We start from the raw sequence: 56,942 nt of genomic DNA on the forward strand, positions 1-56,942 counted from the left end.
CTCGCCGTCTCCGGCGAGCGGCGCCCCTTCGCCCGTCAGCCCAGGCGCACGGCGCGCTCGTGCTTGCCGTCCGCTATCTCCAGCACCTGCGCACGCGCCGCGGCGTCGGCCAGCGGCGCGATGAGACGGGCCAGCGGAGTGCGCTGCGGGGTCCCCGGGATCTCGGCCAGTTCGGTGATCCGGCGCACCCCGGCCTCCCCGTGCAGCTCGAAGCCGCGGACGGGGTGGGCCCAGATCCTGCCCTGCGCGGTGTCCATCACCGGCACCGCCTGGTCACCCGGGGCGACGGCCAGGTCGCCTAAAACCCAGCCGGTCTGCCGCGCCGCCTCGGCGTAGGCGATGACCTGCTCCAGGTCGCGCCGCAGCCGGGGGACGCGGGAGGAGTCGAACGTGACCGGCGGGCCGGCCAGCGCGACGGCGTCGCGGCAGCCCAGCCGGCCCGCGATCTCGGCGACCCGATCGAGGACACTGCGGTGAACGTGGCCCACCTGCACTCCATCCACAATCAGCAGCGCCACGTCCGCGCGGCCCTGCGATTCGGCCATCGGTTCCCCCTGCCCAGCGGCCCCCGGCCGCCAGGGACGCTCAGGCTGGACGCATGTCCACGACGCGGTCGGAGTCCAGGATGAAACTGGCGGCCTCGTCCGGAGTGACCCCGAGGACGTCGATGACCAGCCGGATCGGACCGACCTTCTCGGCGTCGCAGCGGTGGCACCTGGTGCGGTTGTCCCCGTAGACCTTCATCGAGGGGTTCCGGTCGCCGTTGCTGTGCCTGTTCGGACGCGGGCAGTGCCACAGGTTCCCGTCGTCGGAGGAGGAGCCGAGGCGCGTCAGCACCGTCCGGACGTCCACCGACTTGGCCTCGGCGATCCGCTTGTTGTGCGGCGAGACGGGGACGGGCGGCACCATGTCGGCGCCGCGGCGCCCGGCCCGCAGCTCCTGGCGGTACTTGGCCGCCTCGCGCCGCAGCTTCTCCAGGTCGATGCCCTGGGTCGGGTCGTCCTTGGTGACGGGGGCGGGCTCGTTCCCGGTCGACAGGTAGGGGAACCGGTCGTCGGCCCGCCGCCGCAGCGCCGCGACGAGCACGAACGTGGCCAGCGCGTCCCGGGCCGAGGGCGGCGGGACCATGCGCAGCCGCGCCGCGTACCGGATCACGGTGGCGGCCTCCGGGGTCACGAGCCGCTGGGCGCCGGAGCCGACCTGCACGGTGGGGACGGGCCCCTCCTCGCCGCCGACCTGGCCCCATTCCAGGTACCCGGAGGGCCGGCCCGCGTCGGGGAAGGCCTCTCCCTGCGGGTCCAGCCGCGAGAACTCCAGGACGGTGCCGCCGGCGTAGGCGTCGACGCGGCGGCCGGCGAAGCCGCACAGTGCCGCGTACGGCACCAGGCAGCTCGGGTCCTCGGGCGCGAGATAGATCACGCGCGACCGGAAGTCGGCCGCGGTCAGCCCGCTCGCCCGCAGACCGGCGATGGTCGCGGCGATCACGTCCTGGTCGTCGCCCGGAACCAGGTCGACCGACTTGACCCCTTCGATCGCCGGAGGTGAACCGGTGGTGCGAACGGCCAGCACGTAATCGGTCAACTGGTGCATCTGGTCTCCTTTGTAGTGTGCCGCCCCCGTGTGTCACGCATGACTGTCCACGCGACAGGGCGAGCCGCATGCTTTATTTGTCAACCGGTTCGTCGGCGGCGCCGTCCGGCCCTCTGGTACTTGCCGATCCGACCTGCCCCGAAACGGTTATGACTGAAGAGTGGACACCGGGCGGTGGGACCGGTGCCGCACCTGGCCGGAATCGGCCGGGTGCCGAGGTTACCTCCGGCCGTCCGCGGCCGGCGGCAGGACACGGAGAAGGGTGCAACAGTGCCAGCGCAAACCAAGGAAGAATTCTACGTCCGGCGCCTCTTCGACGACGACGTCCCCGTGTTCGTGGACGCGACCAAATACGTCCGGCAGGACGCCCCCTACCCGCTCAGCGCCAAGAAGGCCCTGAAGGCGACCTGCGGGGTGCGCACGGACAACGAGGTCCTGGCATTCAGCCTGCGCAACTACACCGGCAAGCAGGCCGAGCGGGAGGTCGAGCACGTCGAGAACACCGTCGGCGGGCGGGTGACGTCGCAGAACCAGCTGCGGCTGCGCATGCCGCGCAGGACCCTGCACGGCCTGAACGAGACGGCGCGGGCCCTCGCCGTCGTCCTCGGCGACGAAGTGATCACCGAGCTGGACGGCGACCTCTACGTCCTGAGCCTCTCCCGCAGCGGCAACGAGGGGACGCTGGCCCTGGTGGGCCGGCTCACCGCGTCGGAGGGCGGCTTCGTCCGGTCCGAGGTCGGCGACGGCGAGGCCGAGTTCGAGCTCCCCGTCGCGGGGGTCCGGCTGCGCATCTTCCTCCGCTCCCCCGTCCGCGACCGCATCATCGCCTACGGCTTCAGCGGCTACCTCACCCGCAAGCCCGGCGAGACGGAGACGGTGACCCGGGCGACCGCGCTGGCCATCAACAGCATCCTCGGCCTGGCGACGTTCCGGATGCTGTCGCAGCTGGACCACGTCGACGTCCCCGCGGTGCCGCGCGGCAACGCCGTCCGGCCGCGCAAGCCCGCCGAGCAGGTGACCTTCTCGGTCCCGGCGCTGCTGTTCACCGACGACGGGACCCCGGCGGCCCGCGGCCGCGTCGCCGCCGAGATCGACCTGGACCAGGTGGACCCGGTGACCGGCGGCCTCCAGCTGCACGTCACGGCCGGCGACCAGCTGGAGTGGAACCCGGCGGTGGCCGAGGCGGTGACGTTCGAGTCCTACGAGCGGGTGCTCACCGAGACCATCGGCGCCATGCTCCACTCGTCCGTCGGCGTCGACACGGTGCGCGACCTGGCCTACGACATCATGCTGGGCGACCTCGGCGCCGAGGGCATCGCCCGCCTGCGCGCCGCGACCACCGACCTTCCGGGCCTGGCGGCCAAGCCGAACCAGGCCGAGGTGCGGTCCGCGCAGCCGGCCACCGGCGTCCCGGCCGCCTGACCTCCGGCGCGGTCCGGCGCCGCGCCTCGCGCCGTCGCGGACCGGCGGGGCCAGAACCTGGCACCGCCGGCCCGCGCGTCCGCACCGGGCCCCCGCGCGATACGGGATCGTCGCGCGGCGGGTTCCGGCGGCGGACGGGGCCAGGCTTTAGAGTCTCCGTGTAGCGGTCCCCACACTGGAGACGACGGTGATGACGAACCCACCGGACCCTGGCAACCCTCCGCGTCCGCAGGCGCCCGGCGGTCCCGGCGGGCCCTACGGTCCACCGCCCGGCGGGCCCGCCGGGCCCGGCGGCCCCTTCCCCGGCCCCGTCCCCGGCCCCCGCCCGCCCGGCCCGGCCTCCGGGTACCCGGAGCCGCCGCGGGGATGGGCGCCCCCGCCCGGCGAGCCGAGGGGCGGGAACGTGTTCGGAGGGCTGTTCGACCTCAACTTCGACACCATGATCACCACGCGGGTCGTGAAGATCCTCTACGTGCTCGCGCTGATCCCGATCACCCTGTTCGCGCTGCTGATGGCGGTGTACGGGATCGCGTGGCTCGACGACAGCGCGGCGTTCGGCCTCATGCTCCTCCTCGGGTCCCCGTTCGCGTGGCTCTTCCAGGTGTTCGCGACCCGGATCGCCCTGGAGTTCGTCATCAACCAGTTCAAGATCAGCGAGTATCTTCGGGCCATCAAGGACAAGGGCTAGACGGGACGGCTGTGGGCGAGTTCGATGGCGCCCCGCCACGCGACACCCGGCGCGACGCCGGGACGACGCGGCGGGACGCGGAGGTGCCCGGGCCGCGCCCGGCGTCGTCGACCCGGCGGGAGGGGCACGGTCCCGGGGATCCGCTGATGCGGCTGCCGGCCGTGCTCGGCGAGCGGTACGCGACGGTCGCCGAGCTGCCCGTGCAGGGCGCCGAGTCCGACCTGCTCCTGGTGCGCGACGCCGACGGCGCCGAGTTCGTGGTGAAGATCTTCCGCCGCGGGTACCGCGCCGACCGGGAGGTGTGGGCGAAGCTGCCCGCGCTGGACGCGCCGAACGTCCTGCGCATCCTGGAGACGGGGCACGCCGACGGGCGCGACTACGAGATCGCCGCGTACGCGCCGGACGGCAACCTGCGGGCGCTGATGGACGAGGGGCCGCTCCCGGAGGACACGGTGGCCGAGGTCGCCGCCCAGCTCGCCGCCGGTCTGGAGGCGCTGCACCGGGCCGGCATCGTCCACCGGGACCTCAAGCCCGAGAACGTCCTGGTGCTGGGCGGGGAGCCGCTGCGGCTCGCCATCGCCGACTTCGGGCTGAGCCGGGTCCTCGACCAGAGCGTGGTGTTCGCCTCGTCGTCGCGGACGCTGGCCTACGCCGCTCCGGAGTCCCTGTCCGGCCAGGTGTCGCCGGCGCGCGACTGGTGGTCGCTCGGCATGATCGTCCGGGAGCTGGCGACGGGCCGGCCGCCGTTCCAGGGGCTGAGCGAGACCGTCGTGGTCGACCATCTCGCGACGCGGCCGGTCAGCGCGGACGACGTCTCCGACCCCCGGCTGCGGCTGCTGTGCCAGGGGCTGCTGACCCGCGACCCGCGCGCGCGATGGACGGGCGAGCAGGTACGGGAGTGGCTGGACGGCGGTTCGCCGCGGGTCGCGGAGGAGAGCGTCCCGGTGGGCGCCGGGCTGCCGTTCAGGGGCCGCCGCTACACCGGCAGGAGCGAGCTGGCCCGCGCTCTCGTCGAGAACTGGGACCACGCCGCCCAGTACTTCTTCGGCCGGGGCGAGACCGGCGAGGCGTGGCGGAGCCTGCGGGAGTGGCTCGCGGAGGTGCCCGACGACGGCCGCATCGCGCTCGTCGACGGCCACCTCATGACGACGCTGCCGCCCGACGTCAAGCTCCTGCACCTCGTGCGGTGGCTGGATCCGGCGATGCCCCCGCACTACCTCGGCCGCCGGATCACCGCCGCCGACCTGCCCGGGCTGGCGGGCCTGGCCGCCGACCGGCGCCATCCCGACCACCGCACCGCCTGCCTCATCGGGCGGGCGCTGTGGGAGCACCGCCTGCTGCCCGTCCTCGCCGGCTTCGCGGGCGGCGAGGAGCTGGCCCGGGTCGACGACCAGTGGCGCGCGCACGTGTCGGCATGGAACGACCTGGTGCGCTGGCTGCGCGAGCAGGCCGCCGCGCCGCCGGGCCTCGCCGGCCGGCTGCCCGACGCCGGCGCGGAGGAGCCGCCCGCCGTGCTGCTCGCCCTGCTCGCGCTGGCGGCGCGTCCCGACGAGACCGGGCGGCTGATCGCCAAGGGCGCGGCACGGGCCCGCGAGCCGGTCTCCGAACCGGTGCCGTGGTTCACCTGGATGGTGGACGGTGCCGGCGACGATCCGCTGCGGCTGCTCGCCGTGGCCCGCGCCGCACCCGAAGCCGTGGCCGAGAGCGAGTCGCGGACGCGCGAGCGGCACGCCGCCGAGCAGCGCGACGAGGCGCTGCGCACGCACTGGGCCGAACGCGAACGGCAGCGGCTCGCCGGCCGCGGCGCCGCGATGGCGAAGGCGGTCGCGCTGACGTCGCCGCTGCTGCTGTTCTGGCTCCTGGGCAGCTGGATGATCGGCTCGCTGTTCGGCGGCGGCGGCAACGACGACGGCACGACATCGGTCGGCCTGCACAGTTCGTCTTCGGGCGTCTCCTTCGGCGTTCTGGCCGTCGTGTCCGTGCTCGCCTGGGCGGTGCAGTGCGGCAGCGAGGTCCTCGCGGCGCGCGCACAGGGCGCGGACTACCTCCCCCACGGGCCCTGGGCGATGCTCTCGGGCATTCTCGGCGCGGGCGGCCGCGGGCTGTCGACGGCGTCCCAGACGATGTCGGGCGCCGCGCGGCAGACCGGGCGGCGCGGCTGCGGATGCGTGCTCGCCGCCGCGACGGTGCCGCTGCTCCTCTTCCTCCTCCTGCTCGCGGCGGTGACGTCCATCGCGAGCCTGCTGTGGGTCCTCGTCCTCATCGCCGTCCCCGCCGCGCACGCCGTCGCGGCCGGGGTGCGGCTGCACCACTGGCGGCAGGCACGGACGATCGGAGGGACCCCATGAGCAGCGGGATCGACGCGGACATCGCGCTGGACGCGGCGGTGGTGCTCAGCCTCGGCATGACCCGCCTGCTCGGGCACGGCGCGGGCCTGGCCGGACGCGGCGCGGAGGCGCTGGCCGCGCTCGCCGCCGGGCGCGCCGAGGCGCGTGCCGCGGCGCTCGCCGAGGTCCGCACGCACGAGCGGGCGCTGCGCGAGACGGTGGAGCGCAACGCGCGCATCGCCGCACTCGCCGAGACCCGCGCGAAGATCGGTGCGGACGTGCCGCTGCCCGGCCGGCTCGACCCGGCCGAGCGGTCCGCCGCCGAGCTGACCGCCTGGTGCGCGGCGACCGACCCCGTCCTGGACGAGGCCGAACGGCGCCTCTCCGAGCATCTCGCCGCCCAGGTCGGCGCGCAGATCTTCGACGTCCCCGCCGAGGGGCTGGCGGCCAGCGTGCGGGACGGCTCGCCGCCGCCGCGGGCCGCCGACGTGCGCGAGCACCTCGAACGGATCATGGTGCGGCTGCTGCCCGACGCAGGGGAGGCGGAGCGGCGTGCGGTCGCCGAGGCGGCCCGGCTGCTGGCCGGCGCGGCGACGCCGGCCGACGCGGAGGGCGTGCTGCAGGAGGTGCGGCTGCGGATCCAGGAGGCCAACCGCCGCACCCGGGAGCGGCGGGAGGAGGAGCGGCGGCTGGCGGCCGAGCGCGACGCCGCCGAGCAGGCCGAGGCCGAGCGCCGGTACGTGCTCGACTCGATCACGGCCGCGTTCGAGGACATGGGGTACGAGGTCCAGGCCGGGTTCGAGACGCTGACGGCCGAGGACGGCACCGTGACGCTGACCAAGGGCGCCTGGCCCGACCACAGCGTCCGCATGCGCGTGGACGACGCCGCGCACGTGCGCGCCTCGATGGTGCGCGAGCGGCCCGCCGAGAGCGAGGACGACCGCCGGGTGGACGTCGAGCGGGAACAGGAGTGGTGCGAGGCGTTCGAGGCGGCGCGCGAGCGCCTGGCCGGCGAGGGGATCCGCTCGGACGTGGCGTGGCGGCTGGAGCCCGGAGTGCGTGAGCTGCCCGTTTCGGCGGAGGCACGGCAGACTAGGGGCCGTGCCGCCCAACGCGAACGCTCCCGCGAGCGTCACAAGTGAGGTGTGCAGGGGGCGCTCGGACGGAGTGGAGTGACTAGATGAGCATTGATTCGCCGACCCTCGGGGGCCGGCTGCTGGGTTGGCCGCCGTTCATCCGGGAGCTGGACGCGACCCTCTCGGTGCACTCCCAGTACGTCCTGTCGGGCAACCTGCACGACAGCTTCCTGGCTCCCTCGCCGGACGGCGGCCCGGCGGTGCTGCTGCCCCTGCGGGCGCTGCTGTGGGGGACGCTGCGCTCCAGCGGCGCGGCCTTCATGGCCGTCTACGACCCGGTGGACGGGCTGCAGATCGTCCCGGGCCCGAACGAGCCGTCCGGGGACGAGGCCGCGGCGGCGGCGGAGTCGCTGCTCGGCAAGGTCAAGGCGGACGAGAAGCCCTCGCTGGAGGGGCTGACGCGGCACCTGGCCGCGGTCGCCCGGCCGCAGGAGAACGTCCGCGCCGCGTTCGTGATCGACTCGGCGTCGCGCATCGCCCGGACCCCGACCGACCTGGAGCCGGCCGAGCGCGACTTCTTCCGGTTCTGCGCGAAGCTGTCGCGCAGCGCGCGCCCCGTCCGGGTGACGGGGGCGCGGCCGAAGCCGCTCTACAACCCGGTCGTCTGGCTGGTGGAGCGGCCGGGCGACCTGCCGCCGTGGCTGACGGCCGACAACGAGAACATCCGCGAGATCACGATCCCGCGCCCGCACCTCGGCGACCGGCAGGAGACGGCGCGGCTGCTGGCCCGCGCGTTCGGGGTGAGCGACGTCGGGTCGGACGAGGTGGCGGCCGCGGCGTGCGACGCGTTCGCCGAGCAGGCCGACGGGCTGACCCTCCAGTCGATGATCGAGGTGACCCGGCTGGCGAAGGAGCGCAACGTCGACCTCGCCGACCTGCCGGACGCGGTCCGCACCTACAAGCTGGGCGTGCTCGACAACCCGTGGAGCCGCGGGCACCTGCGGCGCCGGGTGCTGGAGGGCGAGAAGCGCGTCCCCGAGCGGGTGATCGGGCAGCCGCAGGCGGTCACGAAGACGCTGGACATCCTCAAGCGGGCGGTGCTCGGGCTGTCGGGCGCGCAGGCGACCAGGTCGGGCAGCCGGCCGCGCGGGGTGCTGTTCTTCGCGGGCCCGACCGGCACCGGCAAGACGGAGCTGGCCAAGGCCATCACCGAGCTGGTCTTCGGCGACGAGTCGGCCTACCTGCGCTTCGACATGAGCGAGTTCTCCGGCGAGGGCTCCGGCGACCGGCTGATCGGGTCGCCGCCCGGGTACGTGGGGCACGAGGCCGGCGGCGAGCTCACCAACGCCGTCCGGGAGGACCCGTTCCGGGTGATCCTCTTCGACGAGATCGAGAAGGCGCACCCGCGGATCCTGGACAAGTTCCTGCAGATCCTGGAGGACGGGCGGCTCACCGACGGGCGCGGCAACACCGTCCACTTCTCCGAGTCGATCCTCATCTTCACCTCCAACCTGGGGATGTTCGTGCCGGGACGCGACCTCACGACCCGGGACGGGGCCGCGTACGGGGCCCCTGACCGTGTGCAGAACATCACACCCGGGATGTCCTACGAGCAGGTCGAGCAGCGCATCAAGGGCGCCGTCGCCGACCACTTCACGACGGTGCTGAACCGGCCGGAGCTGCTGAACCGGTTCGGCGACAACATCGTGGTGTTTGACTTCATCTCCGGCGAGGCCGCGCACAAGATCTTCGACCTGCAGTTCGCGAACATCTGCCGGCGGGTCACCGAGGAGCACCGGCTCGTCCTCGCCGTGAAGGGGGACGCGCTCCAGACGCTCCGCGAGTGGTGCACGGAGGAGCTCGCCAAGGGCGGGCGCGGCATCGGCATGGCGCTGGAGTCCCACTTCGTCAACCCGCTGGCGCGCGCGCTCTTCGACCGGGAGCTCGTCCCGGACGAGAAGGTCACCGTCACGGGGATCCGGCGCGAGGGCAGCATCGTGCACCTGGACCTCCAGTGAGCGCGGGCCGTCCCCCGGCGGCCGGAGACGGCGCCGGCGAGACGCTCCTGCTCGCCAAGGCGCACTACCCGGTGACCACACTCGGCCCGGGGACGCGGGCGGGCATCTGGACGCAGGGCTGCACGCTGCACTGCAACGGGTGCCTCTCCCGCGACACGTGGGACGCCGACCCGGGCCGGGCCATCCCCGTCGAAGCGGTCCTAGGATGGCTCGCGTCCCTTCCCGAACCGGTCGACGGGGTGACCATCTCGGGCGGCGAACCGTTCCAGCAGCCGGCCGCGCTGGCGGCCCTGGTGCGGGGGATCCGCGCGTGGCGGGAGACCCGCGACCGTGAGACGATTGCGTTGGACATATTGGTTTACAGCGGATATGTCTACTCTCGACTCTCGCGCGCCGCTGTGACGCGCGAGATCGTCGACATGTGTGACGCCGTGGTCACCGGGCCGTACGTCGACCGGCTCAACCCTGGGGGGCGACACCCCGCGGACGGCTCCCTACTCTGGAGGGGGTCGGCCAACCAGCGTGTCGTGCCGGTGTCCCCCCTGGGACGCGAGCGGTACGGGGCAGTGGCCGGCGTCGGTGACACTGAAGCGATCGGTGACACTGAAGGAAGAGGGCCCCGAGTACAGGTGTCCGTGGACGAAGGGCCGGAGGGAAAGCGGGTGTACTACATCGGGATCCCGCGAAGAGGTGACATGGAGCACCTCACGTCGAGGCTCGACCGCGCCGGGGTGCGCTCGGGGGATGTGTCATGGCGACCTTGAACTGTCCGGTCTGCGACGAGCCGTTCCAGCCGGGCGATCTGCTCTGCATGAGCTGCGGGGCCAACCTGGCGCGCGCCGGTGGCGGCGCTCACCAGCAGGGCCCGGGCGGGTACGAACCGCAGCGGATACCCCCGCCGCCGGGGCCGCAGCAGGGGGGCCAGCAGTACGGCGCCCCGCAGCCCGGCCCGGCCGACCACCAGTACGGGCAGCCTCAGCACGGTCAGGGTCAGCACGGCCAGGGCCAGCCCGGCCAGCCCCAGCATGGGCAGCCGCAGTACGGCCAGCCTCAGCACGGGCAGCAGCAGTACGGGCAGCCGCAACAGCAGCAGCCCCCCGCCGACCCCTGGGGCACGCCGCAGCAGCCCCAGGACCAGTGGGGCGCGCCGCAGCCGCAACAGCAGCAGCCGGACGCATGGGGTCCGCCCATGCCCCAGCAGTCCCATGACCAGCACGGTCAGGGTCAGCACGGGCAGGGCCAGCCCGGCCAGCCCCCGTACGGGCAGCCGCAGCAGGGCCAGCCTCAACATGGGCAGCAGCAGTACGGGCAGCCGCAACAGCAGCAGCCCCCCGCCGACCCCTGGGGCGCGCCGCAGCAGCCCCAGGACCAGTGGGGCGCGCCGCAGCCGCAACAGCAGCAGCCGGACCAGTACCAGCCGCAGCAGCAGTACGGCGCCCCACAGGACCAGTACGGCGCACCGCAGGACCAGTACGGCGCGCCGCAGCCCGGCCCGGCCGACCACCAGTACGGGCAGCCTCAGCACGGGCAGCCCCAGTACGGCCAGCCCCAGCACGGAGGCCAGCCGCAGCACGGGGGTCAGCCGCAGCACGGAGGCCCGTCGCCGCAGCTGCCGCACGGCCGCGAGGCGACGCTGCTGCCGCACGAGCACAACCAGGGCCAGCAGCGGTCGGCCGCGCCCGACAGCACGGCGTTCATGTGCCCGTACTGCGAGGCGGTGCTGAGCAACCCGGGCGCCGCGCAGTGCGACTCGTGCCTGCGCCCGCTGCCGCAGAAGGGCACGCCCGTCCTGCGCGTCCAGTTCCCCACGGGCGAGCTCAAGGTCTCGGTCGGCCAGCACCTGGTGCTCGGCCGGGACGCGGGCCAGTCGCCGGTGGCGGCCACGTTCACGCAGTACGACAACGTGTCGCGGCGCCACTCGACGGTGTGGCTCGACCCGTCCGGGACGGCCTGGGTGCGCGACGAGGGCTCCACCAACGGGACGTTCGTCAACGGCGAGCGGCTCCCCCGCGGCGTGGACGCCCCGCTCCGCGACGGCGACCAGCTCCGCCTGGCCGCCGACGTCACGGGCACCGTCCAGCTGAGCTGAGCGGCACGCACGAAAAGGGGCGGCCCCGCGGTTCCGAGAACCGCGGGGCCGCCCCTTTCGGCTTCGGCGCTCAGCCGGCGCGCTTGGTGCGGGCCCGCGTGCGCTCGCGCTCCTTGGCGTCCAGGACGACCTTGCGGATGCGGACGGCGGTCGGGGTGACCTCGACGCACTCGTCCTCGCGGCAGAACTCCAGCGCCTCCTCCAGCGACAGGGCGCGGGGCGGGGTGAGCCGCTCCAGCTCGTCGCCGGTGGACGACCGCATGTTCGTGAGCTTCTTCTCCTTGGTGATGTTGACGTCCATGTCGTCGGCGCGGGAGTTCTCCCCGACGATCATGCCCTCGTACACCTCGGTGGTCGGGCCGACGAAGAACGTCCCGCGCTCCTGGAGGTTCGTGATCGCGTAGGCGGTGGCGGCGCCGGACCGGTCGGCGACGAGCGAGCCGGACGGACGGGTGCGCAGCTCGCCGAACCAGGGCTCGTAGTCCTCGAAGACGTGGTGCGCCATGCCGGTGCCGCGCGTCTCGGTCATGAACTCGGTGCGGAACCCGATCAGGCCGCGGGCCGGGACGAGGAACTCCATCCGGATCCAGCCCGTCCCGTGGTTGGTCATGTGCTCCATGCGGCCCTTGCGGACCGCCATCAGCTGCGTGACGGCGCCGAGGTGCTCCTCGGGGATGTCGACGGTGAGCCGCTCGACCGGCTCGTGCTTCTTGCCGTCGATCTCCCGCGTGACGACCTGCGGCTTGCCGACGGTCAGCTCGTAGCCCTCGCGGCGCATGTTCTCGACCAGGATCGCCAGGGCCAGCTCGCCGCGGCCCTGCACCTCCCAGGCGTCGGGGCGCTCGGTCGGCAGCACCCGGATCGACACGTTGCCGACGAGCTCGCGGTCGAGGCGGTCCTTGACCATCCGGGCGGTGACCTTGGTGCCCTTCTCGCGGCCCGCCATCGGCCCGGTGTTGGTGCCGATCGTCATGGAGATCGCCGGCTCGTCCACCGTGATCAGCGGCAGCGGGCGCGGGTCGTCCGGGTCCGCGAGGGTCTCACCGATCATGATGTCGGGGATTCCGGCGATGGCGATGATGTCGCCGGGCCCGGCCTCGTCCGCGGGCTTGCGGGTGAGCGCCTCCGTCATCATCAGCTCGGTGATCTTCACCCGCTCGACGCTGCCGTCGCGCCGGCACCAGGCGACCTGCTGGCCCTTCTTGATCGTGCCGGCGTGCACGCGGCACAGCGCGATCCGGCCGAGGTAGCTGGAGGCGTCCAGGTTCGTCACGTGCGCCTGGAGCGGGCCGTCGGGGTCGTAGGACGGCGCGGGGATCGTCTCGGTGATGACCTTGAACAGCGGCTCCAGGTCCTCGCTGCCGGGCATGGCGCCGTCGGCGGGCTTGTCGAGCGAGGCCCGCCCGGCGCGGCCGGACGCGTACACGATCGGGAAGTCGATCTGGTCCTCGTCTGCGTCGAGGTCCATGAACAGCTCGTAGGTCTCGTCCACGACCTCGTCGATGCGCGCGTCGGGGCGGTCGGTCTTGTTCACGACCAGGATCACCGGCAGCCGCGCGGCGAGCGCCTTGCGCAGCACGAAGCGCGTCTGCGGGAGCGGGCCCTCGCTGGCGTCGACCAGCAGGACGACGCCGTCCACCATGGACAGGCCGCGCTCGACCTCGCCGCCGAAGTCGGCGTGCCCCGGGGTGTCGATGATGTTGATCGTCAGGCCGTTGTGCAGGACCGCGGTGTTCTTCGCGAGGATGGTGATCCCCTTCTCGCGCTCCAGGTCGTTGGAGTCGAGCACGCGGTCGTCGACGTCCTGGTTCTCGCGGAAGGCCCCGGACTGCCAGAGCATGGCGTCGACCAGCGTCGTCTTGCCATGGTCGACGTGGGCGACGATCGCGACGTTACGGAGGTCGTCGCGCGTGGAGATGGGCATGCGGGTTCGCCTTGCGTGAGAGTTCGGGAGTCGCCGCAGACGTGCGGCCGTACCCATTCTACTTGGCCGTGCGTACCACCCACTCCGAGTCGTTCGCCCCATCGGTCACACGGACCTCGATTGGCCAACTTTGCGCATCCTTTGTAATCTGCCCGAGATCCGGTCGTCCGGAGTCCCGCCCCCAGGGGACTGCGGCCGGAACGCCGAATCTCCCGCGGGAGAACCGGGGACCCACCACCCTCGGGGTGAATCGACGCTCGTCGTAGGGCGACTCCTGGCCCGAACCCGTCAGCTAACCCGGTAGGCGTACGAGGAGAGGAGAACACCGGCTTGGCTCCGGATTCCCCCCGGCGGCGTCGCGTTCTGCCCACCGCCACCGCCACCCTGCTCCTGATCGGTCTCGGCGCCACCGCGCCGGACCTCGCCCACGCCGCCCAGCCGTTCCGGCCCGCCTCCGCGCCCACGGCGCCGAGCCCCACGCCGACGACGGAGAAGGGCCTGCGCAAGAGCCTCGACGCGCTGAACGAAGAGGCCGAGATCCTCACGGAGAAGTTCAACAAGGCCCGCGTCGAGTTCACCAAGGCCCGCAAGGCCGAACAGGACGCCACCCGGGAGGCCGAGCGGCTGCGCGCCCTCGCCGAACCCGCCCGCCAGAAGCTCGGCAGCCTGGCCGCCGCGAACTACATGGCCGGCGGCCCCGACGTCCTCTTCGGCTCCGGCGCCTCCCCCGAGGGGCTGTCCGACCGCGCCTACCTGGCGCAGAGCCAGGCCACCGCCGTCCTCGCCCTGAAGAAGCAGATCGACCAGGCCGACGCCGCGGAGCGCACCGCCAAGGCCAAGACCGCCCAGGTCAAGAAGGCCTGGGACGACGCCAAGCAGGCGCGCGAGGCCGCCAAGGCCAAGGTCTCCGAGGTGATGAAGCGCCTCGACAAGCTGACCACCACCCACGCGAGCGACCCGCGCACCGGCCTCAGCGCCACCGTGAAGGGCTCCGGCCTGCCCGCCAAGATGGCCCGCAAGGCGCTCACCAAGCTCGGCTCCCCGTACGTGTGGGCCGCCGCCGGACCGAGCAGCTTCGACTGCTCGGGCCTCGTCGTCTGGGCCTACGCCCAGGTCGGCAAGCCCGGCCTCCCGCACTACACCGGCGACCTGTTCGCCATGGGAACGAAGGTCTCCCGCGGCGCCCTCCGCTCCGGCGACCTGGTGTACTTCGGCAGCAACCTGCACCACATGGGCATCTACCTGGGCGACGGCAAGTACCTCCACGCCCCCCAGACCGGCGACGTGGTCAAGATCTCCAAACTCTCCGACCGCTCCGACTTCGCAGGCGCGAATAGGATTTCCTAGCCGAGGCCTTGGGCGGCCAGGAGGTCTACTGCCGGGCGGTCGCCGGGGAGCCAGTTGACGTCGTGGAGCTCTGAGGGTGCCAGCCAGCGGAGTTGCAGGTGCTCCAGGGCTTGCGGCTCGCCTTCTACCAGCTCGGCCGTCCAGACGCGGAGGACGGCGCGTCCGCTGAGGCGCCAGTCGCCGCCCACGCGGCGGCCCAGGCGTACCTTCACGGCCAGTTCCTCGTGGCACTCGCGCACCAGGGCGTCCTCGTCCGACTCTCCGGGGTCGACCTTGCCGCCGGGAAGCTCCCAGCCGCCCGCCATGTGCGGCGGCTCGGCGCGCTGGGCGGCCAGCAGCCGCCCCTCCGCGAGGATCGCCGCCCCCACCACCACGAGATCGATCGCGACCAGCTCCTCTCCGTGTTCGTGATCAGACCGCGGCGCCGGTCCGTCCGGTTCCGTCCCGCCTGAGGGAGTCGACCAGACGCGTCGCGTCGCGGACGATCTCCTCCAGGTGGTCGCCGTGCGCCCCGCGCCAGTACACCTGCCCGCAGACCGCGCAGCGGCCGTACACGTCGTAGCTGCGGCGCGTGCCCGACTGGAGCTCGCGCTCGATCTCCTGCTTGTCGACCGGGACGAGCTCGCCGTTGCAGGCGGTGCAGCGCGTCCACGGGCGCAGGACGGGCGCGAAGCGGTCGAGCAGGTCGCGGAGCTGGTCGTCGGGGCGCGAGCCGCGGACGTAGGCGCCGAACCACAGCGCGCGGCGGCGCAGGAGGCCGCGGTCCTGCGTGAGCAGGACGCGGCGCTCCTCGTTGGCCTGGACGACGAGCGCCGGGTCGTCCATGTCGTTGTGGTAGGCGGTGTCGAGGCCGAGCAGGCGCATGCGCCGGGCCAGCGTGCCGAGGTGCACGTCCAGGAGGAAGCGGGGGGCGACCTGGCCCGGGTCCAGCGGCACGGGCTGGGGGCGCGGGACCGCGGCCACGCGCACCTCGGCCCCGGCCGCGGGGCGGGCGCCGGGCCCGGCGGGCTCGCCGTCGGCGGTCATCGGGCCCGCCTCGGGCAGGGGGACGCCCAGCGACTCCACGAGGTGCCCCAGCGTCGAGGTCCCGTCGTAGGGGACCCGCGCTGGGGACTCCCGCCGGGTCGCGGGCAGGAACATCAGCAGCTCGTCGGCGACGCGGATCGTTATCTCGGACTCCACGCCGATCAGCATGCCACGCGCGGCCGACGATTCTCCCCGGTTCAGGCCGCTGTCACGTGCGCGGCGGAGTCCGCGAGGGACGCCAGGAGGGCGGGGACGTCGTAGCCGACCAGCGCTCCCCCGCGCTTGACCACGCGTCCGGCGACCAGGACGGTGTCGACGTTGCGCGTGTCCGCTGACAGGACCACGGCCGCGACGGGGTCGTGCGCCGCCGCGAGGCCGAAGGTGTCGGTGCGCAGGACGAGCAGGTCGGCCTGCTTGCCGGGGGTCAATGAGCCGGTGACGTCCGCGAGCCCCGCGACCTCGGCGCCCTCGATCGTGGCCGTCCGCAGGGCGTCGGCGACGGTGAAGCCGAGGCCGGCGCCGTCCGGGCGCCCCCGTTCGAGGACGTAGGCGGCGCGCATGATGCTGAACATGTCGCCGGGGCCGGAGGTGACCGTGTCGGCGCCGAGCCCGGTCGGGACGCCGGCGGCGCGGGCGCGCCCGGTGGGCGGGGCGCCGATGTCCAGCGCAGCCTCGATGGCGGGGGCGGCGGACACCGTCCCGCCGCTTCCGGCGATCCGCTTCAGCTCCTCGTCGGTGTAGAAGTTGGCGTGCACGTACGTGGCCGGGTGGTCCATCAGCCCGTTGGCGTCGAGGAACGCCAGGCCGCGCGCGGCGCTCTCGGCGCCGTGGCCGCCCAGGTGCGCGGTGACCGGCAGCCCGAGGTCGCGGGCCGTCCGCCACTCGGCGAGGGCGCGCTCGTCGCCCCCGATCTCGGGTCCGAGCGCCGCCATCGCCATCGTGACCTGGCCGCCGGACCCGAAGTGCTCGCGGTGGACGCGGCCGGTCTCGGCGGCGAGCGCGTCGAGGCCGCCGTCGCCGCCGTAGCAGTACCCGAACACCGCCCTGATGCCGGACGCCCGCAGCGCCGCGATGTTCGCCTCGGTGTGGCCCTCGCTGAGCTGGATGTGCGACCAGTCGACCAGCGTCGTGATCCCGGAGTCGAGGCACTCCAGGGACCCGGCGAGCGTCCCGGCGAACACGTCGCCCGGCCGGTACCGGGGCGCCAGCTCGCCGAGGACGCGCTGCAGGTAGGCGTGGAGCGTGCCGTCCGGCAGGGCCGCGCGGATCCCGGCCTGCCAGGTGTGCCGGTGGGTGTCGACGAAGCCCGGCATGACGATGCGGCCGGTCGCGTCCATGGTCTCGGCGCCGTCCGGCGCGGCCAGGTCCGGGCCGACCGCGGCGATGCGTCCGTCCTCGACGAGCACGTCGGCGGTTCCCAGCACGGTCGGTTCGGGCGCGGTGTCGATGACGAGGCCGTTCGTGAGCAGCAGAGAATTTGCCATGCGTGAAAGCTTAAAAGATAGCTTTACGAAAAGCAATCAGTCGAGCGAGTACGCTCGGTGCGTGCGGGACGACATCGATGACCTGGCCGACGCGTGGCGGCGGGACGGCCTGACCGAGCCGTTCGTCGCGATGCTGGAACTGAGCAAGCGCGCGGGGCGCGTCGCCACGCTGGTACAGCAGGCGCTCCGGGGCCCGCTGGCCGAACTCGGCCTCACCTACGCCGAGTTCGAAGTGCTGACCGTGCTGCGCCGCGAGGGCGAGCCGTACCGGCTGAGGCCGAGCGAGCTCACGCGGTCGGCGTTCCTCACCTCGGGCGGGACCAGCAACGTCCTGCAGCGGCTCCAGAAGGCCGGCTACGTGGAGCGCGAGGCCAACGCGGGCGACGCGCGCAGCCGCTTCGTCCAGCTGACCGCGGACGGGCTGCGCGTCACCGAGCAGGCCCTGGTCGCGTCGGGGGTGGCGCACGAGGAGGTGCTGGCCCGGGTGCCGCCGGAGGACGTGCGGGCCGCCGCCGACGCGCTGCGCGAGATCGTGCTCGTCGTGGGCCGGCGCCGGTTGCGCTGACCCCGCCGGGCCGCTACCGGCGCGCGGCCAGCTCGGCCACCTTCTTCTTGAAGTCCGGCCGCGCGAGCGGGCGCGTCACCCCGACCCAGTTCGGCTTCTTGTAGGTCTTCACGCCGATCGCGGGCACGCACGCCGAGCAGCTCGCCACGATCATCTTGCCGCCGCCGATCACCATCCCGACGTGACCGGGATTGTCGGGCGACGTCCCGGGACCGGAGTTGAAGAACACCAGGTCGCCGGGCTGCTCCTTGCCCTTGGCGATCTTCACCCCGAACGGCCACTGCTCGAACGTCGTGCGCGGGAGGTTCAGCCCGACCTGGCGGTAGGCGGCCTGGATCAGGCTGGAGCAGTCGTAGGCGTCCGGGCCGTTCGCCCCGAACACGTAGGGCTTGCCGCGCTGCGCCATCGCGAACGCGATGATCGTCTTGACGAGGGCGCCGACATTGGCGGGCAGCTCGTTGTCCTCGCAGTTGATCCCGTTCGCCTGGACGGGCTTGAAGTCGCCGCCGACGTAGCGCTTCGCCCAGTCCAGGACGAGGTCCACGTAGTCCCACGAGTGGTTGTACTGGAAGATCGCGGTGCGCATCCGCTCCGGGGCGCCGTTGTGCTTGAGGTAGGCGGCGGCCGTCGGGATGGCGTCCGCCGGGTCGTAGCGGTCCTTCTTGCCGTCCTTGTCGCCGTCCACCGCGAACGCCTTGAACGTCGCGTCCAGGAACTGCATCGGACCGCCCGCGCCCGCGTAGTTCTCCCCGCTGGAGACGCCCGGCATCGTCGACCTGCCGTGGTCGGTCTCGACCTTGCCGACGCCCGCCAGGACGTTCCAGGGGATGCCGTACTTCCTGCCCGCCTCCTGGTACAGCTTCAGGTAGTCGACCGGGACGGACTTCGCGTCGGCGGCCGCCGCGGGCTGCGCGCCGGCGCCGGCGACGTTCACGCAGCCGCCGCCACCGCCGATCCCGCCGCCGAACAGGAACTGGCTCGCGCCGAACAGGATCGGGACGAACACCAGCGCCACGAACATCACCGCGGCGACGCCCAGAGCGCCGACGAGCAGCAACCTCCGCGGACTCATCCCGTGTCACCCGCCTGTCCCGCGTCGGCGGGCTCGAACGAGTAGACCCTCAGCGAACCGCCGTCCCTCGTCACGGTCACCGCGTACTGCTTGCTGTCGCTGCCGGTCCGCCCGTTCTTGGTGACCTGCTGCCGGCCGGTCACCAGAAAGATGATCGAGTTGTTCTCGATGTCGCGGACCTGGTCGAGGGACGCCGTGCCCTGCGCGACGAGCCGCTCGCGCCTGCGCTCCTCCACCATCCCGGGCGTCGCCACGCCCTGGCCGAGCCGCTGCCCGAGATCGGAGGTGGCCAGGCCGGCGAAGCGCGCCATGTAGGTCTGGGGGGCCTCGTCGTAGCGGTACGTCCCGTAGGCCGCGACGAACCGCTGCGCCAGGTCGGCCGCCGTGGCGAACTCCTGCCGGGAGAACGGCAGCAGCCGGTAGACGTCGAAGTCGTTCGGGTCGACGGTGCTCTGGATCCCCGGCGGCGGGGACGCGGGGGCCTGCGGCCCCTGCGACACCGCCGCGCTCGGGCGGGCCTCCGGCTCGTCGCCGGACCCGCCCGAGGGGGAGGCCACCGTCAGGTAGACGCCGACCGCCGTGAGCAGGACGACGAGCCCCGCGAACAGCAGCTTGCGCCGCCGGTCGTTCAGGTTCATCACTCGTCCCGGTCCGACTCACCCGACCGGCGGTCGACCGGACGCAGCCAGAACGGGATCGGCGGGCTGGCGTTGGAGCCGCCCCTGCCCCACAGCGGCGGGGGCTCCTGCCGCCCGCCCGGCTCGGGACGCGAGGGCTTCGCGCCCCCACCGCCGCCTCGGCCGCGCTGCCGGGGGACGTTCCCGGACCCGCCGCCCGAACCGCCGTTGCCGCCGCCGAACCAGCCGCCGCCACCGCCGGAACCACCGCCGGAACCACCGGAACCACCCGAGCCGCCGCCCGAGCGCCCGCGACCGCGAGCGGCGGAGCCGGACGAGCGTCCACCGCCGCCGCCGAACCAGCCGCCGCCACCGCCGGAACCACCCGAACCGCCACCGGAACCACCGGAACCACCGCCACCGCCGGAGCCGCCGGAGCCGCCGCCCGAACCGCCGCTGCCGCCCGAACCGCCGCCACCGGAGACGCCGCCGCCGGTGCCGCCGCGGCCCGTCCAGGACGTCGGGCGGACAGTGCCCTTGCCGCTCCCGCCCCCGCTTCCGGCGTCCTCACCGTCGCCCTTCGCGACGGTGACGCCGCCGGGCCTGACGGCGGCGGCCCTGGCGCCGTCCGTGCGGCGGTCGCCGAGCGCGCCCGCCCTGGTCGGCAGGTTCAGCGGAGGAGCGCCGCGCCTGGACCGCCCCTGCGCCGCCGCGGCGCCCGCGCCGCGCGGCTTGGCCGCGAGCACCGGCGCGTCCTCGGGCGACTGCTCCGTGCCCGCGCCGGGCGACGACCGGTCGGCCGCGGCCACCGTGCCCGCCACGACGCCGCCCGTCACGCCGCCGGCGAGGGCGGCCGCCATCGCCGGGTCGTTCTTGGCCTTGCGGAACATCTGGTAGGCGGCCACCGGCGGCATCGCCTCGGTGCTCTTGCGGGCCGCCGCGACCGACTTGTCGAGTTCCGCCTCGCCCTTGCCCCGTGCCCCGACCGCCGAGTAGCCGACGGCGGAGAACAGGTGCTGGAACGGCTTGCGGTACACGAACGCCGCGAACGTCACCAGCGCGATCAGCACCACCTGCAGGCCCCACGGCAGCGTCTCGCCGAGGATCAGGCTGTAGGCCCACAGCAGCAGCGAGAGCACGCCGATGAGCGCGGCCTGCTTCAGCAGCATGGACAGCAGCAGTTCGAGCCAGCGGATGGCGACGACGCGTCCGACGCCCGGATGGATGCCGATCCCGAGGAAGATCGGCCCCGCCACGAGGAGCAGCAGGAACGCGATCTTGACGACGATCAGCGCGAGCGCGATGACCAGGATGAGCAGGCCCGCGACCAGCGCCGCGAACAGCGCGATGAGCGACACCCCCAGGCGGTTCTGCCAGTCCTTGCCCTGGAAGAGCGCGTAGTTCTGGGGATGGTTGTCGTGGATGTCCTTCGTGACGTCCTTGTAGGCGTCGGACTTCTTCCCCAGGTCGACCTTGTTCGTGCCGTACGTCTCCGGGAGGTCGACCGCCTGCGACCAGAGCAGCTTGTCGGCGTTCTGCTTGATGATCTTCGCGTTGGGGTCGCTGGTGCCGAACTCGCCCTGGAGCCACGGCTTGCAGACCAGCGCCACCCACAGCGCGTTGGCGTTGCGGGACGTCGCGTCGATGTCCTTCGACGTCGCCGGGTCGGGCTTGCCCTCGGGGACGGGAACGCACGTCCCGCCCTTGGTATCGCTCGGTGGCAGCGCCGCGCTGAACGCGGCGCTGGTCGCCTCCGACACCTTCGTCCCGAGCGTGGTGAAGTCCGAGGGCCGCGTGATCAGCCAGGTGAGCGCCACCATCGCGGCGACCATCCAGATCACGCCCTCGCTGACCTTGCTCGCCCGCCTGCGGACCAGGCCCCACCAGGCCAGCCAGATCGCGCCGAGGATGATCACCCACGACCAGTAGCGGGCGTTGAACGTCTTGCCGACGTTGGTGATGACCCCGTCGACGGTGTCCTTCAGCCAGCTCAGCAGCGACTCCGACGCGGCCGCCTGGTAGACGCTGATCGTCGTCCGGTCGATCGTCCGGACGAGGGTGAACACGGTGTTCGCGATCGCGTTGCCCATCATGGACATCGCGTCCGAGCAGCCCATGTCGACCGCGTACCAGGTCTGCCCGGCGGTGCCGTACCGGTCGTAGTACGTGAGCTTCTCGACCGGCGTCCTCTTCAGCTTCTCGTCCGGGTAGTCGGGCGGCTTGATCATGCCGTCCGTCCCGGATCCGTACTGCTCGGGCGCGGGATGGTCGGCCGGGCTGCACGCGTCGTTCAGCGGGTTCGGCAGCTGCGGGACCGACGCGGACGCCGGCGACAGCGGCCCCAGCATGAACAGCGCCATGACGACCAGCAGCAGCACCGAGCGGCGCGTGCGCGGCGCGCGGCGGCGCCGGGGACGCCGCGGGCGCCGCAGGGCCTTGCGGTCGAGCCCTTCGCCGGGCGAGCGCTGCAGGCGCGCCGCCCCCTCGCGGGACCCCATCATCGGGAGACCTCCTCGACCTCGGCCCCCGCGGCGGTGAGTTCGGACGTGCCCGGACGGGACCGGGTCGGGTTGGTGTCCAGCCAACGCTGCAGTTCCTCGGAGATCAGGTCGACGCCGATGCGCCCCGCTCGGCCGTCGAGGTCACGGAAGATGCATTCGCCGTTGCCGAGGTTGCGCAGCACGGCCTTGTGCTCGTCGGACGCCTCGACCCCGAGTAGGGACATGACGTTGCCGACCTCGACCCGCTCGGTGGAGCGGAACGAGAACACCGAGGACAGGCAGTTCGTCACCTGTTCGTTCAGCAGGTCTCCCGCGTTCTGGGAGACCAGGATCAGCGCGGTGTTGCGCGAGCGTCCCATCCGCGACACCTCGGGCACCAGCTTGGCGCCCTCCGGCGTCGAGGTGATCGCCCACGCCTCGTCCAGGAAGATGGCCTTCGGGAGCCGCCGTTCGAGGCCGTGCATCAGCCGCCGCGCGAACTGCGACACCAGGTACATCAGCGCGACCGACAGCCGCTGCTCGTAGGAGTAGTCCTCCCGCGGGATCGTGACGTCCGGCAGGGTGAGCCCGCCGAGCGTGAACACGGTCGTCCAGCCGGCGCTGTCGATGCGCTCGCCGCCGGACGGGTCGAAGCACAGCCGCGCGAGCCGCATCTCCGACATCGACCGCAGCACCGCGCCGAGGTTCTTGGACGCCGGGTCGTCGGCGCCTTCCAGGTAGTCGACGACCCGGCCGAGCGAGGGCCGCTCGGCGTTGGCGACCGCGCCGACCGCCTGGATCATCGCGGACTCGCGCTCCTCCGACATCCGCGGCAGCAGCAGCCGCAGCGTCTCGGTCGCCATCATCTTCTTGGTGGCGAGGTCGTCGCCGAAGGAGAACGGGTCGAGCAGGCCCGGCGCCGCCGAGCCGAGCGGCAGGATGCGCGCCCTCCTGCCCCGCGCCTTGAGCAGTTCCACGAGCGACTCGGCGTCGCCCTTCGGGTCGATCGCGGCGATCGTGACGCCGCGCAGCGCCATCTGGTAGATCAGCAGCAGCGCGAGCGTGGTCTTGCCGCCGCCGGGCTCCCCGGTGATCGCCACGGCCGTCGGCCGGTTGCGCGCCGCGGCGACGAGCGGGTCGAAGTGCACGATGGCGCGGGCCCGGCCGAGCGTCTCGCCGATGTAGGGGCCGACCCAGCCCCCGCCCTCGTCGTCGGTGCGGTCGCCGAGGTCGACGGTCGCGACCGGCATGCCGCCCGCGATGGTGCGCAGCGGCTGGCGCTGCGCGTAGGCGTTCAGCCGGATCTGGTCGCCGGGCAGCGACTCCAGGAACAGGGAGAACTGGTCGCCGGTCGAGTTGACGACGTCGATGCCGATGTCGCGGTAGTGCTCGACGACGGCGTCCACGCGCTGCGCGAGCAGCTCCTCGGTCGGCGCCGACACGATCAGCCGGTGCCACCCGTACACGAACGGCAGCCGCTCCTTGGTGATGCCGTGCTCCAGCATCCGGGCGGCGTCGATCTGCTCCGCGAGCGCGATCGGCGCCTCCGCGCCCGCCTCCCGGATGTGCTGGTCCATGTCGCGGGCGTGCGCGAGCTTGCGCGAGACGTCCTTGGACGCCTTCGCCGGCGGGATCAGCTTCATCCGCGCGCTGATCTCGACGGGGAACGGCAGCGCGTCGGCGTAGTGGAGCCAGGGCTCGCCGTCCGGGAACGGCATCATGTCGGGGAACCGCGCGAACGACAGATACGCGACGTACGACGCGGCCGTGGCGCCGCCGCCCGCCCCGGTGAAGTTCGGCTGCTCGATCCGCAGGTACGAGCGCCCGTTGTGGATGGCGCCCTCCACCAGCGACTCGATCTCGCCCTTGCCCCACGCCCGGCGCGGGACGGCGGACGGCGGCGGGTCGGCCAGCGCCCCCGTCACCGCGTGCTGGAACAGCCACGCGACCTCGGTGGAGGTGGCGTGCCTGGCGTAGAGGGCGGACCCGCCGAGCGCGCGGCCGATCCGGTCGGCCTGCTCCGTCCAGCGCGCGATCTCCTTCTTGTCGACCGCGTCGTCGTGCACGCCGAGGACGCTCTCGCTGCGCTTGTAGGCCCTGAGGAGCTGCGACAGGACGCCGCCCGACAGCTGCGCGCCCATGCCGCGCTGGCCGAGCCGCACCCCGAGGTAGACCTCCTTGGTCCAGAAATCCTTGGCCCACACGTGGGCGTAGGTCTCCTCCAGGTACTCCCGCCACCCGGGGCCGCCGTCGGACGTCCGGTCCAGCGCCAGCGCCCACTCCGCCGCCGGATACGTCCGGTGCCCGATCCGCAGATGGACCTCGGCGTCCTGCATGCGGATGCCGGCCAGCGCGATGGTGATGTTGGTGGCGAGCGCCTCGCGCTCCTCACCGGTCGTGAACTCGTAGGACACCGTGGGGAGCCGGAAGTACGCCCACGCGGCGCTGTCGGTCAGCAGGACGCGGTCGTCGAAGTACCGAACGGCCAGTCGGCTCGACTTGCTCATGCCGTCCTCCCGACGCCGGTTCCGATCAACGATTCTCTCCACCGCCGGGCAGCCGCACAGGGCTGCCCGGGAGAGTGTTCGCCATCCGGACGGTCATGAACGTCAGGCGCGTCCGCCAGCAATGCCCGGTCCACTTCGGTCTCCGCTCGATGCCCGCGAGGGGCGCTCATCGGGTGGCCTCCTGCTCCTGCTGAAGCTCCTGGTAACGCTCGGGCATGACGGTGAAGCCGCCGGCCACGACGCCGGCGAGGGCAAGATAGGCACGCCGCGTGGGCGTGCGCAACGACTTCAGCTCGTTGCGCGGCGCGCGGTCCATACTCAGGTGATCATCCCATGGGATGCGCACCAGCGCCCGGCAGCGGCCCCGGGCCACGGCCTCGGCCTGCTCGACGTCGTCCATGCTGCGGCGGCTCACCCCGTTGATGACCGTCACCGCGCGGGACCGCAACTCCTCGTAGCCGTGGCCGTCCAGCCACTCGAACGTCATCGCGACGGCGCGGGGCGCGTCGGCGCTCGCCGGCGCGACGAGGACGATCTGGTCGGCGTAGGGCAGGACGCGCGCCACCACGGCGGCGGCCGCGTCCAGCAGCGTCACCGAGTAGAACTTGTCGAGGGTGCGGATGGCGAGCGCGTAGTCGCGGTCGTCGAGCGCCTGCAGCGGGTTCTTGCCCGCCGCGATGACGTCGAGGCCGGACTTGGCCTGCGAGGTGTACCGGCGCATCGCGGTGAGGCTGGAGACCTGGTCGGCGCGCGTGATGAGGCCGGTCAGCGTCTCGTTGGTGTCGCTGCGGGTGCGCCGCGCGAGCGCGCCCGGCCCGGGGTTCACGTCGATCGCCACGACCGGCTCGCCGTTGTGCTGCGCGAACGTGTGCCCCAGCATCAGCGCCGTGACGGTCTGCCCGGCGCCGCCGGTGCAGCCGAGCACGACGACGTGCCGCGTCCCGTGGAACGGCTGCTGGATCCGCTGCTGGTAGTCGGCGTCGACCTCGCCGTGCCCGCCGCCGACCGCGTGGATGAGCCGGCGCAGCCCGCCGGACGTCACCTCGTGCTCGGGACCGGGCGGCGTGATCGCCGGACCCGACGGCGGGGGCGCCGGAGGCGGCGGCAGCGGCCGTGGCCGGACGGGCGACGCGGGCTGCGACCGCACCTCCCGCGGCGGCGCCTCCTCCTCCACCGGACGCTGCTCCACCGGACGCGGCGGCTCCACGGGCGGCACGTCCTGCGCGGGCGGCGCCACCGGCACGGGAACGTCCGGACGCTGCGGCTTGGACAGCCCCTTGGACCAGGGCCTGGGCGGCTCCCGCAGGACCCCCGGCTGCTCGGGGGGCGTGGCGGGACGCACCGGCGGCGCGCTCGCCTGCTCCGCCGACGCGGCGGGCATCTCGGGCCGCGGAGCCTCCCGCTCCGGCGGCGCGGGCGGCCGCTGCACGGTCCACCCGGGCACCACCGGCGGCCGCACCACCTGCCCACCCCCCTGCTCCGGCAGTACGGGAGGACGCTCCGGCAACGCACGGGGCCCCTCCCCCTGCGCAGCAGGACGCTCGGGAAGTGCGGGGGGACGCTCCCCCTGCGCGGCGGGCCGCTCCGGCTGCGCGGCAGGACGCTCGCCCTGCGCAGCGGGACGCTCCGGCACGCCGGTGGGACGCTCCGGCTGCGCGGGGGGACGCTCCGGCAACGCGCGGGGACGCTCGCCCCGCGCAGCGGGCAGCTCGGGCAACTCTGGGGGACGCTCGCCCTGCGCAGCGGGACGCTCCGGCACGGCGGGGGGGCGCTCGCCCGCCGTGGCAGGGCGCTCCGGCAGCGCGGGGGGACGCTCCCCTTGCGCGGCGGGACGCTCGGGAAGTGCGAGAGGACGCTCCCCATGCGCGGCAGGACGCTCTGGCAGGGCGGTGGGTCGCTCGCCCTCCGTGGCAGGGCGCTCGGGCAGCGCGGGGGGACGTTCGCCTTGTGCGGCGGGTAGCTCGGGCAGCGCGGTAGGAGGCTCCCCCTGCGCGGCGGGGCGCTCGGGGGGCTGGGGCGGTTGTGCTTCGGCGGGTTCCGGGGCGGCGGGGTGTTCTGTGGGTGTGGGGGGGCGCACCGGCTCCGGGGCGCGGTGCTGGGGGGGCTGGGCGCCGAAGGCGCCGGGGACCGTGGGGATGTCGGGGCGGGTCGCGGCGGGGGCCGCCGGGTGCGGGGTGCGCGTGCCGGCGACCTTCGTGTCGCCGGGCTCTCCGTTGAACGTCTGCCTCACGCGGACGCGCTCGCCGTCGGCGTCGCGGGCCTGCTCGGGCTCGGCGGGGGGCTGCCGCGTGACGCCGTCGCCCGGTTCGGCGGGGCGCGTCCACTGGACGCCCGGCGGCGCGGGGGGCTGCTCGTCGTCGTGCCGGGGCGGCTCGGGGGCGCCCGCGATCTCCTCGGCGGCCCTGCGGACGTCGGGGCGGGACTGCTGGGGGACGTCGGGCCGGGTGTCGCCGGCCGGGACGGCCTGCCAGAACTCGGCCTGCTCGCCCGGGCGGCGGACGCCGGAGGCCAGGGCGCGCTTGCCGGAGCCGGGGGGCGAGGCCGGCGGAGGGACCTCCAGCCGCGGCGTCGCCGGGGGCTGCTCGGCGCCGGCGGGAAGGGGCAGGACGTCGTCCTCGTGCGAGATGTCGCGGGTGGTGCGGCGCCACGCCCTGGGCGGGACGAGGGGCTCGGGCGCGGCGGGCGGGGGGACGGCGGGCTCCGAGGCGGCGGGGAGCGGGGTGGCGGGGACGGGCTCGCGCTGGGCCGCGTAGTCGACCAGGGACGGGGGCGCGGCGGCGGCCGCGGGGCGCGGGACCAGGACGGGGGTCGTGGCGGGGGCCGCGGCGGGTTCCGGCTCGGCCGCGCGCCTGCGGGCGCGGCGACGGGTCTTGATCGCGGCGCGTTCCATCGCGGCGGCGGGGGCGGGGCTCCCGGTGCGCCGCCAGACGCGGGCCACGATGACGACCTCGCGGGGCTCCTGGATGGGGGTGAGGCGGCACCAGGTGCGGGGCTCGGCGAGGTAGCGGCCCTGCGAGAGCAGCAGCTCGGTGAGCCGCTTGCCCTCGATGACGGGGCGGGTCGCCAGCCAGGTGAGCACGCCCGGCGGGACGATGTAGAGCACGTGCCAGGGGGACGCGAAGGGGATCCCGACGACCCGGAGCAGCACGATCCACGGCACGAACACGCCGAGGAAGACGCCGATCTGGACCAGCGGCAGCGGCATCGGAAGCCGCAGGTCGTACAGCTTGTAGAGCCGCTTCTCGATGCGCCAGATGTTCGTGTACGTGGGTAGATCCACGCCCCTACTCCCCTAACTGCGCGAGCACCGTGCCGCCTGCCGACCTCCGCCCGAGGTCAGGCGTCCACGCCTGAGGCCCCGGCGATCGCCTAGGCCGTGGTCTCGATGATGTTCGGTACGTGGAAGACCACTCCGATCCCGATCGCCGGGCAGATGGATCGCGCGGACCGCGTGAGGTCGCGGGTGAGCCGGAGGAGAAGCGGCACGCCGATCACGGGGAACGGCGGGCCGGGAATCTCGCGCGGCCGTTCGGCGCGCCGGGATTTCCCGAGGCCGGCGGACGGTTCGGGGGGCGTGTTGATCACTTCGCGGCCTCTCATGATGCGTCCGGTTGCGTGGTGCCACGAATGTCCTGGACGAGCCAGGTCGTTCCCTTCTTCACCATGGCGAGCTGGTAGCTCTGCTCGAGCTCACCGCCGCCGCCGCCGGCGGGCTGCCACACCACGGTCGCGGTGACGGTGCGCGAGCCCCCGGGGCCCTTCGGCGCGACGACCTCCTTGACCTGGACGAAGACGACGGTCTTGGCCAGGCCGGCGATGGTCGTCCCGTTGGAGAACCGGGACAGGGCCGCCTGGTTGCCGTTCGCGTACTCCGTGAAGAAGGTGCTGAGGAAGGGCTGGAGTTCGGTTTCGAGCGCGGTGTCGCGGTCCTGGACCCCGTCCCCTGGAAGCTGCGCCTTGGTCGGAGGGGGCAGCAGGGCGGGGCGGGCGGAGACGACCAGCGAGCCGCTCCGGTCGGCGTACACGGGGACGGCGAGGCGGAGCCAGCGGTCGGCGGTCCGGGCGAGGAGGATCACGGTGGCGTTGCTGGCGTCGCGGGCGTCGACGCCGGCGACCTGGACGGACTGCACCTGCATCTTGCCGACGCCGTTCCAGCCGTACTGGGCGTCGGCGCCGTCGGGCAGGAAGGTCCGCAGCTGCGCCTCGCGGGCGGGCGCGGTCTTCTGGTCGAAGTTGAGGTAAACGTTGGCGAACTGGAGGGCGAACGCGCCCGCGGCGCTGGTGGGGAACCCGGCGCCCTTCGGGGCCTTGGACTCGGTGCCGCCCGCGCTGGGCGTGTCGTCGGCGGTGAAGCGCTCGAACGGGGCGCGGATGCCGTTGACGAGGATGACGAGGATGAGGGCCCACAGCACGGCGCGGCCGACCCAGACCCACCAGCGCCCGCCGGATCCGCCCCAGCGGCCGCCGCCGCGCGAGCCGCCGCCGGACCCCCGGCGGCCGCGCTCGGGCAGGTCCCACGGGTCGGCGGACGCCGCGAGCGCCCGGCCGGGCGCCGCGGTCTCCTCGACTACGGCGGTGTCACGGCCGCGTCCCACGGCCGACCTGCGAGCCATCCTGCCTCCGCTCGCGCCTCGCCCCCGGTCGGCGCGGTCCTGTTGCCTGGTCATGTCCGGTGGCTTTTCCGAACCCACCTCGGGCCCAGGGTAACCACGGGCGTCAATTGTTCCAGCGCATCCCAGCGAAACACAGCCCCGGCACGCGGTTGCGGATAATGCAATCCACCTCAGCAGGAACGGGGAGGATTGCCAAACGGTGACGTTCTCCTACCTGGGGCTCCGAACGGTGCGCAAGCCTCGTCAGCGGACAAGCGGGATGCTTTCGACGTCGCTTGGTCACGGGATGGCGACGGCGCCCGCAATCCGTTCCCGCCGAAATAACCGACATGAAGTCGAAAATGCGACACCTTGCACCAAAACGGCCAGCTCATCCGGCACGTCCGCCGCACCGGCACCGCGTGTCGCCAAAATCACACCGGTCGCGGCCCCGCCGGGCGCGGTCAGACGTTGAAGCGGAACTCCACGACGTCGCCGTCCTGCATGACGTAGTCCTTGCCCTCCATGCGCACCTTGCCGGCGGTGCGCGCGGCGGCCATCGAGCCCGCGGCGGTCAGGTCGTCGAAGGAGACGATCTCGGCCTTGATGAAGCCGCGCTGGAAGTCGGTGTGGATGACGCCCGCGGCCTCCGGCGCGGTGGCGCCCTTGGGGATCGTCCAGGCGCGCGACTCCTTGGGCCCCGCCGTCAGGTAGGTCTGGAGGCCGAGGGTGGCGAACCCGATGCGGACGAGCTGCGACAGGCCGGACTCCTCCTGCCCCATGCCCTGGAGCAGTTCGAGCGCCTCGTCGTCGGGCAGCTCGATCAGCTCCGCCTCGATCTTGGCGTCCAGGAAGATCGCCTCGGCGGGGGCGACGAGGGTGCGCAGGCGCTCGCGCAGGGCCTCGTCGGTCAGCTCGCTCTCGTCCAGGTTGAAGACGTAGAGGAACGGCTTGGCGGTGAGCAGGTGCAGCTCGCGCAGAAGCTCCAGGTCGATCCCGGCCTGCTCGGCCCCCGCGAACAGCGTGACGCCGTCGTTCAGGAGCTTCTGCGCAGCGTTGACGGCGTCGACGACGGCGAGCTTGTCCTTGTCCTTCTTGGTCCGGGCCTCCTTGTCGAGGCGCGGCAGCGCCTTCTCGATCGTCTGGAGGTCGGCCAGGATCAGCTCGGTGTTGATCGTCTCGATGTCGCGGGACGGGGCGACGTCGCCGTCCACGTGCGTGACGTCCGGGTCCTCGAACGCCCGGATGACCTGGCAGATCGCGTTCGTCTCCCGGATGTTGGCGAGGAACTTGTTGCCGAGCCCCTGCCCTTCCGAGGCGCCCTTGACGATGCCCGCGATGTCGACGAACTCCATCGTCGCCGGGATGACCTTCTGCGAGCCGAACAGCTCGGCGAGGACGGTCAGCCGCGGGTCGGGCACCCCGACCACGCCGACGTTGGGGTCGATGGTCGCGAACGGGTAGTTGGCGGCCAGCGCGTCGTTCTTGGTCAGCGCGTTGAAGAGCGTCGACTTGCCGACGTTGGGCAGCCCGACGATTCCGATGGAGAGGCTCACGGCCGTCAAGTTTATGGGCGCTCGCGGACCCCTCGGGCTGCCCGGAACCTCCGTGGGGCCTCCCCCCGGTGAACACTGGGCCAAATGTCCGGTGACGCGGGGGCTCCCGGCGCGTCGCGGTCGCCGATCGCGGGCGCGCTGTCACGATGAGCGGATGGACCTCGCGCTGTTCGCCGGACTCCTCGTCGGCGCCGTCTTCGGCGCCGTCGCCGGGTACGCGCTCGCGACGAGCCGGCAGGGGGCGCTGATCGCGCGGGCGCGCGCGGCCGAGGAGAAGCTCGCCTACGCCGAGGGGCGGATGGCCGAGCACTTCGAGAACCTGTCGGCCAAGGCCCTGGACGCCAGCAACCAGCGGTTCCTGGAGCTGGCGGACGCGCGGTTCAAGGCGGCGGGCGCCGAGGCGGCCGGTGACCTGCAGCGGCGGCAGCAGGCCGTCGAGCACCTGGTGGCGCCGCTCAGGGAGACGCTCGCCAAGGTGGAGGAGCAGCTCCGCGAGGTGGAGACGGGCCGGCGCGAGTCGCACGCCATGCTGGCCAAGCAGGTCGACTTCGTCCGGCAGAGCTCCGACCAGCTCCGGCGGGAGACGCAGTCGCTCGTGCGGGCGCTGCAGCGGCCCGAGGCCAGGGGCCGCTGGGGCGAGCTCCAGCTCCGCCGCGTGGTGGAGCTGGCCGGGATGGCGCACCACTGCGACTTCGACGAGCAGGCCGGCGCGGTGACCGCCGACGGCACGGTCCGTCCCGACATGGTGGTGCGGCTGGCCGGCGGCAAGAGCATCGTGGTCGACTCCAAGGTCTCGCTGGCCGCCTACCTCCAGGCGGCGGAGAGCGGCGACCCGGTGCGGCTCGACGCGCACGCGCGGCACCTGCGCGACCATGTCGACCGCCTGTCGGCCAAGTCGTACTGGCAGGCGTTCAGCCCGGCGCCGGAGTTCGTCGTGCTGTTCATCCCGGGCGAGGCCTTCCTGGCGCCCGCCCTCGACCGCGACCCCGGCCTGCTGGAGTACGCGATGAGGCGGCGCGTGCACATCGCCACGCCGACGACCCTCGTCACGATGCTGCGGACGGCGTCCTACGCGTGGCAGCAGGCCGCCCTCTCGCACAACGCCCGCGCGGTCTTCGAGCTGGGCAAGGAGCTGTACGAGCGGCTGGGCACGATGGGGCAGCACGTCGACGAGCTCGGCCGGGCGCTGACCGGCGCCGTCAAGACCTACAACCGGACCGTCGGGTCCCTGGAGACCCGCGTTCTGGTCAGCGCGCGCAAGCTGAACGAGCTCGGGGTGGTGGACGAGGGCCTGGAAAGCCCTCATCCTGTCGAGGAGAGCCCCCGCGCTCTGTCCGCGGCCGAACTGACCGCGGACGACGAACTTCTCGACGACGAGGACCATCTCCCAGAAAGGGACCGTTCCCGGCGCGGCCCCGCCGCGGGAGCGGCGGGTCTCGGCGGGCGCGTCCCCGAGCAGGGCGATCCGCGGGACGTCCGGGAGCGGAGCGGGCCGGGGCGTGTGGGAGGCCCGCCTCCCACGGGGAAGAGGTGGCGATGAGTTCATCGACGGTACGCGACGCGCCGGGAGGCTCCTCGGCCTCCCCTGAGGGCCCGTCGCGGCGCCGGCGCGGCGGCCCGCCGCGCTCGGAGTCGGCCGGCCCGATCACGCTCACCGGGCGCGGCGGCATCGTCGTCATGTTCGCCGCCGGGGTGCTGTGCGGGCTGCTGTCGCGGTGGTTCGGCGTGCCGCTGCTGGCCGGCGCGGGGTTCGCGATCGGCTGCGCGCTCGCCGCGTTCGCGACCCGTCCCGCCGACCTGCTCACGCTCGTCGTCAGCCCGCCGCTGGTGTTCCTCGCCGCCACGCTCACGGTCGTGCTCGTCACCACGCTCGGCGACGGCTCGCTGCTGCGCGGCGTCACGGTGGGCGTCTTCACCGCGCTCGCGGCCACCGCGCCGTGGCTGTTCTTCGGCACGCTGCTCGTGGTCGTGATCTGCCTGGCGCGCGGCGTGCTGACGAACGCCCGGGAGCTGCACGACAAGCTGGTCGGGGTCCGCCTCTTCGAGAAGGAGGAGAACGAGAACCCCGTCCGGTGGGACGAGTCCCCCGGCACGCCCAAGGAGGGCCGCCACGCCCGCGGCGACCGGCCGCCCTCCGGGGCCGCGGGTTAGACCGGCGTGATGCGCAGGTCCTTGCGGAGCTCCTTCGGCAGGGAGAAGCGCATCCTCTCCTCGACGGACTCGATCTCCTCGGCCTCGCCGTAGCCGCGCTCGGCGAGCCAGGCGAGGACCTCCTGGACCAGCTCGTCCGGGACGGACGCGCCGCTCGTGACGCCGACCGTGGTGACGCCCTCCAGCCAGGCCGGGTCGATCTGCTCGGCGTAGTCGACGAGGTGGGCGTCGTCGGCGCCGTGCTCCTTGGCGACCTCGACCAGGCGGACGGAGTTGGAGGAGTTGGTCGACCCCACCACGATGACGAGCTGCGCCTCCGCCGCCATCTCCTTCACCGCGACCTGCCGGTTCTGGGTGGCGTAGCAGATGTCGTCGGACGGGGGGTCCATCAGCTTGGGGAACCGCTCGCGGAGCTTCTCGACGGTGGCGACGGTCTCGTCGACCGACAGCGTGGTCTGCGACAGCCACGCCACCTTCTCGGGGTCGCGGACGGTCACGTTGGCGACGTCGTCGGGGCCGTCGACGAGGTGGATGTGGTCGGGCGCCTCGCCGGTGGTGCCGATGACCTCCTCGTGGCCCTCGTGGCCGATCAGCAGGATGTCGTAGTCGTCGGCGGCGAACCGGACGGCCTCCTTGTGGACCTTGGTCACCAGCGGGCACGTCGCGTCGATGGTGCGCAGGGACAGGCCCCTGGCCTCCTCGTGCACGACGGGCGCCACGCCGTGGGCGGAGAACACCACGATGGAGCCCTCGGGGACCTCCTCGGTCTCGTCCACGAAGATCGCGCCACGCTCCTCCAGCGTCTTCACGACGTGCACGTTGTGGACGATCTGCTTGCGGACGTAGATCGGGGCCCCGTACTTCTCCAGGGCGATCTCGACCGCTTGCACGGCCCGGTCGACGCCCGCGCAGTAACCACGCGGCTTGGCGAGCAGGACACGGCGCTGGGTGGAGGTCATGGCTCCATCGTACGAGGAGCCGGGCTGTGACCGACTCCACGGCACGCTTTGCCAGAATTCCATTCACCCCGCGTGACCAGGGTCGCACCGATGGGGCAGAGTGAGGGGGGACGGAGACGAGGCAGGAAGAGGAATGTCCGATGAGGAAATCGCCGCGCCGCCTCAGTGAGCAGGTCCGCGAAACGGTGGGCGAGCAGGTCCGGGATCTGCCGCTGCACGCCGTCCGGCTGGCCATGTTCGGCGTCGGCCGGGCTCTGCTGCTCAGCGACCGGGTGACCCGGGACTACAAGGAGATCACCGAGGGCGGCGGTGTGAAGCCGGTGGCCCTGCGGCTGCGCGACGACGTCCAGCACACGGCCGGGAAGGTCGTCGGGCTGGTCGCCGAGCGCGTCCGCGGTGAGGAGCCCGAGGCCGAGCTCGCGCCCGAGCCCGCGCGCCGCACCAGGACGGCCGCCGCGCGGTCGGCGGCCACCGAGGAGATCTCGGTCGGCAAGCCCGGCGCCGGGGCGGCCCGCAAGCCCGGGCACGCCCGTCCGGGACCGCCGCCGAAGCCCGCCAGGCCGGGGGCGCTGGGCCGGGACCACGCCAAGGCCGAGGGCGGGGCCGCTCCGGTGGCCGAGCCCGCGCCGAAGCCGGTGCCGTCCGAGCCGAAGCCGGAGCCCGCGCCGCAGGCCGAGCCCGCCCCGAGCCCGAAGGCCGCCGAGCCCGCGCCCGCCAAGCCCAAGCCCAAGGCGTCGCCCGCCAAGCCCAAGGCGGCCCAGGCTCCGGAGGGCAAGGCGCCGGAGAAGAAGGCTCCGGCGGCGAAGGCCGGGAAGAAGGCCGACGAGGCCGCCTTCGAGCCGAAGCCGGAGGCCAAGCCCGCCGCGCAGGCGGAGGCCGCGCACATCGCCGAGGATCTGCCGGTGCCCGACTACGACAGCGCCACGCTGCCGCAGCTGCGGGCCCGCCTTCGCGGCCTGTCCGCCGACCAGGTGAAGCTCCTGCGCGAGTACGAGCGCAAGCACGCCGGTCGTGAGGACGTCATCCGCATGTACGAGCGCCGCATCGCCAAGCTCAACGGCCTCACCTGAGCCGCCGCAGGCCGAGCGGTACGACACGACGGAAGCCCCCGGGAGCGCCCGGGGGCTTCCGTCGTCGCGGGGTCAGGCCGCCGCGGGGGCGTCCTGGAACGCGTGGTCGGCGTCGACCCGCTCCAGCGGCTCCAGGTGCCGGCGGCGCACCGCGAGGATGCCGATCGCGACGGCGCAGCAGGCCGCGCCGACCAGGTACGGCAGGCTCGCGTCGACCTCCTCCGCGAGCTTCGTCGCGATGTACGGGGCGAGGGCGCCGCCCATCCAGCGGACGAAGTTGTACCCGGCGGACGCGACGGGCCGCGGGCTGTCGGAGACCTCCATGGCGGCCTCGGTGAACGCGGTGTTGTTCAGCCCGATCGGGATGCCGGACAGGACGGTGCAGACGATGATCCCGTCGTGCCCGAGGAACGCCAGCCCGAGCTGGAACACGATCAGCAGCGCCAGCGCGAGGTGCATGACCCGGACGGTCCCGACGCGCCGCTGCAGCATGGGCGCGCCGAACACCGACGCCAGCGCGACCATCACGCCCCAGCCGAAGAACACCAGGCCGATGCCGTGCGCGCTCATCCCGAGGACGAACGGGGTGAAGGCCAGGACGGTGAAGAACGCGTAGTTGTAGAACAGCGCGGTGAACGCGGTGGTGGACAGGCCGCCGTGCGCGAGGGCCCGGATCGGCGCGCTCAGGCGGGTCTTCTCGGCGGGCTTCGGCGTGGGCCTGAGCAGCGTGACGATCAGGAGGAAGCCGACCGCCATGAGCGCGGCGGTGCCGAAGAAGGGGAACCGCCAGTTCATGTCGCCGAGCAGGGCGCCGGCGAGCGGGCCGAGAGAGATGCCGATGCCGAGCGCCGCCTCGTACAGGATGATCGCCGACTCGGCCCCGCCCGAGGCCGCGCCCACGATGACGGCGAGCGCCGTGGCGACGAACAGGGCGTTGCCGAGGCCCCAGCCGGCGCGGAAGCCGACGAGCTGCCCGACGGTCCCGGACGTCCCGGCGAGGGCGGCGAACGCCACGACGAGCGCGAGGCCGATGAGCAGCGTCCTCTTCCCGCCGATCCTGCTGGACACCCAGCCGGTGACCAGCATCGCCACCGCGGTGATCAGGAAGTAGCTGGTGAACAGCAGGGACACCTGGCTCGCCGAGGCGTCCAGGTTCTTCGCGATCGCGGGCAGGATCGGGTCGACGAGGCCGATGCCCATGAAGGCGACGACCGCGGCGAAGGCGGTCGCCCACACCGACGTCGGCTGCCTGAGGATGCCGCCGCCCTTCGGGGTCGCCGAGGGCTTCGCGTGCATGGGTACCTCCGTGTGCTGGTTCAGGGTGCGCCGAAGAGCTTGTCGAGGGCGGGCAGCGCCGCGGCGACCGCCGCGCGCTCCTCGTCCGTCAGCTCCGCGAACCGCTCGGCGAGGAAGCCGATCCGGCGCTCGCGCCCGGCGGCCAGCCGGTCGCGTCCCGCCCCGGTGAGCCGGGCGGTGACGACGCGGGCGTCGGCGCCGCTCCGGCCGCGCGCGACGAGCCCGTCGCGTTCGAGCCGGTTGATCTGCGCCGTCATGGTCGGCAGCCGGACGCCGTGCTCGGCGGCCAGCTCGGTCATCCGCCGCGGCCCGTGCTCCAGGGAGCCGAGCACGGACAGCTGCTGGCTGGTGATCGGCTGGTCGGCGCTGACCTGACGGAGCATCAGCACCACGTGGCGCAGGCGCCGGTTGAGCTGCTCGGCGAGCTCGCGTTCGGATGCGGTCACGGTTTCTCCTCGAAATTACTTAGTCAGTCTAAGTTAGCTTGGCTAAGATCGTGCGCTCGGCGGCATGTCTCTTCGGTCACACGGATTCTGGAGGATGCCGCCTCTCAGGTGGCGATGGGATCGATCTCGCGCAGACGATGAAGGCCGGCCGTGAACGCGGTGGAGATATACGGCGCGAGGAAGGCCGTCGAACCCGCCCATGGGAACACCAGTTCTATGTACGGTTCGTGGCGTGACAACTCCGGACAGCGAAGACGCTGGGGCCGGGAAAGCTCGGTACACCTACCGCCTGCGGCTGTCCCCAGCCGCTGAACGTGCGTTATTGGCCGAGTGGGACCGGTGCCGGTGGGTTTGGAACCAGTGCGTCGCCTCCTCCAGGGCCGCACATGCAGCGGGTGAGCCATGCGGTGCGGCGAGGCTGGACCGGATGCTGACCGGCTGGCGCACCGAGCAGGGCTGGTTGGGTGCGGGGGCCTCAGTGCCGCAGCAGCAGACCGTCCGGGACTTCGCCGCTTCCCGCGCCAAGGCCTTGGCCGACATCAGGAACCGGATGCCGATGAAGCGGCGGGCGGGGATGCCCCGGTTCAAGAAGCGGGGTCTGGCCGCGCCGACGCTCAACTACACCCGGCGCGGTTTCCGCCTCAAGGACGGGCAGTTGCGGCTGGCGGGCGGCATCGTCGTGGGGGTGGTGTGGTCGCGGGATCTGCCCGCGGATCCGTCCTCCGCGCGGATCCGCCGTGACAGTCTCGGGCACTGGTACTGCTCCTTCGTCGTTCCGGCGCAGACATGGCCTTTGCCCAGCACGGGCCGGGCGATCGGTGTCGACTGGGGTGTGAGAGAGATCGCCACCACGACGTCCGATGAGCACGACCTGCCGCATGCCGAGCACGGAAGGAAGGCCGCCGACAAGCTGGCGCGCTACCAGCGGCAGATGGCGCGCCGCCGTGCCCCCAAGGGCGTCGGGCAGTCCAAGGGATACCGCAGGGCGCAGAAGCAGGCGGCCAAGGCCGCGAAGAAGGTCGCTCGGCAGCGGGCCGACGATGCCCGCAAATGGGCCAAGCAGGTGGCGCGCGATTTCGACGCGGTCGCGATGGAGGACTTCCGCCCCAGGTTCCTGGCCAGGAGCAGTATGGCGCGCAAGGCGGCCGACGCCGCGATCGGCCAAGCCAAGGCGGCGCTGATCGAGATGGGCCGCAAGCACGGCCGGAACGTTCGGCTGGTGGAGCCGGCGCATACAACGATGGACTGCGGCGACTGCGGTGCGAGAGCCAAGCACCGTCTGCCGTTGTCCGAACGCGTGTACACCTGCACAGCCTGCGGAGTCTCCCGCCCCAGGGACAAGAACTCCGCACGGGTGATGCTGGTCCGGGCGGGTCTGGACCCGGACGGTGCCGATGGCGCAAGACCTCCCGTCCCACCGGGGCGGGAGGCGGCCTGAGCCGTGAATCCCCGCGCATCCCACGGTGGGAAGGGTCTCCTAGGAGCTCCCCTCCCTCGGGGAGGGGAGCAGTCAAACGGATTCTGCCGGGACCGGCGGCGCGCGGCCCGGGGGGCGTGGACCGCGCCGTAGGCTGCCTGCATGGCGATGGAGACCACGGCCGAATCCCCGGTTCCGGTTCGCACCGTCCTTCAGGCGGTGAGCGGGTGGATCGGCAGGCTCGGCCGCATCTGGGTGGAGGGGCAGATCACCGACCTCAACGCCCGCGGCGGCACGGTCTACATGACGCTGCGCGACCCGGTGGCGAACATGTCGGTGCGGGTGGTCGGCCCGCGCGCGGTGTTCGAGGCCGCCGGGCCCGCGGTCACCGACGGGGCCCGCGTCGTCGTGCACGCCAAGCCCGACTTCTGGATCAACCGCGGGACGTTCTCGCTCAGCGTGCTGGAGATCAGGCCGGTCGGCGTCGGCGAGCTGCTGGCCCGGCTGGAGCGGCTCAAGCGGGTGCTGGCCTCCGAGGGGCTGTTCCGGCCCGAGCGCAAGCGCCCGCTGCCCTTCCTGCCCGGCCGGATCGGGCTGATCTGCGGGCGCGACTCCGACGCCGAGCACGACGTCCTGGAGAACGCGCGGCGGCGGTGGCCGGCGGTGGCGTTCCGGGTGGAGAACACCGCGGTGCAGGGCTCGTACGCGGTCGGCGAGGTGATGGAGGCGCTGCGCGCGCTGGACGCCGATCCCGAGATCGACGTGATCATCATCGCGCGCGGCGGCGGCGCGATGGAGGACCTGCTGCCGTTCTCCGACGAGGCCCTCGTCCGCGCGGTCCACGCCGCCCGCACGCCGGTCGTCAGCGCGATCGGGCACGAGCAGGACAGCCCGCTCCTGGACCTGGTCGCCGACGTCCGGGCCTCCACCCCGACCGACGCCGCGAAGAAGGCCGTGCCCGACGTGCGCGAGCAGCTCCAGCTCGTCCGGCAGCTGCGCGACCGCGGGCGGCGGTGCCTGTCCGGCGCGGTGGAGCGCGAGCTGGCGTGGCTGCGCTCGGTGCGCTCGCGGCCCGCGCTGGCCGACCCGGTGCGGGAGATCGAGCGGCAGTCCGAGCAGGTCGCGGCGCTGCGCGATCGGGCGCGCCGGTGCCTGTCGGCGGCGCTGGACCGGGCCGGGGACGAGCTCGGGCACACCCGCGCCCGGCTGGTCGCCCTCTCCCCCGCCGCGACGCTGGAGCGCGGCTACGCGATCGTCCAGCGGGAGGACGCGTCGGTGGTGCGGGAGTCGGCGTCGGTCAAGGACGGCGAGCGCCTGCACGTGCGGCTCGCCGACGGGCGCCTCGGCGTGAGCGTGACCGGCCGGGAATGAACCGCGAGTCGCCGCCCGGGGAACGGGACGTCCCCCGGGGGATGAGAGGGTGGGCCGGTGGCTGACGAGAACGGGACGGCCGAGAAGCCGTCGTACGAGCAGGCGCGGGACGAGCTGGCCGACGTCGTCAAGCGGCTGGAGGCGGGCGGCCTGACGCTGGAGGAGTCGCTCGGCCTGTGGGAGCGGGGCGAGAGGCTCGCCGCCGTCTGCGAGGAGTGGCTGGAGGGCGCCCGCGCCCGGCTGGCCGCGGCGCTCGAACGGCCGGACGGCGGCGACGCGGCCGCCCCGTTCTGAGGCGGCGCGCGGCCCGCGCCGAGGCTCAGGAGGCCGGCGTGGCCGTCGCCGAAGGGGTCGGGCCGCCGTTCTTCGACTGCTCCTTGAGCGACCCGGCCAGGACGGCCAGCTCCGCGTAGGAGGCGGTGCCGGTGACCACGATGCTGACCCCGTCCGGAAGCGTCCGGGCGAGGGAGTTGGCCTTCTTGTCCTTGCGGTAGTACTGGGTCCAGGTGACGCCGTTCACCTGCTGCGTCCCGACCGGCCGGCTGCTGTTGGCCATGCGCGGGACGTACTGCGAGGCCTTCTCGTTGCTCTGCTCCAGCGCCGCGTACTCGTCGCTGGGCGTCACGAACCCCAGGTGCCAGGCGACGGGGCCCTTGCCGTCGGCGTCCAGGCCGTTCACCCGCGAGCTGTTGGGACGCCAGGTGGGGGGCAGCCCCTCGGGCGCGTGGACGGTGTAGGGCGCGTCGTTGCGCATCGCCCACAGCTGCGAGCTGTAGTCGACGGTCGGCAGGACCTCCTCGTCGCTGCGCGGCGTGACGACGTAGATCGCCAGCACGAGCAGCAGGCAGGCGCCCATCGCCATGGCGAAGCCGCCGAGCCCCGTGGTCAGCCGCTTGTACACGCCGGGGCTCACCTCGACCACGGGCCGTCCCCGCGCGGCGTCCGTCTCGGGCCCGCCGGCGGGCGCGTCCGGCGCGGGTCCCGCCTGCTCGGTTTCCGGGGCGGAGGATGGGGTCTTGTCGGTCACCCCTCCAGGATCCCCCACCCTCAGCGCTGCTCCGTACCGGGGTTGCGGATCGTGCCGACGATGACCATGATCTTGTCGGCCAGGCGGCGGGCGGCGTCCTCGTCGTCCAGCAGCGAGATCTCCGAGACCGCGCCCGCCATCGCGCCCGTCAGCACCGTGACCAGGGCCTCGTCCACACCGCCGTCGGCGGTGTGGAACAGGGCGGCGTTGCGGCGGGCCCACTTGTTCAGGCGCTGGCGCATGACCCGGTCGAACCCGGGAGGCCCGTCGCCGGAGATGAACAGCCGGGCGACGTCCCGCTCGTCCAGGCAGCCGTTGAGGTAGGCGCCCGCGCCGGCGATGAACTGCCGCATGGGGTCCTTCTCGCCGGCCTCGCGGACGGCGCTGATCGCCTCGCGGGTGCGCTCCTGCTGGCGTCCCTGGAAGTCCTCGAACAGCGTCAGGTAGAGGTCCGCCTTGCCGTTGAAGTGGTGGTAGAGGCTCCCCACGCTGGCGCCGGCCTTGGCGACGATGTCGGTCACCGCGGCCTGGGCGAAGCCGGACTGGCAGAAGACGTCTCTGGCCGCGGCCAGCAGGGCGCCGCGGGTGGCGGCCCCGCGGTCGGAGGTCCGCGCGGGGCCGTCCGCGGGCCGCGCGCCCCCGTTCTGGGTCACCCCGCCGGACGGGACGTCGATGTCGCTGCTCATGACGCCTGAGATTACGCCCTCTCCCAGGGGGAAACGATCCCTTGTCCGTGCCGTGGTGGTTTCCGGTGCTCGTTCCGCCCGCGCCAGGACACCTGATCGACCCCGTGCCCGGAAGGCCCGCGGCCCGGCTGGTCTGGTCCAATTTGTGGCCTGCCATCCGGTCCACGGAGAATCCGAGGCACCACCGACCGAAGGGGCTGCCCCGCCATGTCCGAAGAGACCACCGTTTCCTCCCCCCTCACCACCGAGCCGTCGGCTCCGGACCGCAACCTCGCGATGGAGCTGGTCCGGGTGACCGAGGCCGCCGCCATGGCCGCGGCGCGCTGGGTCGGCCGGGGGGACAAGAACGGCGCCGACGGGGCCGCCGTGAACGCGATGCGCCAGCTGATCAACACCGTGTCCATGCGGGGCGTCGTCGTGATCGGCGAGGGCGAGAAGGACAACGCGCCCATGCTGTACAACGGCGAGGAGGTCGGGGACGGCTCCGGCGCCGAGTGCGACGTCGCCGTCGACCCGGTGGACGGCACCCGGCTGACCGCGCTCGGCATGAACAACGCGATCGCGGTGCTGTCGGTGGCGCCGCGCGGGTCGATGTTCGACCCGTCGGCGGTGTTCTACATGGAGAAGCTGGTGACCGGCCCGGAGGCGGCCGACGTCGTCGACATCGAGCGCCCGATCGCCGACAACATCCGCGCGATCGCCCGCGCCAAGGGCTCTTCGCCGCACGACGTGACGGTGTGCATCCTGGACCGGCCGCGGCACGAGGGCATCGTCAAGGAGGTCCGGGAGGCCGGGGCGCGGATCAAGTTCATCCTGGACGGCGACGTGGCCGGCGCGATCATGGCGTCCCGGCCGGGCACCGGCGTCGACCTGCTGCTCGGCATCGGCGGCACCCCGGAGGGCATCATCGCCGCGTGCGCGATCAAGGCGCTCGGCGGGGTGATCCAGGGCCGGCTGTGGCCGCAGGACGACGAGGAGCGGCGGAAGGCCGCCGACGCGGGGCACGAGCCGGGCCGGGTGCTCACCACCGACGACCTGGTGACCTCCGACGACGTGTTCTTCGCCGCGACCGGCATCACCGACGGCGAGCTGGTCGACGGCGTCCGCTACAGCAAGGGCACGGCGGTCACGCACTCGCTGGTCATGCGGTCGCGCAGCGGCACCATCCGGACGATCTCCAGCGAGCACCAGCTGAGCAAGCTGCGCGCCTACAGCGCGATCAACTTCGACACGGCGGTGTAGGGCGGCGGGCCCCGCGGGCCTACCGGCCGCGGGTGAGGCGGTTGCGGACGCGGCTGCGCAGCGAGGGCTTCGGGGCCCGCGCCCGCACCGACCCGAAGATCAGCGTGCCTCCCACCTCGATGGTCGGGCCCTCGGCCGCGGGACGGGCCCGCAGGTCGCGGGTGCTGAGGATGGTGCGCCCCGTGACGTCCACGCGGACGCCCTCGGGGACCAGCAGCCGGATGCGGCCGCCGAGCACCAGCGAGTCGACGACGATGTGCCGGCGCTGGAGGACGGCCTCGCGCAGGTCGAGCTCGACCGTCCCGAACAGGGCCAGGAGCGGGAGCTTGACCGGGACGACCCAGCGCCCGTCCCGCCGGGTGCGGCCGAAGAAGACCGAGACCGGGCGGTCGTCCACGAGGATGGGCTGCGCCTCCTCGGGGCTGAGGTCGCCGGTGAGCCCCGTCAGCTCGCCCAGGGTGCGGGCGGCGTAGGCGCGGGAAACGCGCTCGGAGTGCTCCTCGATGGTGAGCCGCCCGTCCGCGAGGGCCTCGCCCAGGACGGCGGCGACGCGTTCCCGGTCGGCGTCGGACGCGCGCAGGTCGCGCACGTTGGTGACCTTCTCGGCCGCCGGGCGATGGGGGAGGTCCACAGGGAAGAGGGTATCCCCCGGCGGGGACGGCCCCGCGGGAAAACGGGTGGGGATTCGTCCCTCCCTTACCTAGTGTGAGGGGTATGACCTTGCATCGTGCCGAGATCGCGCCTGCCCACGAGGGCACCGGCACGGCGGCGATCAGCCTCCGCGGCGTCGTGAAGCGGTTCGGCGGCTTCACCGCCGTGGACGGGCTCGACCTCGACGTCCCCTCCGGCATCTGCCTGGGGCTGCTGGGCCCGAACGGCGCCGGCAAGTCGACCACGATGAAGATGCTGACCGCGCAGGCGGTCGCCGACGAGGGCACGATCCGCGTGCTCGGCTTCGACGTGCCCCGGGAGTCCAAGCGCGCGCGGGCGGCGATGGGCGTCGTCCCCCAGCAGGACAACCTCGACGAGGAGCTCACCGCGCGCGAGAACCTGGAGGTGTTCGCGCACCTGTACCGGGTGCCGCGCAAGGCGCGGCGCGAGGCGGTGGACGCCGCGCTGGCGATCGCGCACCTCACCGAGCGGCAGCTGACCAGGGTGGACGGCCTGTCCGGGGGAATGCGGCGGCGGCTGCTGATCGCCCGCGGGCTCGTGCACCGCCCCGCACTCGTCCTGCTGGACGAGCCGACCGTGGGCCTCGACCCGCAGGTGCGGGCCGAGCTGTGGGGCCTGATCGACGGGCTGCGCGCCGGCGGCACGACCGTGCTGATGTCGACGCACTACATCGAGGAGGCCGAGCGCCTCGCCGACGAGTGCGCGCTGATGTCGCACGGCAGGGTCATCGCGCGGGGCACGCCGTCGGCGCTGGTGGCCGAGTACGCGGGCGAGCGGGTCGTCGAGCACTACGGGCCGCCGGACCGGCTGACGGAGGTGGAGCGGGTCGCGCGGGCGGCCGGGCTGCCGACGCGCCGCACCGGCCCCTCGGTGTCGGTGCTGAAGGCCGAGACCATCGCGCCCTCCCTGGAGGACGAACTCGGCCCGGACGGCGTCCGCCGGGCCTCCAACCTCGAAGACGTGTTCGTGGTGCTGACCGGGGAGCGTGTGGAGTGACCGTCCAGGCGGAAGCGGCGACGGCGGAGCGGGCGCCGCGTCTGCGGCGGTTCGAGGCGGCGCCGGTCCGGGGGATCTGGCGCCACGAGCTGGCCCTCTACAAGCGGTACTGGAAGTCGCAGTCGTTCGCCTCGATGGTGGAACCGACGTTCTTCCTGCTGGCCTTCGGCTACGGGTTCGGCTCGATGGTCGCGGTGATCGGCGACTACCGGTACCTGGACTTCGTCGCGACCGGCGTCGTCGGGACCGCGGCGCTGTTCACCTCGGTGTTCCCGGGGATGTTCAACGGCTACATCAGGCGGGTGTTCCAGCACACCTACGACGCGATGCTCGCCGCGCCCGTGGACGTGCACGAGCTCGTGACGGGCGAGGCGCTGTGGATCGCGGCCAAGTCGGCGGTGTACTCGTGCACCCCGCTCGTCGTGGCGCTGTTCTTCGGCCTCGACCCGTCCCCCGGGATGCTGCTGGTGCCGTTCGTGACGTTCTTCACCGCGCTCGGCTTCGGCCTCTTCGGCATGTGGACGTCGTCGGTGGTGCCGTCGATCAACTCGTTCGACTACGTGATCACCGGTGTGGTGACGCCGCTGTTCCTGATCGCCGGGACGTTCTTCCCCATCGACGCGCTGCCCGGCTGGGCGCAGAAGGTCTCCCACCTCAACCCGCTGTACCACTGCGTGCAGCTGGTCAGGGACGCGGTGTTCGGCCTGCACCCGCTCGCCGACCTCGGCCACCTCGGCGCGCTGGTGGTGTTCGCCGCGCTGATGTGGATCATCGCCGTGCGGGGGATGCGCAGGCGCCTCATCGGCTGACGGTCCCCGCCCATTGACCTGGGGCGTCCCCTGTCCCTACGCTGACGCGAATCTTCTTCACATTGCGTCCGTTCACGGTGCGCAGCCAGAGAGGTCGGGGCGCATGAGCGAGGGCACCACCGCCCGGGACCGCCGGGCCCGGTTCGCCGCGTACACGGCGTTCGCCGTCCAGGGGCTCTGCTTCGCCTCGCTGGTGACGCAGGTGCCGAAGATGCAGGAGTCGCACCACCTCAGCGACGCCACGCTGTCGCTGGTGCTGCTCATGGTGCCGCTGGTCGCGGGCGTGGGGAGCGTCGCATCCGGCGCGCTGTTCCAGCGGCTCGGCAGCGCCCCGGTGCTGCGCGTCTCCCAGCCCGCCGTGGCCGTCACGATCGCCCTGATCGGCCTCACCGGCGACAACGACCCCGCCCTCTACGTGACCGTCGCCGCCTTCGGCCTGTTCGTCGGCGCGGTGGACGCCTCGATGAACGCCCAGGCGATCGCCATCGAGCGCCGGTACGGGATCAGCCTGATCACCGGGTTCTACGCGGTGTGGAGCGTCGCGGGGATCCTCGGCGGCCTGTGGGCGTCCCTCGCCAACAGGCTGGACCTGTCGCTGTTCACCGGCTTCGCCATCGCCGCCGCCGTCGGCGTGGCCGCCTCGCTCGCCACCGGCGGCCGCCTCTACCACCGCGCCGAGGAGGGGGACGGCCCCACCGCCGAGGAGCTGAAGGCCGCCGGGCGCAGCGTCCCGTGGCGCCCGATCCTGGTCGTGGGCGCCGCGATGGCCGTCGCCTACCTGGCCGACTCGGCGATCTCCAGCTACGGCGCCAAGTACCTGGACGACGAGCTGTCCGCGAGCGACTGGGTCGCCCCGCTCGGCTACGTCGCCTACCAGGTCACCATGGTCGTCAGCCGCGCCGTCGCCGACCTCGCCGTCCGCCGCTCGGGGGCCGTCAGGGTGGTGCGGATCGGCGGCCTGGTCGGCGTCCTCGGCATGGCCGGCGTGGTCGCCGCGCCCAACGCGGCCGTCGCCATCGCCGCGTTCGCGGTCGCCGGGCTCGGCCTGAGCGTGATCGCCCCGGTGTCCTTCTCCGCCGCCGGACGCGTCGACCCGACCGGTCTCGGCGTCGCCGTCGCCCGGGTCAACATCTTCAACTACGTCGGCTTCGTCCTCGGCGCCGCCGTGGTCGGGGCCATCGCCCCGCTCAGCGCCGACCACGGCCTGCGCATCGCGTTCATCGTCCCCACGGCCCTGATCCTGGTCGTCTTCGCCACCGCGAAGGGCTTCGCTGTGTCTTCCCAGGTGGGCGACCCCCTGGAACCCCCGTTGCGAGCCGGGCGATCCTCACGCCACGATCCGGGCTCCCGTGCCCGTGCGGGTTCATGACGTGTCGCTCCGGTAGCGGGTACGACCAGCCGCACCGGGGGTTCCAGGGGCGCCCCCCTGGGAAGGCACTGCTCACGCGTCTTCGGCCAGGGCCGTGACGGCGCGCTCGCCTTCCGTCTGGGCCTCCTCGGGAGACATGTCCTTCAGGGCTTGGCTGAGCGCCACTTCGGCGGCGTCGGCCGCGGCCCGGAGCGTCACGGCGTGCTCCTGCGCCCGTTCGAGGTCGCCCAGACCGACACAGTCGAAGGCCACCTGCGCGTCGTGGCCGGCCATCTTCAACTGCCGCGCGGCCTCTTCCAGACTCATGCATACCTCCTACACCGGGGATGCTGTTCTTACCCTCCATCACCGTGAGCAACCGCTTGACCCAGCAGTTGCGCGGCTTTGACCAGGCGCGGCTCCGGGAGGCCCGCGTAGCCCAGGACGAGCGCGGGGGGCGCCTCCTCGGCGCGGCGGGGCGACCACATGGCGCGGGCGCCCGCGACCGACACCCCGGCCCGCGCCGCGTGCTCCACGACTCGGTCCTCGTCGCACCCGCCCGGCAGTTCCACGTAGAGGTGGATGCCCGCTGAGACGCCGTGAACCCTGGCGCCGGGCAGGTTCTCGGCGAGCGCGCCGGCGAGGGCGTCCCGCCGGGCCCGGTACCGCCTCCGCATGGTGCGCAGATGCCGGTCGTAGCCGCCGCCGCGCAGGAACTCGGTCAGCGCGTACTGCTCCAGGACGGGCGCGCCGAGGTCGGTGTTGGTGCGGTGCTCCCGCAGGCCCTCGGCGAGGAACGGCGGCGCGAGGGCCCAGCCGAGGCGCAGGGCGGGGGCGAGCGACTTGCTGACCGAGCCGAGGAGGACGACCCGGTCGGGGTCGACGCCCTGGAGGCAGCCGACGGGGTCGCGGTCGTAGCGGAACTCGGCGTCGTAGTCGTCCTCCAGGACGACGCCGTCCGCGTCGCGCGCCCAGGCGATCAGCGCGGCGCGCCGCGCCGGGGACAGCACGACGCCGGTCGGGTACTGGTGCGCGGGCGTCACGAGGACGGCGCGGGCCTGGGTGCGGGCGAGCGCCGCGACGTCCAGGCCCTCCTCGTCCACCGGGACGCGGACGAGGCGGACCCCGGAGGCGGCCAGCATCGGCAGCTGCCGGACGCTGGTGGGGTCCTCGACGGCGAGCGCGGTGTGGCCGTCGGAGCGCAGCTGGCCGAGCAGGCCCGACAGGCCCTGCGCCACCCCGTTCATGATCACGATCCGGCCGGGGTCGGCGTGCGCGGCGCGCACCCGGCCGAGGTAGGACGCGAGCTCGGCCCGCAGGTCCGGGACGCCGGCCGGGTCGGGGTAGGCGAGCGCGTCGTGCGGCAGCGTGCGCAGCGCGGTGCGGGCGGCGGCGATCCAGCGCTCGCGGGGGAACGCCGAGAGGTCGGGCTGCCCGGGCGTCAGGTCGTACAGGACGGCCGGTTCCGTCCGTGGCTCGGCCGGGCGGGGCGGCGGCCCGGGCGGCGGCCCGATCTCCTCGTCGGGGCGGGCCAGCGGCGCGATGCGGGTGCCGTCGCCGCGCCGGGCGATCAGGAAGCCTTCGGCGGTGAGCTGCTCGTAGGCGGTGACGACGACACCGCGGGAGACGTCCAGGTCACGGGCCAGATCGCGGCTCGACGGCAGCCGGGTCCCGGCGGTCAGCCGGCCGGAGCGCACCGCCGCGCGGAAGCCCGCGGCGATCTGCGCGGCCAGCCGCCCGGCGGACCGGTCGAGAGAAAGATGAAGGTCGGTCACATGACTCTCAGCGTCAAGGGGCGGTGTGGACGTCACGGAGAGGGTATTGGTCCGCGTTCGGGGGGATTGATTGGCTCTGTCCCATGGACCAACCGCGCCCTAGCGTTCGGTCCATGAACACCTCCCACAGGCGCGGCATGGCGGGGGCCGGGGCCGCGATGTCCCTCGTCGGCACGCTGACGGCCGTCTCGGCGACCATCTCCGGCTATCCCGTCTTCGGCGGCCAGGCGGTCCGGTACGCCGCGGCCGCGCTGGTCCTGCTCGCCGTGGCGCGCCTCGCCGGAGGGCCCGCCCGCCGCCCCTCCGCCCGCGACTGGCTGCTGCTGACGGCCCTGGCGGGGACCGGACTGGTGGCGTTCAACGTCTGCATCGTGCTGGCCACCCGGGACACCAGCCCGGCCACCGTCGGCACGGTGATCGCGACGGTCCCGATCGTGCTGGCGGTGGTCGGGCCGCTGCTGGACGGCCGCCGCCCCGCCCCGGCGATCATCGCGGCGGCCTGCGTGGTGGCGGCGGGGGCCGCGCTCGCGAACGGCTTCGGGGGCGGTGGCGTCCGCGGGCTGCTGCTCTCGCTCGGCGCCCTCGGCGGCGAGGTGGGCTTCTCGCTGCTGGCCGTGCCGCTGCTGCCGCGCCTCGGACCGCTGCGGGTCTCCGCCTACTCCGCCGCGCTGGCCGTCCCGATGCTGCTGGCGGCCGGCCTGGTCGCGGACGGGACGGCGCTGCTGCGCGTCCCGACGGCCGGCGAGCTGGCCGGCTTCGCCTACCTGTCGATCGTCGTCACCACGATCGCGTTCCTGCTCTGGTACGACGCGATCGGGCGGCTCGGGGCCGACCGCGCCGGGCTGTGCGCGGGCCTGATCCCGATCAGCGCGGTGGTCACGACCGTCGCGCTCGGCCTCGACCGGCCGGGACCGGCCGATCTGGCGGGCGCCGTCCTGGTCGCCGCGGGCGTCGTGGTGGGCCTGCGCGCCCGGGTCGCCCCCCGTGGGCCCGCGCCCGCCGAGCCCGTAACCTGTGAGGCGGCCCCCATCGGAATCGCGCGAGGATCTGCCTGAGATGCCTGACTTCTCCTACACCGACCTGCTTCCGCTCGGCCCGGACGAGACCGACTACCGGCTCCTGACCTCCGACGGGGTCTCGACGTTCGAAGCGAACGGGCGGACGTTCCTGCAGGTCGAGCCGGAGGCCCTGCGGCTGCTCACCGAGACGGCCATGCGCGACATCGCCCACCTGCTGCGTCCGGCGCACCTGGCGCAGCTCCGCCGGATCCTGGACGACCCCGAGGCGTCCCCCAACGACCGGTTCGTCGCGCTGGACCTGCTGAAGAACGCGGGCATCGCGTCCGGGGGCGTCCTGCCGATGTGCCAGGACACCGGCACCGCGATCGTCATGGGCAAGCGCGGCCAGCACGTCCTGACGGACGGCGACGACGAGAGGCACATCTCGCGCGGGGTGTACGACGCCTACACGAAGCTGAACCTGCGCTACTCGCAGATGGCGCCCGTGACGATGTGGGACGAGAAGAACACCGGCTCCAACCTGCCCGCGCAGATCGAGCTGTACGCGACGCCCGGCGACGCCTACAAGTTCCTGTTCATGGCCAAGGGCGGCGGCAGCGCCAACAAGTCGTTCCTCTTCCAGGAGACCAAGGCCGTCCTGAACCCCAAGCGGATGATGTCCTTCCTGGAGGAGAAGATCCGCTCGCTCGGCACGGCCGCGTGCCCGCCGTACCACCTGGCGATCGTCGTGGGCGGCACGTCCGCCGAGTACGCGCTGAAGACCGCCAAGTACGCCTCGGCCCACTACCTGGACGCGATGCCCACCGAGGGCTCGCCGCTCGGGCACGGGTTCCGCGACCTGGAGCTGGAGCTCCAGGTGTTCGAGCTGACGCAGAAGCTCGGGATCGGGGCGCAGTTCGGCGGCAAGTACTTCTGCCACGACGTGCGGGTGATCCGGCTGCCGCGGCACGGCGCGTCCTGCCCGGTCGCGATCGCCGTCTCGTGCAGCGCCGACCGGCAGGCCCTCGCCAAGATCACCGCGGAGGGCGTGTTCCTGGAGCGGCTGGAGACCGACCCCGCCCAGTACCTGCCCGACACCACCGGCGAGCACCTGGACGACGACGTCGTCGCCATCGATCTCAACCGCCCGATGGCGGAGATCCGCGCCGAGCTGACCCGGTACCCGGTCCGGACGCGGCTGTCGCTGACCGGCCCGCTCGTCGTGGCGCGCGACATCGCGCACGCCAAGATCAAGGAGCGGCTGGACGCGGGCGAGCCGATGCCGCAGTACCTGCGCGACCACGCCGTCTACTACGCGGGCCCGGCCAAGACGCCCGAGGGCTACGCGTCGGGCTCGTTCGGCCCGACCACGGCCGGCCGGATGGACTCCTACGTCGAGCAGTTCCAGGCCGCGGGCGGCTCGCTGGTCATGCTGGCCAAGGGCAACCGGTCCAAGCAGGTCACCGACGCCTGCAAGGAGCACGGCGGCTTCTACCTCGGCTCGATCGGCGGCCCGGCGGCGCGGCTCGCGCAGGACTGCATCAAGAAGGTCGAGGTCCTGGAGTACCCGGAGCTCGGCATGGAGGCCGTCTGGAAGATCGAGGTCGAGGACTTCCCGGCCTTCATCGTGGTGGACGACAAGGGCGAGGACTTCTTCGCCGACACCACCGGACCCGTCCTCAGCATCGGCAGGCGCTGACCTCCGGCGGCGGCCGGCGGCCCCCGCCCGGGGCCGCCGGGAGGCGGTCCCCCGCGGTTTCTTGTCGCAAGGTCACAGTATTGGGCCAAAATTCGCGTTGGTGATGAAGTCTCCCCGATGACCGGCTGGCCACTCCGGTATCTTTTCCGCCATGTCACAGTCAGAGCGCCTCGTGCTAGCGACGCGCTACCGGCTGGTCTCGGAGATAGGTCAGGGCGCCAACGGCACGGTGTGGAGGGGGCACGACGAGCTCCTCGACCGCGCTGTCGCGATCAAGGAACTGCGGATCCCCGACAACCTCGCCGAGGACGACCGGGTGCTCTTCTACCGCCGTACCCTCCGGGAGGCGCGCGCGCCCGCGCAGCTGCGCACGCACTCCATCGTCGAGGTCTACGACGTGGTCATCGAGCAGGGCCGTCCCTGGATCGTGATGGAGATGATCGAGGCGCCCAGCCTCGAACAGCTCATCGAGCGCTCGGGCCCGCTGCCGCCCGAGCGCGTCGGGCACATCGGCCGCGCCCTGCTGGACGCCCTCAACACCGCGCACAAGGCCGGGATCGTGCACCGCGACCTGAAGCCGAGCAACGTGCTCCTGGACGGCGACCGCGTCGTCCTCACCGACTTCGGGCTCGCGTTCTCCTCGGGTTCGGCGAGCCTCACCGCGACGGGCCACTTCATGGGGTCGCCCGCGTACGTGGCGCCCGAGGTCGCCGCCGGGGAGAAGGCGACCCCGCGGTCCGACCTGTGGTCGCTCGGCGCGACGCTGTACGCGGCGCTGGAGGGCCGCCCGCCGTTCGAGCGCGAGAACGTCATGGCGACGCTGTCGGCGCTGGCCAACGAGTCGACCCCCGCCCCGCAGAACGCCGGCGCGCTCGCGCCCGTCATCACCGGGCTGCTGGAGAAGAACCCCACCCGGCGGCTCAGCCACGCCCGCGCGGTCGACCGGCTCGAACGGGCCATGGCGGGCCCGCGCTCGGGGCGCCGCGCGCCGACCCCCCGCTACCGGCTGATGGTCGTGATCGGGCTCATCGGCGCGACCGTCGCCTCCTGCGGCATCGGCGCCACCGCCCTCATCGTCGGCATGATGCGGGAGAGCCCCGGCCCCTCCCCCACCGCCGGCGCGTCCACCCCGGCGAGCACGACCCAGGCCGCCGCGCCGCCCGGCGCCGCGACCAGCACGCTCGTCGTCCGGGCCCGCACCGACTCCTGCAAGATCTTCGTGTCGGTCCCGGGGGCCGCGATGACGGTGCTCAGCGACGAGACGCTGCGCATGGGCGAGGCGCGCCGGTACGACCAGCCGCGCATCAACGCGGTCGTCTACGACGCGTCCGCGTGCGACGTCTGGGTGAACGGGCGGCAGAAGCCGGCGGGCAGGCCGGGCGAGCGGCAGAACTACACGCTGAACAAGGAGTGATCCGCGCCTCACGCGGGAATGCGTGACCCACTGACGGGGCTGCCCCTTTCAGGCGGCGGCCGACGGCGGCGGCCGCCGAAGTCGAGCGGGGAGGCGTTCCATGGGCGAGCAGGAGTTCCGGGTCGAGCACGACTCGATGGGCGAGGTCCGGGTTCCGGCCGCGGCCAAGTGGCGGGCCCAGACGCAGCGCGCGGTGGAGAACTTCCCGATCTCCGGACGGACGCTGGAGGCCGCGCACATCGCCGCGCTCGGCCAGATCAAGGCCGCCGCGGCGGTCGTCAACGCCGAGCTGGGCGTCCTCGACGAGGACCTCGCCGGCGCCATCGCCGAGGCCGCCCGCGAGGTCGCCGCCGGGCGGTGGGACGACCAGTTCCCGATCGACGTGTTCCAGACCGGCTCGGGGACGTCGTCCAACATGAACGCCAACGAGGTCGTGGCGACGCTGGCGCAGGAGCGGCTCGGCCGCCCCGTCCATCCCAACGACCACGTGAACGCCTCCCAGTCGTCCAACGACGTGTTCCCCTCGTCCATCCACGTCGCGGCCACCGGGGCCGTCGTGAACGAGCTGATCCCCGCGCTGCGGCATCTGGAGGCCGCGCTCGCCCGCAAGGCCGAGGAGTTCGCGACCGTCGTCAAGTCCGGCCGCACCCACCTGATGGACGCGACGCCGGTGACGCTCGGGCAGGAGTTCGGGGGGTACGCCGCGCAGGCCGGGCACGGCGTGGAGCGGCTGGAGGCCGTGCTGCCGCGGCTGGCGGAGCTCCCGCTCGGCGGGACGGCCGTCGGCACCGGCATCAACACCCCCGAGGGCTTCGCCGCCCGCACCGTCGCCGAGCTCGCCCGGGCCACCGGACTGCCGCTCACCGAGGCCCGCGACCACTTCGAGGCGCAGGGCGCGCGCGACGGCCTGGTGGAGGCCAGCGGCGCGCTGCGCACGATCGCGGTGAGCCTCACCAAGATCGCCAACGATCTGCGCTGGATGGGGTCGGGGCCGCGCGCCGGGCTCGCCGAGATCCGGCTGCCCGACCTGCAGCCGGGCTCGTCGATCATGCCGGGGAAGGTGAACCCGGTGATCCCCGAGGCGGTGGCGCAGGTCGCCGCGCAGGTCATCGGCAACGACGCGGCGGTGGCGTTCGGCGGCGCGTCCGGCAGCTTCGAGCTGAACGTGATGCTGCCGATGCTGGCCCGCAACGTGCTGGAGTCGATCACCCTGCTGGCGAACGCGTCCCGGCTGCTGGCCGACCGCTGCGTGGACGGCGTCGAGGCCGACGAGGAGCGGATGCGCGAGTACGCCGAGTCCTCACCGTCGATCGTGACGCCGCTGAACCGCTACCTCGGGTACGAGGAGGCCGCGAAGGTCGCCAAGCAGGCGCTCCGGGAGCGCCGGACGATCCGCGAGGTCGTGCTGGAGCGCGGCCACGTCGAGGCGGGCAGACTGACCGTCGAGCAGCTGGACGAGGCGCTCGACGTGCTGCGGATGACCGGCGCGGCCCGCCGCTGAGGCGGGCGGCGCCCGCCCCGGACGCCCCGCGCGTCCCAGGCGCCGCGCAGGGCGGCCGGGACGCGCCGGGGCGGATCAGTACCAGCCGACGGACTGCGAGTGCGACCACGCGCCGCACGGCGTGCCGTAGCGGTTCTTGATGTAGCCGAGCCCCCACTTGATCTGGGTGGTGGGGTTGTTCCGCCAGTCGGGTCCCGCGCTGGCCATCTTGTCGCCGGGAAGGGCCTGCGGAACTCCGTACGCGCCCGAGGAGGGGTTGGACGCGTGGACGTTCCAGTGGCTCTCCTTGTTCCACAGGTTGACCAGGCAGCCGAACTGGCCGCTGCCGGTGAAGCCGTAGCTCGGCATCAGCCGCTTGGCGATCGCCTGCGCCTCGCCTGCGGGGACCGGGTCGCCCGTCGGGCCGCCGCCGCTGCCGCCGGTCTTCTTCGGCTCCGGCGTCTTGGTCGGGATCGGCTTGCCCTTGGGGAGCAGGGACGGGCCCTTCTTGCCCCCGTCCTGGCGCGTCGCGCGGGAGGCCCGCTCCAGCGCCAGCTTCTTGCGCTGCTGCTCCAGCACCTTCGGATCGATCTTCGGCACGGCGGCGTCGGCGAGCTGCCGGGTGGGCTCGACGGTCTGGGGGCCCTCGTCGCCGGAGCCGCCGGTCAGCGCGAACGCGGCGACCGCACCGCCGCCGAGCAGGACGGCGGCGCCCGCGGCGACCACCGCGATCCGCACGCCGTTGCGCCCGCCGGAGGCCTCCTTGCGCCCGGCGGGACCGCCCTTGCGGGCGCCGGATCCGCCCTTGCGACCGGCCCGGCGGGGTCCGCCCGGCCCGGAGGAGATCTCGTCGGCGGGGCCGCCGGCGGAGACGCCGGTGCGCGGCGGCTCCTGGAGGGGCTGGAGTCCGAGCGTGTCCCCCGCGGGGACGCCCGCACGGGGCCCGGTGCCGGCGACGCGCACGTCGTCCTCGTGCGGCGCCTCGGGCCCCTCGGGGGAGGGGCCGGGCGGCTGCGCCGGGCCGGAGCTCTGTCGATCGTCTCGCCTAGGGGACCCGGAACGGTCTCCGAACAAGGCGGTCCTTCCGACGGTCGCACGCGCATGGACACGCGCACGAACTGTTTTCCACCCCGGTCCGGGACTGCCGCCGGTTGCTCCGGCGGCCTCGGACCCGGGACGGCGCCCCGCCCGCAGCGCGCGTCGATAGGGGGGCGCGCTCCGGGCCGGCACCGCTCTGGGGGTGCTTACGGGGAGACACAATGCCCCAGGCCGAGGGCTGCTTCGCAACCAAAACGAGACGAATGCGGCCGACAGGACGATTGTCAACCCCGCCCGGCAAGTACCGAAAACACGGACGGACCTGCGGTTCTCCCCTCACATCGGAGAGAGTGTGACCTTCACCACATTCCTACCGTGCGGGGTTTAATGATCACCCTCCGTAGGAATGTCCACGGCGTTCTGAGACGCGAGGACCCCGGCGGCCGTCACCGGTCCGCCGGGGTCCTCTCTCGTCCGGGTCAGACCCCGACGTCGCCGAGCATGTCGGTCACGAGCGCCGCGATCGGCGAGCGCTCCGACCTGGTCAGCGTCACGTGCGCGAACAGCGGGTGGCCCTTCAGGCGCTCCACCACGGCCGCGACGCCGTCGTGCCTGCCGACGCGCAGGTTGTCGCGCTGCGCCACGTCGTGGGTCAGCACCACCCGCGACCCCGCGCCGATCCGCGACAGGACGGTGAGCAGCACGCCGCGCTCCAGCGACTGCGCCTCGTCCACGATCACGAACGCGTCGTGCAGCGACCGGCCCCGGATGTGGGTGAGCGGCAGGACCTCCAACATGTCACGGTCCACCACCTCGTCCACGACCTCCGGCGTCGTCACCGCCGAGAGGGTGTCGTAGACCGCCTGCGCCCACGGCGACATCTTCTCGCCCTCCGAGCCCGGCAGGTATCCGAGCTCCTGGCCGCCGACCGCGTACAGGGGGCGGAACACCACGACCTTGCGGTGCCGCCGCCGCTCCAGCACGGCCTCCAGCCCCGCGCAGAGGGCGAGCGCCGACTTGCCGGTGCCGGCCCGCCCGCCGAGCGAGACGATGCCGACGTCCTCGTCCATCAGCAGGTCCAGCGCGATCCGCTGCTCGGCGGACCGGCCGCGCAGCCCGAACACCTCGCGGTCGCCGCGCACCAGCCGCACCGACTTGTCCGGCTGGACGCGGCCGAGGGCCGATCCGCGCTCGGACAGCAGCCGCAGCCCCGTGTGGCAGGGCAGGTCCCGCGCCTCCTCCAGATCGGCGCTCCCCGACTCGTACAGCTCCTCGACGGCCCCGGCGGTGACCTCCAGCTCGCGCATCCCGGTCCAGCCGGACTCCACGACGGCCAGCTCCGCGCGGTACTCCTCGGCGGCGAGCCCCACCGCGGACGCCTTCACGCGCATCGGCAGGTCCTTGGAGACCAGCACGACGTCGCGTCCCTCACGGGCCAGCCAGGCGGCCACCGACAGGATCCGGGTGTCGTTGTCGCCGAGCCGGAACCCGTCCGGCAGGACGCTCGGGTCGGCGTGGTTCAGCTCGACGCGGAGCGTTCCGCCCTGGTCGCCGAGCGCCCCCTCGACCGAGACGGGCTCGTCCAGCCGGCCGTGCCGCAGGCGCAGGTCGTCCAGCGTGCGCAGCGCCTGCCGGGCGAAGTAGCCGAGCTCGGGGTGGTGCCGCTTGGCCTCCAGTTCGGAGATGACGACGATGGGGAGTACGACCTCGTGCTCGGCGAACCGCGTCATCGCTCCCGGATCGGCGAGCAGCACGCTGGTGTCGAGGACGTACGTGCGCCGGTCCGGTTCCCTGCCGGGAGCGGCGCCCCCGCGGTCTCCAGAGGTCTCCGGAACAGAGGTCCCGGACGGGATCCCGGCGGACGTGCCGGGACGGCGCGCGGAGGTTGTGGCCACTCGATCTCCCTGGATATGGGGGAACTGCCGGTGGCGCGCAGGTCCGCCCGCGCAGGGGCGGTGGTCCTCAGTGGACGGTCAGGTACCGTAGCGCCGGTGCCGCGCGGCATAGGAGCGGATGGCCCGCAGGAAGTCCACCTTGCGGAAGTCCGGCCAATGGACCTCGCAGAAGTAGAACTCCGAGTGGGCGCTCTGCCAGAGCATGAAACCGGAGAGACGCTGCTCCCCCGAGGTGCGGATGACCAGGTCCGGATCCGGCTGGCCGCGCGTGTAGAGATGCTCCGCGATGTGCTCCACGTCGAGGACCTCGGCGAGTTCCTCGATGCTGGTGCCACGACTCGCCTGCTCGATGAGCAGAGAGCGCACCGCATCAGCGATCTCACGCCTACCTCCATACCCAACCGCGACGTTCACAATCAGGCCGGGTGCGCTCGATGTGGCCTCTCCCGCATCTTTCAGGACGCGGGCCGTCTTATCGGGCAGCAGGTCGAGGGCGCCGACGGGCTTGACGTGCCAGCCGTCGGCGGCGAGCTTGCGGACGGTGTTCTCGATGATCGCCAGCAGCGGTTCGAGCTGGTCGGCGGGCCGGTTGAGGTTGTCGGTCGACAGCAGCCACAGCGTGACGTGCTCGACCCCCGCCTCGGCGCTCCACTGGAGCAGCTCGGAGATCTTCTGGGCGCCGCGCTGGTGCCCGGAGTTGACGTCGGCCAGCCCCATCGACCTGGCCCAACGCCGGTTGCCGTCGAGGATCACGCCGACGTGCCGGGGGGTGA

49 protein-coding genes and 1 riboswitch (1 of these 50 only partly in view) are annotated in these 56,942 nt (G+C 73.2%); of the genes, 23 read left to right on the plus strand and 26 right to left on the minus strand.

Annotated elements, in window-relative coordinates:
* Nucleotides 1-35: 35 nt before the first annotated feature.
* Together AB0C87_RS02715 and AB0C87_RS02720 are read right to left on the minus strand one after the other, a co-directional pair.
* A complete protein-coding gene (locus AB0C87_RS02715; RefSeq protein ID WP_345177056.1) occupies nt 36-545 on the minus strand; it encodes a hypothetical protein in 510 nt (169 codons plus the stop codon).
* Between the two features lie 40 nt (nt 546-585).
* Nucleotides 586-1,590: a hypothetical protein gene (locus AB0C87_RS02720; protein WP_345177054.1), complete on the minus strand. Its 1,005-nt coding sequence runs from the start codon at nt 1,588-1,590 to the stop codon at nt 586-588.
* A gap of 270 nt (nt 1,591-1,860) precedes the next feature.
* On the opposite strand from AB0C87_RS02720, the gene AB0C87_RS02725 reads away from it, so the two are divergent.
* The 6 genes from AB0C87_RS02725 to AB0C87_RS02750 all read left to right on the plus strand — a co-directional run bounded on the left by AB0C87_RS02725 (nt 1,861) and on the right by AB0C87_RS02750 (nt 9,885).
* Nucleotides 1,861-3,012: a hypothetical protein gene (locus AB0C87_RS02725; RefSeq protein ID WP_345177052.1), complete on the plus strand. Its 1,152-nt coding sequence runs from the start codon at nt 1,861-1,863 to the stop codon at nt 3,010-3,012.
* Between the two features lie 190 nt (nt 3,013-3,202).
* A complete protein-coding gene (locus AB0C87_RS02730) occupies nt 3,203-3,700 on the plus strand; it encodes a DUF4282 domain-containing protein (RefSeq protein ID WP_345177049.1) in 498 nt (165 codons plus the stop codon).
* Between the two features lie 11 nt (nt 3,701-3,711).
* The gene (locus AB0C87_RS02735) at nt 3,712-6,048 is read left to right on the plus strand and encodes a protein kinase (protein WP_360576193.1); all 2,337 of its coding nucleotides are present in this window, start codon (nt 3,712-3,714) and stop codon (nt 6,046-6,048) included.
* Nucleotides 6,045-7,169 carry a response regulator receiver protein gene (locus AB0C87_RS02740; RefSeq protein WP_360576195.1) on the plus strand — a complete coding sequence of 375 codons (1,125 nt, stop codon included), beginning with the start codon at nt 6,045-6,047 and terminating at the stop codon, nt 7,167-7,169. Before AB0C87_RS02735 ends, AB0C87_RS02740 begins: the two co-directional genes overlap by 4 nt.
* Before the next feature lie 38 nt (nt 7,170-7,207).
* The gene (locus AB0C87_RS02745) at nt 7,208-9,121 is read left to right on the plus strand and encodes an AAA family ATPase (RefSeq protein ID WP_360576197.1); all 1,914 of its coding nucleotides are present in this window, start codon (nt 7,208-7,210) and stop codon (nt 9,119-9,121) included.
* A 71-nt stretch (nt 9,122-9,192) separates the two neighbouring features.
* On the plus strand, nt 9,193-9,885 hold the full coding sequence (locus AB0C87_RS02750) for a 4Fe-4S cluster-binding domain-containing protein (RefSeq protein WP_353835331.1): 693 nt from the start codon (nt 9,193-9,195) through the stop codon (nt 9,883-9,885).
* On the opposite strand, the gene AB0C87_RS02755 is transcribed toward AB0C87_RS02750, so the two are convergent.
* Nucleotides 9,789-10,766, minus strand: a complete 978-nt coding sequence (locus AB0C87_RS02755; RefSeq protein WP_360576200.1) for a hypothetical protein — start codon at nt 10,764-10,766, stop codon at nt 9,789-9,791. The two genes, AB0C87_RS02750 and AB0C87_RS02755, sit on opposite strands and share 97 nt — an antisense overlap.
* 51 nt (nt 10,767-10,817) lie before the next feature.
* On the opposite strand from AB0C87_RS02755, the gene AB0C87_RS02760 reads away from it, so the two are divergent.
* Nucleotides 10,818-11,210 carry an FHA domain-containing protein gene (locus tag AB0C87_RS02760; protein ID WP_345177037.1) on the plus strand — a complete coding sequence of 131 codons (393 nt, stop codon included), beginning with the start codon at nt 10,818-10,820 and terminating at the stop codon, nt 11,208-11,210.
* Nucleotides 11,211-11,280: 70 nt separating this feature from the next.
* Here AB0C87_RS02760 and typA read toward each other — a convergent pair whose 3' ends face one another.
* Nucleotides 11,281-13,134: a translational GTPase TypA gene (gene typA, locus AB0C87_RS02765; protein ID WP_360359026.1), complete on the minus strand. Its 1,854-nt coding sequence runs from the start codon at nt 13,132-13,134 to the stop codon at nt 11,281-11,283.
* Nucleotides 13,135-13,325: 191 nt separating this feature from the next.
* A riboswitch (cyclic di-AMP (ydaO/yuaA leader) is annotated at nt 13,326-13,457 on the plus strand.
* Nucleotides 13,458-13,464: 7 nt separating this feature from the next.
* Between typA and AB0C87_RS02770 the strand changes: the two genes are divergently transcribed.
* On the plus strand, nt 13,465-14,481 hold the full coding sequence (locus AB0C87_RS02770) for an NlpC/P60 family protein (RefSeq protein ID WP_345177034.1): 1,017 nt from the start codon (nt 13,465-13,467) through the stop codon (nt 14,479-14,481).
* Here the strand turns inward: AB0C87_RS02770 and AB0C87_RS02775 are convergent.
* The 3 genes from AB0C87_RS02775 to AB0C87_RS02785 are packed head-to-tail and all read right to left on the minus strand — an operon-like array spanning nt 14,478 to nt 16,991.
* Entirely contained in the window at nt 14,478-14,864 is a 387-nt protein-coding gene (locus AB0C87_RS02775; protein ID WP_353835336.1) for an NUDIX domain-containing protein, read from the minus strand. The two genes, AB0C87_RS02770 and AB0C87_RS02775, sit on opposite strands and share 4 nt — an antisense overlap.
* A gap of 28 nt (nt 14,865-14,892) precedes the next feature.
* Nucleotides 14,893-15,663 carry a Mut7-C RNAse domain-containing protein gene (locus AB0C87_RS02780; protein WP_345177032.1) on the minus strand — a complete coding sequence of 257 codons (771 nt, stop codon included), beginning with the start codon at nt 15,661-15,663 and terminating at the stop codon, nt 14,893-14,895.
* A 41-nt stretch (nt 15,664-15,704) separates the two neighbouring features.
* Nucleotides 15,705-16,991 carry an amidohydrolase family protein gene (locus tag AB0C87_RS02785; RefSeq protein WP_360576202.1) on the minus strand — a complete coding sequence of 429 codons (1,287 nt, stop codon included), beginning with the start codon at nt 16,989-16,991 and terminating at the stop codon, nt 15,705-15,707.
* Between the two features lie 61 nt (nt 16,992-17,052).
* Between AB0C87_RS02785 and AB0C87_RS02790 the strand changes: the two genes are divergently transcribed.
* Nucleotides 17,053-17,556 carry a MarR family transcriptional regulator gene (locus AB0C87_RS02790; protein WP_345177027.1) on the plus strand — a complete coding sequence of 168 codons (504 nt, stop codon included), beginning with the start codon at nt 17,053-17,055 and terminating at the stop codon, nt 17,554-17,556.
* A gap of 13 nt (nt 17,557-17,569) precedes the next feature.
* Here the strand turns inward: AB0C87_RS02790 and AB0C87_RS02795 are convergent, their stop codons facing one another.
* The 8 genes from AB0C87_RS02795 to ychF all read right to left on the minus strand — a co-directional run bounded on the left by AB0C87_RS02795 (nt 17,570) and on the right by ychF (nt 30,380).
* Entirely contained in the window at nt 17,570-18,628 is a 1,059-nt protein-coding gene (locus tag AB0C87_RS02795; protein WP_345177025.1) for a bifunctional lytic transglycosylase/C40 family peptidase, read from the minus strand.
* A complete protein-coding gene (locus AB0C87_RS02800) occupies nt 18,625-19,266 on the minus strand; it encodes a hypothetical protein (RefSeq protein ID WP_345177022.1) in 642 nt (213 codons plus the stop codon). Before AB0C87_RS02800 ends, AB0C87_RS02795 begins: the two co-directional genes overlap by 4 nt.
* A complete protein-coding gene (locus AB0C87_RS02805; protein WP_360576205.1) occupies nt 19,266-21,746 on the minus strand; it encodes a type IV secretion system protein in 2,481 nt (826 codons plus the stop codon). The genes AB0C87_RS02800 and AB0C87_RS02805 overlap by 1 nt, the downstream gene beginning before the upstream one ends.
* Nucleotides 21,743-24,232, minus strand: coding sequence for an ATP-binding protein (locus tag AB0C87_RS02810; protein WP_345177018.1), 2,490 nt, complete (start codon nt 24,230-24,232; stop codon nt 21,743-21,745). The genes AB0C87_RS02805 and AB0C87_RS02810 overlap by 4 nt, the downstream gene beginning before the upstream one ends.
* Nucleotides 24,233-24,398: 166 nt before the next feature.
* Entirely contained in the window at nt 24,399-27,512 is a 3,114-nt protein-coding gene (locus AB0C87_RS02815; RefSeq protein ID WP_360576207.1) for a TcpE family conjugal transfer membrane protein, read from the minus strand.
* A gap of 89 nt (nt 27,513-27,601) precedes the next feature.
* Nucleotides 27,602-27,832 (minus strand): hypothetical protein, encoded by a 231-nt coding sequence (locus tag AB0C87_RS02820; protein WP_345177014.1) that lies wholly within the window; start codon nt 27,830-27,832, stop codon nt 27,602-27,604.
* Nucleotides 27,829-28,845 carry a conjugal transfer protein gene (locus AB0C87_RS02825; protein WP_353834481.1) on the minus strand — a complete coding sequence of 339 codons (1,017 nt, stop codon included), beginning with the start codon at nt 28,843-28,845 and terminating at the stop codon, nt 27,829-27,831. The genes AB0C87_RS02820 and AB0C87_RS02825 overlap by 4 nt, the downstream gene beginning before the upstream one ends.
* 443 nt (nt 28,846-29,288) lie before the next feature.
* Complete coding sequence (gene ychF, locus AB0C87_RS02830; protein WP_345177010.1) at nt 29,289-30,380, minus strand: redox-regulated ATPase YchF; 1,092 nt, start codon at nt 30,378-30,380, stop codon at nt 29,289-29,291.
* Between the two features lie 154 nt (nt 30,381-30,534).
* Here ychF and AB0C87_RS02835 point away from each other — a divergent pair, with 154 nt between their 5' ends.
* Together AB0C87_RS02835 and AB0C87_RS02840 are read left to right on the plus strand one after the other, a co-directional pair.
* Nucleotides 30,535-31,920, plus strand: coding sequence for a DNA recombination protein RmuC (locus AB0C87_RS02835; RefSeq protein ID WP_360576210.1), 1,386 nt, complete (start codon nt 30,535-30,537; stop codon nt 31,918-31,920).
* Nucleotides 31,917-32,531: a DUF6542 domain-containing protein gene (locus AB0C87_RS02840; protein WP_345177005.1), complete on the plus strand. Its 615-nt coding sequence runs from the start codon at nt 31,917-31,919 to the stop codon at nt 32,529-32,531. The genes AB0C87_RS02835 and AB0C87_RS02840 overlap by 4 nt, the downstream gene beginning before the upstream one ends.
* Here the strand turns inward: AB0C87_RS02840 and AB0C87_RS02845 are convergent.
* On the minus strand, nt 32,528-33,490 hold the full coding sequence (locus AB0C87_RS02845) for a 4-hydroxy-3-methylbut-2-enyl diphosphate reductase (RefSeq protein WP_345177003.1): 963 nt from the start codon (nt 33,488-33,490) through the stop codon (nt 32,528-32,530). The genes AB0C87_RS02840 and AB0C87_RS02845 overlap by 4 nt on opposite strands.
* A gap of 140 nt (nt 33,491-33,630) precedes the next feature.
* Here AB0C87_RS02845 and AB0C87_RS02850 point away from each other — a divergent pair, with 140 nt between their 5' ends.
* Nucleotides 33,631-34,560, plus strand: coding sequence for a hypothetical protein (locus tag AB0C87_RS02850; protein ID WP_360576212.1), 930 nt, complete (start codon nt 33,631-33,633; stop codon nt 34,558-34,560).
* Between the two features lie 72 nt (nt 34,561-34,632).
* On the opposite strand, the gene AB0C87_RS02855 is transcribed toward AB0C87_RS02850, so the two are convergent.
* Together AB0C87_RS02855 and AB0C87_RS02860 are read right to left on the minus strand one after the other, a co-directional pair.
* Nucleotides 34,633-35,856, minus strand: a complete 1,224-nt coding sequence (locus AB0C87_RS02855) for an MFS transporter (RefSeq protein ID WP_360576214.1) — start codon at nt 35,854-35,856, stop codon at nt 34,633-34,635.
* A 20-nt stretch (nt 35,857-35,876) separates the two neighbouring features.
* The gene (locus AB0C87_RS02860) at nt 35,877-36,302 is read right to left on the minus strand and encodes a MarR family transcriptional regulator (RefSeq protein ID WP_353834477.1); all 426 of its coding nucleotides are present in this window, start codon (nt 36,300-36,302) and stop codon (nt 35,877-35,879) included.
* Nucleotides 36,303-36,534: 232 nt separating this feature from the next.
* Here AB0C87_RS02860 and AB0C87_RS02865 point away from each other — a divergent pair, with 232 nt between their 5' ends.
* The 3 genes from AB0C87_RS02865 (at nt 36,535) to AB0C87_RS02875 (ending at nt 39,384) form a co-directional block, all read left to right on the plus strand.
* Complete coding sequence (locus AB0C87_RS02865) at nt 36,535-37,740, plus strand: transposase (protein WP_360576216.1); 1,206 nt, start codon at nt 36,535-36,537, stop codon at nt 37,738-37,740.
* A gap of 141 nt (nt 37,741-37,881) precedes the next feature.
* Entirely contained in the window at nt 37,882-39,090 is a 1,209-nt protein-coding gene (gene xseA / locus AB0C87_RS02870; RefSeq protein ID WP_360351118.1) for an exodeoxyribonuclease VII large subunit, read from the plus strand.
* Nucleotides 39,091-39,147: 57 nt separating this feature from the next.
* Nucleotides 39,148-39,384 carry an exodeoxyribonuclease VII small subunit gene (locus AB0C87_RS02875; RefSeq protein ID WP_353834475.1) on the plus strand — a complete coding sequence of 79 codons (237 nt, stop codon included), beginning with the start codon at nt 39,148-39,150 and terminating at the stop codon, nt 39,382-39,384.
* 25 nt (nt 39,385-39,409) lie between these two features.
* Here AB0C87_RS02875 and AB0C87_RS02880 read toward each other — a convergent pair whose 3' ends face one another.
* Nucleotides 39,410-40,117, minus strand: coding sequence for a DUF4245 domain-containing protein (locus tag AB0C87_RS02880; protein ID WP_360576218.1), 708 nt, complete (start codon nt 40,115-40,117; stop codon nt 39,410-39,412).
* 20 nt (nt 40,118-40,137) lie between these two features.
* A complete protein-coding gene (locus AB0C87_RS02885; RefSeq protein WP_345176986.1) occupies nt 40,138-40,803 on the minus strand; it encodes a TetR/AcrR family transcriptional regulator in 666 nt (221 codons plus the stop codon).
* Between the two features lie 207 nt (nt 40,804-41,010).
* Here AB0C87_RS02885 and glpX point away from each other — a divergent pair, with 207 nt between their 5' ends.
* Nucleotides 41,011-42,045, plus strand: a complete 1,035-nt coding sequence (glpX, locus tag AB0C87_RS02890; RefSeq protein WP_345176984.1) for a class II fructose-bisphosphatase — start codon at nt 41,011-41,013, stop codon at nt 42,043-42,045.
* A gap of 19 nt (nt 42,046-42,064) precedes the next feature.
* Here glpX and AB0C87_RS02895 read toward each other — a convergent pair whose 3' ends face one another.
* Nucleotides 42,065-42,676 carry a DUF1707 domain-containing protein gene (locus AB0C87_RS02895; protein WP_345176982.1) on the minus strand — a complete coding sequence of 204 codons (612 nt, stop codon included), beginning with the start codon at nt 42,674-42,676 and terminating at the stop codon, nt 42,065-42,067.
* A gap of 83 nt (nt 42,677-42,759) precedes the next feature.
* Here AB0C87_RS02895 and AB0C87_RS02900 point away from each other — a divergent pair, with 83 nt between their 5' ends.
* The 3 genes from AB0C87_RS02900 to AB0C87_RS02910 all read left to right on the plus strand — a co-directional run bounded on the left by AB0C87_RS02900 (nt 42,760) and on the right by AB0C87_RS02910 (nt 45,891).
* The gene (locus AB0C87_RS02900; protein ID WP_345176980.1) at nt 42,760-43,713 is read left to right on the plus strand and encodes an ABC transporter ATP-binding protein; all 954 of its coding nucleotides are present in this window, start codon (nt 42,760-42,762) and stop codon (nt 43,711-43,713) included.
* On the plus strand, nt 43,710-44,522 hold the full coding sequence (locus tag AB0C87_RS02905) for an ABC transporter permease (RefSeq protein ID WP_353834473.1): 813 nt from the start codon (nt 43,710-43,712) through the stop codon (nt 44,520-44,522). The genes AB0C87_RS02900 and AB0C87_RS02905 overlap by 4 nt, the downstream gene beginning before the upstream one ends.
* Nucleotides 44,523-44,625: 103 nt before the next feature.
* Nucleotides 44,626-45,891, plus strand: a complete 1,266-nt coding sequence (locus tag AB0C87_RS02910; RefSeq protein WP_360576221.1) for an MFS transporter — start codon at nt 44,626-44,628, stop codon at nt 45,889-45,891.
* 72 nt (nt 45,892-45,963) lie between these two features.
* Here the strand turns inward: AB0C87_RS02910 and AB0C87_RS02915 are convergent, their stop codons facing one another.
* Nucleotides 45,964-46,197 carry a hypothetical protein gene (locus AB0C87_RS02915; RefSeq protein ID WP_345176975.1) on the minus strand — a complete coding sequence of 78 codons (234 nt, stop codon included), beginning with the start codon at nt 46,195-46,197 and terminating at the stop codon, nt 45,964-45,966.
* Between the two features lie 29 nt (nt 46,198-46,226).
* Nucleotides 46,227-47,645: a PLP-dependent aminotransferase family protein gene (locus AB0C87_RS02920; protein WP_345176972.1), complete on the minus strand. Its 1,419-nt coding sequence runs from the start codon at nt 47,643-47,645 to the stop codon at nt 46,227-46,229.
* Between the two features lie 113 nt (nt 47,646-47,758).
* Between AB0C87_RS02920 and AB0C87_RS02925 the strand changes: the two genes are divergently transcribed.
* From AB0C87_RS02925 to AB0C87_RS02940, 4 genes are all read left to right on the plus strand, one after another.
* A complete protein-coding gene (locus AB0C87_RS02925) occupies nt 47,759-48,700 on the plus strand; it encodes a DMT family transporter (protein ID WP_345176971.1) in 942 nt (313 codons plus the stop codon).
* A 1-nt stretch (nt 48,701) separates the two neighbouring features.
* Nucleotides 48,702-50,342 carry a fumarate hydratase gene (locus AB0C87_RS02930; RefSeq protein WP_360576223.1) on the plus strand — a complete coding sequence of 547 codons (1,641 nt, stop codon included), beginning with the start codon at nt 48,702-48,704 and terminating at the stop codon, nt 50,340-50,342.
* A gap of 151 nt (nt 50,343-50,493) precedes the next feature.
* On the plus strand, nt 50,494-51,756 hold the full coding sequence (locus tag AB0C87_RS02935; RefSeq protein ID WP_345176965.1) for a serine/threonine-protein kinase: 1,263 nt from the start codon (nt 50,494-50,496) through the stop codon (nt 51,754-51,756).
* A 100-nt stretch (nt 51,757-51,856) separates the two neighbouring features.
* Complete coding sequence (locus AB0C87_RS02940; RefSeq protein ID WP_345176963.1) at nt 51,857-53,257, plus strand: class II fumarate hydratase; 1,401 nt, start codon at nt 51,857-51,859, stop codon at nt 53,255-53,257.
* Nucleotides 53,258-53,332: 75 nt separating this feature from the next.
* Here AB0C87_RS02940 and AB0C87_RS02945 read toward each other — a convergent pair whose 3' ends face one another.
* The 3 genes from AB0C87_RS02945 to AB0C87_RS02955 all read right to left on the minus strand — a co-directional run.
* Nucleotides 53,333-54,199, minus strand: a complete 867-nt coding sequence (locus tag AB0C87_RS02945) for a lytic transglycosylase domain-containing protein (RefSeq protein ID WP_345176960.1) — start codon at nt 54,197-54,199, stop codon at nt 53,333-53,335.
* Between the two features lie 554 nt (nt 54,200-54,753).
* On the minus strand, nt 54,754-56,169 hold the full coding sequence (locus AB0C87_RS02950; protein WP_345176958.1) for a PhoH family protein: 1,416 nt from the start codon (nt 56,167-56,169) through the stop codon (nt 54,754-54,756).
* A 78-nt stretch (nt 56,170-56,247) separates the two neighbouring features.
* Nucleotides 56,248-56,942, minus strand: the 3' portion of a protein-coding gene (locus AB0C87_RS02955) for an isoprenyl transferase (RefSeq protein WP_345176956.1). It continues 130 nt past the right edge of the window; only the last 695 of its 825 coding nucleotides appear in the window; its start codon lies beyond the right edge, outside the window — the gene reads right to left on this strand; the stop codon is at nt 56,248-56,250.

The sequence above is a fragment of the Actinomadura sp. NPDC048021 genome (genome assembly GCF_040653135.1).
GTDB classification, from domain to species: Bacteria; Actinomycetota; Actinomycetes; order Streptosporangiales; family Streptosporangiaceae; genus Spirillospora; species Spirillospora verrucosospora.

Bases quoted from the DNA above. Each gene is read 5' to 3' on its own strand.
- AB0C87_RS02925 (WP_345176971.1), top strand. From the start codon at position 47,759: ATGAACACCTCCCACAGGCGCGGCATGGCGGGGGCCGGGGCCGCGATG.
- AB0C87_RS02730 (WP_345177049.1), top strand. From the start codon at position 3,203: ATGACGAACCCACCGGACCCTGGCAACCCTCCGCGTCCGCAGGCGCCC.
- AB0C87_RS02850 (WP_360576212.1), top strand. From the start codon at position 33,631: ATGAGGAAATCGCCGCGCCGCCTCAGTGAGCAGGTCCGCGAAACGGTG.
- AB0C87_RS02760 (WP_345177037.1), top strand. From the start codon at position 10,818: ATGTGCCCGTACTGCGAGGCGGTGCTGAGCAACCCGGGCGCCGCGCAG.
- AB0C87_RS02855 (WP_360576214.1), bottom strand. From the start codon at position 35,856: ATGCACGCGAAGCCCTCGGCGACCCCGAAGGGCGGCGGCATCCTCAGG.
- AB0C87_RS02810 (WP_345177018.1), bottom strand. From the start codon at position 24,232: ATGAGCAAGTCGAGCCGACTGGCCGTTCGGTACTTCGACGACCGCGTC.
- AB0C87_RS02785 (WP_360576202.1), bottom strand. From the start codon at position 16,991: ATGGCAAATTCTCTGCTGCTCACGAACGGCCTCGTCATCGACACCGCG.
- AB0C87_RS02910 (WP_360576221.1), top strand. From the start codon at position 44,626: ATGAGCGAGGGCACCACCGCCCGGGACCGCCGGGCCCGGTTCGCCGCG.
- AB0C87_RS02800 (WP_345177022.1), bottom strand. From the start codon at position 19,266: ATGAACCTGAACGACCGGCGGCGCAAGCTGCTGTTCGCGGGGCTCGTC.
- AB0C87_RS02745 (WP_360576197.1), top strand. From the start codon at position 7,208: ATGAGCATTGATTCGCCGACCCTCGGGGGCCGGCTGCTGGGTTGGCCG.
- AB0C87_RS02900 (WP_345176980.1), top strand. From the start codon at position 42,760: ATGACCTTGCATCGTGCCGAGATCGCGCCTGCCCACGAGGGCACCGGC.
- AB0C87_RS02840 (WP_345177005.1), top strand. From the start codon at position 31,917: ATGAGTTCATCGACGGTACGCGACGCGCCGGGAGGCTCCTCGGCCTCC.
- AB0C87_RS02885 (WP_345176986.1), bottom strand. From the start codon at position 40,803: ATGAGCAGCGACATCGACGTCCCGTCCGGCGGGGTGACCCAGAACGGG.
- glpX (WP_345176984.1), top strand. From the start codon at position 41,011: ATGTCCGAAGAGACCACCGTTTCCTCCCCCCTCACCACCGAGCCGTCG.
- typA (WP_360359026.1), bottom strand. From the start codon at position 13,134: ATGCCCATCTCCACGCGCGACGACCTCCGTAACGTCGCGATCGTCGCC.
- AB0C87_RS02935 (WP_345176965.1), top strand. From the start codon at position 50,494: ATGTCACAGTCAGAGCGCCTCGTGCTAGCGACGCGCTACCGGCTGGTC.
- AB0C87_RS02825 (WP_353834481.1), bottom strand. From the start codon at position 28,845: ATGGCTCGCAGGTCGGCCGTGGGACGCGGCCGTGACACCGCCGTAGTC.
- xseA (WP_360351118.1), top strand. From the start codon at position 37,882: ATGGCGATGGAGACCACGGCCGAATCCCCGGTTCCGGTTCGCACCGTC.
- AB0C87_RS02820 (WP_345177014.1), bottom strand. From the start codon at position 27,832: ATGAGAGGCCGCGAAGTGATCAACACGCCCCCCGAACCGTCCGCCGGC.
- AB0C87_RS02940 (WP_345176963.1), top strand. From the start codon at position 51,857: ATGGGCGAGCAGGAGTTCCGGGTCGAGCACGACTCGATGGGCGAGGTC.
- AB0C87_RS02720 (WP_345177054.1), bottom strand. From the start codon at position 1,590: ATGCACCAGTTGACCGATTACGTGCTGGCCGTTCGCACCACCGGTTCA.
- AB0C87_RS02835 (WP_360576210.1), top strand. From the start codon at position 30,535: ATGGACCTCGCGCTGTTCGCCGGACTCCTCGTCGGCGCCGTCTTCGGC.
- AB0C87_RS02795 (WP_345177025.1), bottom strand. From the start codon at position 18,628: ATGAGTCCGCGGAGGTTGCTGCTCGTCGGCGCTCTGGGCGTCGCCGCG.
- AB0C87_RS02930 (WP_360576223.1), top strand. From the start codon at position 48,702: ATGCCTGACTTCTCCTACACCGACCTGCTTCCGCTCGGCCCGGACGAG.
- AB0C87_RS02715 (WP_345177056.1), bottom strand. From the start codon at position 545: ATGGCCGAATCGCAGGGCCGCGCGGACGTGGCGCTGCTGATTGTGGAT.
- AB0C87_RS02915 (WP_345176975.1), bottom strand. From the start codon at position 46,197: ATGAGTCTGGAAGAGGCCGCGCGGCAGTTGAAGATGGCCGGCCACGAC.
- AB0C87_RS02845 (WP_345177003.1), bottom strand. From the start codon at position 33,490: ATGACCTCCACCCAGCGCCGTGTCCTGCTCGCCAAGCCGCGTGGTTAC.
- AB0C87_RS02740 (WP_360576195.1), top strand. From the start codon at position 6,045: ATGAGCAGCGGGATCGACGCGGACATCGCGCTGGACGCGGCGGTGGTG.
- AB0C87_RS02805 (WP_360576205.1), bottom strand. From the start codon at position 21,746: ATGATGGGGTCCCGCGAGGGGGCGGCGCGCCTGCAGCGCTCGCCCGGC.